The sequence below is a fragment of the Flavobacterium sp. N2038 genome (assembly GCF_025947185.1).
Classification (GTDB): domain Bacteria; phylum Bacteroidota; class Bacteroidia; order Flavobacteriales; family Flavobacteriaceae; genus Flavobacterium.
Map to the genome: position 1 here is coordinate 4,556,036 of NZ_CP110001.1, position 57,671 is coordinate 4,613,706.

Annotated in this window: 53 protein-coding genes, 2 tRNA genes and 1 riboswitch (2 of these 56 running past the window's edge); of the genes, 28 read left to right on the forward strand and 27 right to left on the reverse strand. The window is 33.4% G+C overall.

Going from position 1 to position 57,671, the window contains the following annotated elements:
* Window positions 1–338, reverse strand: the 5' end (the start) of a protein-coding gene (locus tag OLM51_RS19890) for a TAT-variant-translocated molybdopterin oxidoreductase (RefSeq protein ID WP_264552311.1). Its footprint begins 2,716 nt before the window's first position; the window shows 338 of its 3,054 coding nt (coding positions 1–338); it begins with the start codon at window positions 336–338; its stop codon lies beyond the left edge, outside the window.
* Window positions 339–370: 32 nt separating this feature from the next.
* Window positions 371–1,699, reverse strand: a complete 1,329-nt coding sequence (locus OLM51_RS19895; protein ID WP_264552312.1) for a c-type cytochrome — start codon at window positions 1,697–1,699, stop codon at window positions 371–373.
* 219 nt (window positions 1,700–1,918) lie between these two features.
* On the opposite strand from OLM51_RS19895, the gene OLM51_RS19900 reads away from it, so the two are divergent.
* Window positions 1,919–2,308 (forward strand): SPOR domain-containing protein, encoded by a 390-nt coding sequence (locus OLM51_RS19900; RefSeq protein ID WP_264552313.1) that lies wholly within the window; start codon window positions 1,919–1,921, stop codon window positions 2,306–2,308.
* A 133-nt stretch (window positions 2,309–2,441) separates the two neighbouring features.
* Here the strand turns inward: OLM51_RS19900 and OLM51_RS19905 are convergent, their stop codons facing one another.
* The 4 genes from OLM51_RS19905 to rimP form a co-directional block, all read right to left on the reverse strand.
* Window positions 2,442–3,233 carry an acid phosphatase gene (locus OLM51_RS19905; RefSeq protein ID WP_264552314.1) on the reverse strand — a complete coding sequence of 264 codons (792 nt, stop codon included), beginning with the start codon at window positions 3,231–3,233 and terminating at the stop codon, window positions 2,442–2,444.
* 915 nt (window positions 3,234–4,148) lie between these two features.
* The gene (infB, locus tag OLM51_RS19910) at window positions 4,149–7,046 is read right to left on the reverse strand and encodes a translation initiation factor IF-2 (protein WP_264552315.1); all 2,898 of its coding nucleotides are present in this window, start codon (window positions 7,044–7,046) and stop codon (window positions 4,149–4,151) included.
* A 59-nt stretch (window positions 7,047–7,105) separates the two neighbouring features.
* A complete protein-coding gene (gene nusA / locus OLM51_RS19915) occupies window positions 7,106–8,359 on the reverse strand; it encodes a transcription termination factor NusA (RefSeq protein ID WP_264552316.1) in 1,254 nt (417 codons plus the stop codon).
* Between the two features lie 13 nt (window positions 8,360–8,372).
* Window positions 8,373–8,837 (reverse strand): ribosome assembly cofactor RimP, encoded by a 465-nt coding sequence (gene rimP, locus OLM51_RS19920; protein ID WP_264552317.1) that lies wholly within the window; start codon window positions 8,835–8,837, stop codon window positions 8,373–8,375.
* A gap of 175 nt (window positions 8,838–9,012) precedes the next feature.
* Between rimP and OLM51_RS19925 the strand changes: the two genes are divergently transcribed.
* Window positions 9,013–9,837, forward strand: a complete 825-nt coding sequence (locus tag OLM51_RS19925) for a universal stress protein (protein WP_264552318.1) — start codon at window positions 9,013–9,015, stop codon at window positions 9,835–9,837.
* Window positions 9,838–9,912: 75 nt separating this feature from the next.
* Here the strand turns inward: OLM51_RS19925 and OLM51_RS19930 are convergent.
* Window positions 9,913–9,983 (reverse strand) — tRNA-Gln (locus OLM51_RS19930).
* 108 nt (window positions 9,984–10,091) lie between these two features.
* Window positions 10,092–10,162: transfer RNA gene (locus OLM51_RS19935), tRNA-Gln, on the reverse strand.
* 247 nt (window positions 10,163–10,409) lie between these two features.
* Between OLM51_RS19935 and OLM51_RS19940 the strand changes: the two genes are divergently transcribed.
* Entirely contained in the window at window positions 10,410–13,691 is a 3,282-nt protein-coding gene (locus tag OLM51_RS19940) for a DUF2723 domain-containing protein (protein ID WP_264552319.1), read from the forward strand.
* Window positions 13,692–13,783: 92 nt separating this feature from the next.
* Window positions 13,784–14,422: a polysaccharide deacetylase family protein gene (locus OLM51_RS19945; RefSeq protein ID WP_264552320.1), complete on the forward strand. Its 639-nt coding sequence runs from the start codon at window positions 13,784–13,786 to the stop codon at window positions 14,420–14,422.
* Window positions 14,423–14,443: 21 nt separating this feature from the next.
* Here the strand turns inward: OLM51_RS19945 and OLM51_RS19950 are convergent, their stop codons facing one another.
* The 7 genes from OLM51_RS19950 to OLM51_RS19980 form a co-directional block, all read right to left on the reverse strand.
* Window positions 14,444–14,749, reverse strand: coding sequence for a thioredoxin family protein (locus OLM51_RS19950; protein WP_264552321.1), 306 nt, complete (start codon window positions 14,747–14,749; stop codon window positions 14,444–14,446).
* Between the two features lie 74 nt (window positions 14,750–14,823).
* Window positions 14,824–16,059: a metallophosphoesterase gene (locus OLM51_RS19955; RefSeq protein ID WP_264552322.1), complete on the reverse strand. Its 1,236-nt coding sequence runs from the start codon at window positions 16,057–16,059 to the stop codon at window positions 14,824–14,826.
* Between the two features lie 177 nt (window positions 16,060–16,236).
* Window positions 16,237–16,422, reverse strand: a complete 186-nt coding sequence (locus tag OLM51_RS19960) for a hypothetical protein (protein ID WP_264552323.1) — start codon at window positions 16,420–16,422, stop codon at window positions 16,237–16,239.
* Between the two features lie 106 nt (window positions 16,423–16,528).
* The gene (locus tag OLM51_RS19965; RefSeq protein WP_264552324.1) at window positions 16,529–17,866 is read right to left on the reverse strand and encodes a sensor histidine kinase; all 1,338 of its coding nucleotides are present in this window, start codon (window positions 17,864–17,866) and stop codon (window positions 16,529–16,531) included.
* Between the two features lie 10 nt (window positions 17,867–17,876).
* Entirely contained in the window at window positions 17,877–18,551 is a 675-nt protein-coding gene (locus tag OLM51_RS19970) for a response regulator transcription factor (RefSeq protein WP_264552325.1), read from the reverse strand.
* A gap of 186 nt (window positions 18,552–18,737) precedes the next feature.
* On the reverse strand, window positions 18,738–18,971 hold the full coding sequence (locus OLM51_RS19975; RefSeq protein WP_264552326.1) for a hypothetical protein: 234 nt from the start codon (window positions 18,969–18,971) through the stop codon (window positions 18,738–18,740).
* Window positions 18,972–19,012: 41 nt separating this feature from the next.
* Entirely contained in the window at window positions 19,013–19,210 is a 198-nt protein-coding gene (locus OLM51_RS19980) for a hypothetical protein (protein ID WP_213254748.1), read from the reverse strand.
* 334 nt (window positions 19,211–19,544) lie between these two features.
* Here OLM51_RS19980 and polA point away from each other — a divergent pair, with 334 nt between their 5' ends.
* From polA to OLM51_RS19995, 3 genes are read left to right on the forward strand one after another with little or no spacing between them, the layout of a single operon-like run.
* The gene (gene polA / locus OLM51_RS19985; protein ID WP_264552327.1) at window positions 19,545–22,385 is read left to right on the forward strand and encodes a DNA polymerase I; all 2,841 of its coding nucleotides are present in this window, start codon (window positions 19,545–19,547) and stop codon (window positions 22,383–22,385) included.
* Between the two features lie 10 nt (window positions 22,386–22,395).
* Window positions 22,396–23,523 carry a hypothetical protein gene (locus OLM51_RS19990; RefSeq protein ID WP_264552328.1) on the forward strand — a complete coding sequence of 376 codons (1,128 nt, stop codon included), beginning with the start codon at window positions 22,396–22,398 and terminating at the stop codon, window positions 23,521–23,523.
* Window positions 23,524–23,547: 24 nt separating this feature from the next.
* Window positions 23,548–24,666: a hypothetical protein gene (locus OLM51_RS19995; protein WP_264552329.1), complete on the forward strand. Its 1,119-nt coding sequence runs from the start codon at window positions 23,548–23,550 to the stop codon at window positions 24,664–24,666.
* Between the two features lie 40 nt (window positions 24,667–24,706).
* Here the strand turns inward: OLM51_RS19995 and OLM51_RS20000 are convergent, their stop codons facing one another.
* Window positions 24,707–25,735 carry a LacI family DNA-binding transcriptional regulator gene (locus OLM51_RS20000; RefSeq protein WP_264552330.1) on the reverse strand — a complete coding sequence of 343 codons (1,029 nt, stop codon included), beginning with the start codon at window positions 25,733–25,735 and terminating at the stop codon, window positions 24,707–24,709.
* A 193-nt stretch (window positions 25,736–25,928) separates the two neighbouring features.
* Here OLM51_RS20000 and OLM51_RS20005 point away from each other — a divergent pair, with 193 nt between their 5' ends.
* From OLM51_RS20005 to tsf, 6 genes are all read left to right on the forward strand, one after another.
* Window positions 25,929–26,675 carry a ferritin-like domain-containing protein gene (locus OLM51_RS20005; protein ID WP_264552331.1) on the forward strand — a complete coding sequence of 249 codons (747 nt, stop codon included), beginning with the start codon at window positions 25,929–25,931 and terminating at the stop codon, window positions 26,673–26,675.
* Window positions 26,676–26,701: 26 nt separating this feature from the next.
* Entirely contained in the window at window positions 26,702–27,514 is an 813-nt protein-coding gene (locus OLM51_RS20010; protein ID WP_264552332.1) for a ferritin-like domain-containing protein, read from the forward strand.
* A 192-nt stretch (window positions 27,515–27,706) separates the two neighbouring features.
* Window positions 27,707–28,162, forward strand: a complete 456-nt coding sequence (gene rplM / locus OLM51_RS20015; protein WP_213254758.1) for a 50S ribosomal protein L13 — start codon at window positions 27,707–27,709, stop codon at window positions 28,160–28,162.
* Complete coding sequence (gene rpsI, locus OLM51_RS20020; protein ID WP_264552333.1) at window positions 28,162–28,548, forward strand: 30S ribosomal protein S9; 387 nt, start codon at window positions 28,162–28,164, stop codon at window positions 28,546–28,548. The genes rplM and rpsI overlap by 1 nt, the downstream gene beginning before the upstream one ends.
* Before the next feature lie 175 nt (window positions 28,549–28,723).
* Window positions 28,724–29,491, forward strand: coding sequence for a 30S ribosomal protein S2 (rpsB, locus tag OLM51_RS20025; protein WP_017497948.1), 768 nt, complete (start codon window positions 28,724–28,726; stop codon window positions 29,489–29,491).
* Window positions 29,492–29,629: 138 nt separating this feature from the next.
* Window positions 29,630–30,592: a translation elongation factor Ts gene (tsf, locus tag OLM51_RS20030; protein WP_264552334.1), complete on the forward strand. Its 963-nt coding sequence runs from the start codon at window positions 29,630–29,632 to the stop codon at window positions 30,590–30,592.
* A gap of 60 nt (window positions 30,593–30,652) precedes the next feature.
* On the opposite strand, the gene OLM51_RS20035 is transcribed toward tsf, so the two are convergent.
* Complete coding sequence (locus OLM51_RS20035; protein ID WP_264552335.1) at window positions 30,653–32,743, reverse strand: M3 family metallopeptidase; 2,091 nt, start codon at window positions 32,741–32,743, stop codon at window positions 30,653–30,655.
* Window positions 32,744–32,999: 256 nt separating this feature from the next.
* Between OLM51_RS20035 and OLM51_RS20040 the strand changes: the two genes are divergently transcribed.
* From OLM51_RS20040 to OLM51_RS20100, 13 genes are all read left to right on the forward strand, one after another.
* Window positions 33,000–36,680: a TraB/GumN family protein gene (locus OLM51_RS20040; RefSeq protein ID WP_264552336.1), complete on the forward strand. Its 3,681-nt coding sequence runs from the start codon at window positions 33,000–33,002 to the stop codon at window positions 36,678–36,680.
* Between the two features lie 50 nt (window positions 36,681–36,730).
* Entirely contained in the window at window positions 36,731–37,393 is a 663-nt protein-coding gene (locus OLM51_RS20045; protein ID WP_264552337.1) for a queuosine precursor transporter, read from the forward strand.
* Window positions 37,394–37,408: 15 nt separating this feature from the next.
* Window positions 37,409–38,089: a hypothetical protein gene (locus OLM51_RS20050; RefSeq protein ID WP_264552338.1), complete on the forward strand. Its 681-nt coding sequence runs from the start codon at window positions 37,409–37,411 to the stop codon at window positions 38,087–38,089.
* Complete coding sequence (locus tag OLM51_RS20055; RefSeq protein ID WP_264552339.1) at window positions 38,089–38,661, forward strand: DNA-3-methyladenine glycosylase I; 573 nt, start codon at window positions 38,089–38,091, stop codon at window positions 38,659–38,661. Before OLM51_RS20050 ends, OLM51_RS20055 begins: the two co-directional genes overlap by 1 nt.
* Before the next feature lie 86 nt (window positions 38,662–38,747).
* Window positions 38,748–38,844, forward strand: a riboswitch (TPP riboswitch).
* 63 nt (window positions 38,845–38,907) lie between these two features.
* Complete coding sequence (gene thiS / locus OLM51_RS20060) at window positions 38,908–39,114, forward strand: sulfur carrier protein ThiS (protein ID WP_264552340.1); 207 nt, start codon at window positions 38,908–38,910, stop codon at window positions 39,112–39,114.
* Between the two features lie 123 nt (window positions 39,115–39,237).
* Window positions 39,238–41,061, forward strand: a complete 1,824-nt coding sequence (thiC, locus tag OLM51_RS20065; RefSeq protein WP_264552341.1) for a phosphomethylpyrimidine synthase ThiC — start codon at window positions 39,238–39,240, stop codon at window positions 41,059–41,061.
* Between the two features lie 48 nt (window positions 41,062–41,109).
* Window positions 41,110–41,724 carry a thiamine phosphate synthase gene (locus OLM51_RS20070; protein ID WP_264552342.1) on the forward strand — a complete coding sequence of 205 codons (615 nt, stop codon included), beginning with the start codon at window positions 41,110–41,112 and terminating at the stop codon, window positions 41,722–41,724.
* Window positions 41,691–42,446 carry a bifunctional hydroxymethylpyrimidine kinase/phosphomethylpyrimidine kinase gene (locus tag OLM51_RS20075; RefSeq protein WP_264552343.1) on the forward strand — a complete coding sequence of 252 codons (756 nt, stop codon included), beginning with the start codon at window positions 41,691–41,693 and terminating at the stop codon, window positions 42,444–42,446. The genes OLM51_RS20070 and OLM51_RS20075 overlap by 34 nt, the downstream gene beginning before the upstream one ends.
* Complete coding sequence (locus OLM51_RS20080) at window positions 42,436–43,074, forward strand: thiamine phosphate synthase (protein ID WP_264552344.1); 639 nt, start codon at window positions 42,436–42,438, stop codon at window positions 43,072–43,074. The genes OLM51_RS20075 and OLM51_RS20080 overlap by 11 nt, the downstream gene beginning before the upstream one ends.
* A complete protein-coding gene (locus tag OLM51_RS20085; protein WP_319799961.1) occupies window positions 43,055–43,831 on the forward strand; it encodes a thiazole synthase in 777 nt (258 codons plus the stop codon). Before OLM51_RS20080 ends, OLM51_RS20085 begins: the two co-directional genes overlap by 20 nt.
* 141 nt (window positions 43,832–43,972) lie before the next feature.
* Entirely contained in the window at window positions 43,973–44,350 is a 378-nt protein-coding gene (locus tag OLM51_RS20090) for a GxxExxY protein (RefSeq protein WP_264552345.1), read from the forward strand.
* A gap of 47 nt (window positions 44,351–44,397) precedes the next feature.
* Window positions 44,398–45,534 carry a 2-iminoacetate synthase ThiH gene (gene thiH, locus OLM51_RS20095; RefSeq protein ID WP_264552346.1) on the forward strand — a complete coding sequence of 379 codons (1,137 nt, stop codon included), beginning with the start codon at window positions 44,398–44,400 and terminating at the stop codon, window positions 45,532–45,534.
* An 85-nt stretch (window positions 45,535–45,619) separates the two neighbouring features.
* Window positions 45,620–46,330 carry a HesA/MoeB/ThiF family protein gene (locus OLM51_RS20100; protein ID WP_264552347.1) on the forward strand — a complete coding sequence of 237 codons (711 nt, stop codon included), beginning with the start codon at window positions 45,620–45,622 and terminating at the stop codon, window positions 46,328–46,330.
* On the opposite strand, the gene OLM51_RS20105 is transcribed toward OLM51_RS20100, so the two are convergent.
* The 4 genes from OLM51_RS20105 to OLM51_RS20120 form a co-directional block, all read right to left on the reverse strand.
* Window positions 46,327–47,121 (reverse strand): MOSC domain-containing protein, encoded by a 795-nt coding sequence (locus OLM51_RS20105; RefSeq protein WP_264552348.1) that lies wholly within the window; start codon window positions 47,119–47,121, stop codon window positions 46,327–46,329. The genes OLM51_RS20100 and OLM51_RS20105 overlap by 4 nt on opposite strands.
* Window positions 47,122–47,123: 2 nt before the next feature.
* Window positions 47,124–47,762: a leucyl/phenylalanyl-tRNA--protein transferase gene (gene aat / locus OLM51_RS20110; RefSeq protein WP_264552349.1), complete on the reverse strand. Its 639-nt coding sequence runs from the start codon at window positions 47,760–47,762 to the stop codon at window positions 47,124–47,126.
* A gap of 181 nt (window positions 47,763–47,943) precedes the next feature.
* Window positions 47,944–48,315 (reverse strand): DUF3127 domain-containing protein, encoded by a 372-nt coding sequence (locus tag OLM51_RS20115; protein ID WP_213254790.1) that lies wholly within the window; start codon window positions 48,313–48,315, stop codon window positions 47,944–47,946.
* A 31-nt stretch (window positions 48,316–48,346) separates the two neighbouring features.
* Window positions 48,347–49,222 carry a flavin reductase family protein gene (locus OLM51_RS20120; RefSeq protein WP_264552350.1) on the reverse strand — a complete coding sequence of 292 codons (876 nt, stop codon included), beginning with the start codon at window positions 49,220–49,222 and terminating at the stop codon, window positions 48,347–48,349.
* Between the two features lie 159 nt (window positions 49,223–49,381).
* Between OLM51_RS20120 and OLM51_RS20125 the strand changes: the two genes are divergently transcribed.
* Window positions 49,382–50,533 carry a sensor histidine kinase gene (locus OLM51_RS20125; protein ID WP_264552351.1) on the forward strand — a complete coding sequence of 384 codons (1,152 nt, stop codon included), beginning with the start codon at window positions 49,382–49,384 and terminating at the stop codon, window positions 50,531–50,533.
* 53 nt (window positions 50,534–50,586) lie between these two features.
* Here OLM51_RS20125 and OLM51_RS20130 read toward each other — a convergent pair whose 3' ends face one another.
* Both OLM51_RS20130 and greA read right to left on the reverse strand, forming a co-directional pair.
* Window positions 50,587–50,976, reverse strand: a complete 390-nt coding sequence (locus OLM51_RS20130; protein ID WP_264552352.1) for an HIT family protein — start codon at window positions 50,974–50,976, stop codon at window positions 50,587–50,589.
* 67 nt (window positions 50,977–51,043) lie between these two features.
* Window positions 51,044–51,520, reverse strand: coding sequence for a transcription elongation factor GreA (gene greA / locus OLM51_RS20135; RefSeq protein WP_053472608.1), 477 nt, complete (start codon window positions 51,518–51,520; stop codon window positions 51,044–51,046).
* Between the two features lie 156 nt (window positions 51,521–51,676).
* Here greA and OLM51_RS20140 point away from each other — a divergent pair, with 156 nt between their 5' ends.
* Window positions 51,677–52,090, forward strand: coding sequence for a Rieske (2Fe-2S) protein (locus tag OLM51_RS20140; protein WP_264552353.1), 414 nt, complete (start codon window positions 51,677–51,679; stop codon window positions 52,088–52,090).
* Between the two features lie 60 nt (window positions 52,091–52,150).
* On the opposite strand, the gene OLM51_RS20145 is transcribed toward OLM51_RS20140, so the two are convergent.
* The 4 genes from OLM51_RS20145 to pnuC all read right to left on the reverse strand — a co-directional run.
* Window positions 52,151–54,340: a TonB-dependent receptor gene (locus OLM51_RS20145; protein ID WP_264552354.1), complete on the reverse strand. Its 2,190-nt coding sequence runs from the start codon at window positions 54,338–54,340 to the stop codon at window positions 52,151–52,153.
* A 304-nt stretch (window positions 54,341–54,644) separates the two neighbouring features.
* The gene (arfB, locus tag OLM51_RS20150; protein ID WP_264552355.1) at window positions 54,645–55,049 is read right to left on the reverse strand and encodes an alternative ribosome rescue aminoacyl-tRNA hydrolase ArfB; all 405 of its coding nucleotides are present in this window, start codon (window positions 55,047–55,049) and stop codon (window positions 54,645–54,647) included.
* Window positions 55,049–57,163 carry a DUF4301 family protein gene (locus OLM51_RS20155; RefSeq protein ID WP_264552356.1) on the reverse strand — a complete coding sequence of 705 codons (2,115 nt, stop codon included), beginning with the start codon at window positions 57,161–57,163 and terminating at the stop codon, window positions 55,049–55,051. The genes arfB and OLM51_RS20155 overlap by 1 nt, the downstream gene beginning before the upstream one ends.
* Window positions 57,124–57,671, reverse strand: the 3' portion of a protein-coding gene (gene pnuC, locus OLM51_RS20160; protein WP_264552357.1) for a nicotinamide riboside transporter PnuC. 76 nt of this gene lie beyond the right edge of the window; the window shows 548 of its 624 coding nt (coding positions 77–624); its start codon lies beyond the right edge, outside the window; the stop codon is at window positions 57,124–57,126. Before pnuC ends, OLM51_RS20155 begins: the two co-directional genes overlap by 40 nt.

The window sequence follows — 57,671 nt, forward strand, 5'->3', positions numbered from 1 at the left end:
CGAGTTTTTACCAAAAGATTTGCAAAATCAAAACCGTCAAAAACAGTAGTTGCATAATAATCTGCAACACCAGGAATAATTTGCTCTGGTTGTAAAACATAAGGGATAGACTTGTGCACAGGACCTTCACAAGCAGCAAGTGTAACCGCTGCAGTACTAAATCCTACGTACTTTAAAAAGTCACGACGTGAAGTTCCTGATGAAGCCAAAGCCTCAGCATTTCCTAAGAATTCATCAGTAGGAATCTCTTCAACAAATTCGTTATTTCTAAGCGCCTCAACAATAGAACCATTCTCTAGTTCTTCAACACTTTTCCAGTATTTTTTGTTTGATGACATTGTATATAAATATTAAAATCTTAATAATTCGATTAATAGTGGCATTTACCGCATTCTAAACCTCCCATTTGCGCTGCAGTTAATTTCTCTACACCGTATTTTTTAGAAAGTTCAGCATGAATTTTATCATAATATGCATTTCCTTCCATCTTAACATCAGTTTTTCTATGGCAATCAATACACCATCCCATTGTTAATTTAGAATATTGCTTCATGATTTCAAATTCCTGTACCGGTCCATGACAAGTTTGACATTCAATTCCTGCAACAGAAACGTGTTGAGAGTGATTGAAATATACAAAATCAGGAAGATTATGAATACGAACCCATTTTACAGGCTGCGTTTTTCCAGTATAAGCTTGTTTAGTTTTATCCCAACCAACAGCATCATATAATTTTTGAATTTGAGCATCGTAAAATGCTTTGCTGTACTCAGGAGTAGCAGTTGTTTCAGCAACTTCAGAGATGTTTTTATGACAGTTCATACAAACATTCAAAGAAGGAATACCTGCAGTTTTACTTACACGAGCAGCAGAGTGACAATATTTACAATTGATCTCATTATCACCAGCGTGAATTTTGTGAGAATAATGAATTGGCTGAATTGGCTCATAATTCTGATCTACACCAACTTGCATTAAATATCCGTATACAAAATAACCACTAGCCAAAAGTAAAAAGATAGAAGTAACTAATACTAAAAATTGGTTTTTAGCAAAAGCTTTCCAGATTGGAGTTCTTCCTTCTTTAGGAGCAACCTCAATTCCATTATTACTAGCAACTTTAGTCAAAACTTTGTTCACCATGAACAACATTACAACCAAAATAGCCATTACAAGAGCAAGAGCTCCTAAAATAACATTGTTTGAAATTCCACCGCCTTCAACTTTTTGTCCTGGAGGAACAGTTCCAGGAGTCGTAGCAACTTCAACCTTTTTCTCGGAAGTATAAGCTATAATATTATCAATATCACCCTCAGATAATTGAGGAAAAGAAGTCATTACTGCTTTGTTGTTTTCTTCAAAAAGTTTAACAGCAACAGCATCTCCTGACTTAATCATGTCAGAACTGTTATGCACCCACTTGTAAATCCAAGCCATATCATGCTTATCAGCAACTCCTCGAAGAGCCGGACCAGTTGATTTAGCATCTAATTTGTGACATGCAGCGCAATTTGCATTAAAAAGTTCTTTCCCTTTTACTGGATCACCACCAGATGTCGCAGCCGGAGCCGCAGCTTCAGGTGCCGCAGGAGCTGCAGCAGGATCTTGAGCAAATGAAGTTAGGGAGAAAATTAGCGTTAGCGATAAGCTAAGCAGCAATTTTCTGGAGATCGAATTATGGTTACCCACCTTTTTCATATAGTATAATAATTATCTACTAATTTTTGGTATGATTTTTTCTGTAGTAAATCAGACAAAAATTAATACCTTCTTTTAAAACTTGCACAAAAATACGACTTATGAACTATTCTCAAAACCTTAAAATAGTCTTAAATATCAATTTATATCAATTCTAAATAATATTAAAATTTTACACTCAAAGTTTAAATAGTATTTTTGCACAAAAACCATCACATTATGAGAATTTTAACCCCATCGAAAAGATTTTTCTTAACACTAACAATGTTTACATTAGCTTATAACATTCAAGCTCAGGACCAAAATTTAACACTAAATCAAGATCCAAAATTTGAGCAGTTACTGAACGACAAACGCAAAATTAACACGTCAATAAACACAAACGACACTTATAGAATTCAAATTTTTAGCGGTAAAAGCGAGGAAGCTAAAAAAACACTATCCGATTTCAAGAGAGAATATTCAAATATTGACGGAACGATTATTTTTAACACCCCAAACTACAAAGTAATCGTTGGAAATTTTAAAACAAGAATTGAAGCAGAACGAAATTTAGCTGACATCAGAAAAAAGTACAAAAGTGTATTTTTACTTAAGCCGGGAAAGTAAAAATTACAAACACTTAAACAACAAAAAAGGTAACTCTAACCGTGAGTTACCTTTTTTTTATTTTGACATAGCCCATACAAGACAGCCTGTCACATTACCAAATACTTTTTTTTAAACTTAATCTCTCTCAGGTTCAATTACCCTCCTTCTCACCTCTAACTTCGGCCAGTATCTCAACCACCTCCTTTTTCACTTCTTCTAAATCTTTCTGAAAACTCGCGTTCACAAAAAGACATTCAGCAGTGGCTTTCCCCATAATTCTTCCCATCTCTACATCGCTATGCCAATGCGCATTACAAATAATACGGCTTTCTCCAAAATCGCGTCCTCTTTTTAATATCACCTCTCTATTATGCGGAAAAATTTCAATTAAAATCAATGACCACGCACAGCCAACAGCTGCATGACCAGATGGAAAAGAACCAACCTTTTTCAATATTCCTTCCTGATCAGGTGTACAGGTTTTTTCGCTATTAACAACAAATGGACGCACACGATTATAATAATTCTTCGCCGCATATGTTGACAATCCAGCATCTGTCATTACCCTACGCATAAGTGTATAAAGTTTAGGCGTTTTTTGTTCGTCAATCTCAATTTCCAAAACAGCTTCAAAATTTTTAGCAGCAAAAGGAAATGACAAATCTGCATCGCTGGCTGCTTTCAGAAATCGAACCTTATCACTAGATTCAACAGCCCTTTTCGCATATTCCAAATCAATTCCATACGCCCGGGAAGTCATTTCCGGCGGCGGCGATAACAACTCCAAACTATTTGGCATTTCTTCTTCAGACAAATATCCATGCAACAAACCAGGCATAATTGCCCTAAGCTGTTCAACGGTAGTAAATTTAGAAACAACATCATTACGCTTAAAACTTTTACGTACAAACTTATTGACAATATGAATTATTTTTAACCCCATATCCAACTTCCATACAAACCATTAAAACTATTGTTTGATCTTAATTTTAAAACAAAGGAATAAATAATTCAGGAATCAAAACACATCTGTTTTTCGGCATTATGTTTCATATTACAAAATGCAACATGTTTATTTATTAAATCCCAAAATACACCAATGAGTAGTCCTGAAAAAGACCAACTCAATTAACACTATAAAATTAGTTCGATCAGAACAAAATTATTTCCGTTTCGATTTATATTTCCATCTTTTTACCCCTTTTAACTCTGTAAATAATGTTGATTTGGAGTTAGTATACTCTTTACCTCAATACCAAAGACTCCTATCAGAATGATGCACGGGACTCTCATTTTTTCTTCTATTAATAACATCCCTTGTAGAACTAATATGTAGAAGACGCTATTAAATTATCAGAATAAATTACACCCTACAATTTTCTTTGAATAATCATCAGTTAGTAAATCCAGACAATGTATTTATCTATCGTTCTTTAATTAAAACTTCCACTCACACAGCCACCTTATAGTACCTTCTAATCTTTAGAACTAATAAATATTCATCTCTTATAATTCAAATCATTTATCTTTTCCAATTTTCATTTTATATCTCATAAAATAAAAACCATCTTTTAACACAATAAAGATTTCCTCTTCTTGCTTTTAGGATTTTTTTTGACATACAGACATCATTAAAGATCCATCGCCCGCTCTTTCAAAGTTTAATTTCAGTTGAGTTGATTTTCAACAACTACCCTACTGAAAATTTTGCCATAAGTTTATCAAGGAGGTAATATCCCCAATTCTTTTCCTTTTATTGATATAACTTTTCAAATTACAGTCACTCTTTTTTAGGATAAGACATAAACAAAAAAAATCCCGATTGCTCGGGATTTTATATTTGAAAAAGTATTTCAATTTATTTCAATTTTTTCTTAATTGCAACTTCATGGTATGCTTCAATAACATCTCTTTCTTCGATATCGTTAAAACCTTTGATCTGAATACCACAATCGTAACCTTTAGAAACCTCTTTAACATCATCTTTGAAACGTTTCAATGCTACAAGTTCACCTGTATGCACTACAACACCATCTCTGATAACTCTAATTTTAGAAGCTCTCATGATTTTTCCGTCTGTTACCATACAACCTGCAATTGAACCAACTTTAGAAATTTTGAAAATCTCACGGATTTCAGCAGTTCCTAAAATTTCTTCTTTCATCTCCGGTGCCAACATTCCTTCCATTGCATCTTTCAAGTCATCGATAGCTGCGTAGATAATAGAGTAGTAACGGATATCGATTTCTTCTTTATCAGCAAGTTGTCTTGCATTTCCAGCAGGACGAACGTTAAATCCAATAATGATTGCATCTGACGCAGAAGCCAACATTACGTCAGTTTCTGTAATTGCACCAACTCCTTTATGTATGATATTAATTTGAATTTCTTCAGTAGAAAGTTTAGAGAACGAATCTGATAATGCCTCAACAGATCCATCAACGTCTCCTTTAAGGATTACGTTTAATTCTTTAAACTGACCAAGAGCGATACGACGACCAATTTCGTCAAGTGTAATATGACGTTGAGTACGTACAGATTGTTCACGCATTAATTGAGAACGTTTAGATGCAATTTGTTTTGCTTCTTTTTCATCTTCAAACACGTTAAACTTATCACCCGCTGTTGCAGCCCCATCTAAACCTAGAACAGATACAGGAGTCGAAGGACCAGCTTCTAAAACAACATGCCCTCTTTCATCATGCATCGCCTTAACTTTACCATGGTGTTTTCCTGCCAACATGTAATCTCCAACTTTAAGAGTTCCATGTTGAACTAAAATTGTAGACACATATCCTTTTCCTTTATCTAAGAAAGCTTCAACAACAGTTCCCTGAGCCGCTTTATTCGGATTAGATTTTAAATCTAAGATTTCTGCTTCTAATAAAACTTTTTCCAATAATTCTTTTACTCCTGTTCCAACTTTTGCAGAAATATCATGTGACTGAATTTTTCCACCCCAATCTTCAACAAGTAAATTCATACTAGCCAAACGCTCTTTGATTTTCTCAACATTAGCATTTGGTTTATCAATTTTATTGATTGCAAATATAATTGGCACTCCCGCAGCTTGTGCGTGAGAAATTGCTTCTTTTGTTTGTGGCATGATATCATCATCCGCCGCTACTACGATAATAGCAATATCGGTAACCTGAGCTCCACGTGCACGCATCGCTGTAAACGCCTCGTGACCCGGTGTATCTAAGAATGCGATTTTTTGACCACTATCTAAAGTTACTCCATATGCTCCAATGTGCTGTGTAATACCTCCAGACTCACCAGCGATAACATTTTCTTTACGAATATAATCCAGTAAAGATGTTTTACCGTGATCGACGTGACCCATTACAGTAACAATTGGTGCTCTAGTAACTAAATCTTCTTCTCTATCTTCAACCACTTCGATAGCCTCTTCGATATCAACTGTGATGAACTCAACTTCATAACCGAACTCATCAGCTACAATCGTTAATGTTTCAGCATCCAGACGTTGATTCATGGTAACCATGATTCCAAGCGACATACAAGTTCCGATAACTTTAGTAATCGGCACATCCATCATGATTGCAATTTCACCTACAGTAACAAACTCAGTAACCTTAATAGTTTTACTTCCTTCGTCAAGCGCTCTTTGCTCATCATCAGATTTCTGACGGTGTGTTTCTCTTTTATCTCTTCTGTACTTAGCAGCTTTTGATTTACCACCTTTCCCTTGAAGTTTTTCAAGAGTTTCTCTAATTTGATTTTTTACTTCCTCTTCAGTAGGCTCTACTTTTGCAACAATTGCAGGACGGTTTCCTTTTACAAAACCAGGTCTTGAACTTCTGTTAGCATTAAAACCTCCACCTCCGGTATTTGGAGTTATTTTATTAGGATTTGGTGTTCCCGGCGCATTACCTGTTGCAGGTTTTGGCGCACCAGGAGTTCCTGGCTTAGGAGCAATTCTTTTACGCTTATTTTTATTAGCATTATTTCCGGCTCCCGGAGCTCCAGGTTTATTAGGAGTAATCTTTGGATCTTCTTTCTTTTTCTTAGGCTTATTAAATTGAGATAAATCAATTGTTTGACCTGTAAGAGTAGTTCCAGATAATTTTTGATATTGAGTAGTGATAATCTCCTCTGCAGTAGTTGGATCAGTTGAAACAATTGGCTCCTGTGCTACTTTAGAAGTTTCTGCTTTCACTTCTTTCTTCTCTATCTCTTTCTTTTCTGTAATAATAGGTTTTTCAACCTTTTTCTCTTCAGAAACTACAGGAGCAGTTTGCTCAGGCTGTACAATTTCTTTTTGAACAGGTTTTTCTGGCTGAACTGGAGTAGTAATAACTGTTTTAGGTTCTTCAACCTTAACTGGCTCCTCAACAGGAGGAGTAGCAACAACTGCAGGCTTCTTAGGATTTAAATCAATTTTACCAACTTGAACAGGTCCGGTTACAACAGCTCTCGCTTTTATAATCTCCTGCTGTTTTTGGCGCTCCTCATCTTGTCTGCGTTTGTCTTCAATTTCTTTCTCACGTTCAACACGTAATGCTTCTTTCTCTTTTCTTTTCTCTTCTCCTACCTCTTTAGAAGCTTCCTTATTCCCCTTATCGCCCGCAAATTGGCTTTGCAGGATATTAAATTCACTGTCAGAAATTTTAGCATTTGGATTTGCATCAATAGCAATTCCCTTATCTTTTAGATAATCAACAGCTCTTTCTAACGAAATATTTAATTCCCTTAAAACCTTGTTTATTCTTATTACTCTCTCTTCAGACATATAACCTTTTTATTATTACCTTTTTCGTTGTGTTGTTAGAGCAGACGTTCAGCTATTGCCTAGCTATCAAACTCCTCTTTTAGTATCTTCATAACATCCAGAATTGTTTCCTCTTCTAAATCTGTTCTTCTTACTAAATCTTCTACTTCTTGTTTCAAAATACTTTTTGCAGTATCCAAACCTATCTTAGCAAATTCTTCTATAACCCATTCTTCGATTTCATCTGAAAACTCTGTTAATTCAACATCATCTTCATCTGCAACTGTTCCTGCCACATCTCCTTCACGGATAACATCTAATTCATAACCTGTCAACTGACCTGCTAATTTAATATTGTGACCACCTCTACCAATTGCTTTAGAAACTTCTTCTAATTTCAAGAACACTTCGGCTCTTTTAGTTTCTTCATCAATTTTGATAGAAGAAACTTTTGCCGGACTTAAAGCTCTTGTTATAAATAACTGAATGTTATTTGTATAGTTAATTACGTCAATATTTTCGTTTCCTAATTCACGAACAATTCCGTGAATACGAGAACCTTTCATACCAACACAAGCTCCTACAGGGTCAATTCTGTCATCATAAGAATCTACCGCTACTTTTGCTTTTTCACCAGGAATACGTACTACATTTTTTACTGTAATTAATCCGTCGAATACTTCCGGAATTTCCTGCTCAAACAATTTTTCTAAAAACTTCTCAGAAGTTCTAGACATAATAATTTGAGGTTTGTTTCCTTTTAATTCAACGCTTTCAATAATTCCACGAACATTATCTCCTTTACGGAAAAAGTCAGATGGAATTTGTTTTTCTTTCGGAAGTACAATCTCATTCCCTTCATCATCAACTAAGATAACAACTCTAGGACGTACGTGATGTACTTCTGCTGTATAAATATCACCAATAATATCTTTAAATTGCTTGTAAAGATTTGTATTATCGTGTTCGTGAATTTTAGATATTAAGTTTTGACGCAATGCTAAAATAGCTCTTCTTCCTAAATCAATCAATTTAACCTCTTCAGAAACTTCTTCACCAATTTCAAAATCCGCTTCGATCATTCTTGCTTCAGTCAAGGTAATTTCTTCGTTTTCAAAATCCAGATCCTCATCAGCAACGATTACTCTTCTTCTCCAAATTTCCATATCTCCTTTATCAGGATTTATAATAATATCGAAGTTATCATCAGAACCGTATTTTTTCTTTAATGCATTTCTAAAAACGTCTTCTAAAATTGCCATAAGCGTTACACGATCAATAAGTTTATTATCTTTAAACTCTGAGAATGAATCGATTAATGCTAAATTTTCCATGCGAATTCTTTAATTAAAATGTTACTGTAACAATTGCCTCTTTAATTTCTGTATAAGGTATTTGTTGCTCTTTTTGAACTGTTTCTTTTCCTTTTCCTACTTTTTTCGGTTCTCTTGCTTCCCAAGACAAAATTATAAAAACATCGTTAGCTTCAACCAATTCTGCTTCAATTTTTTCAGTATTTGTAGTAACAATCAATGTTCTACCAATATTTTTCTTGTATTGTCTTGTCATTTTCAAAGGTGATCCTACTCCAACCGATGCTACTTCAAGCGAAAAATCCTGCTCTTCACGATCCAGATTATTCTCGATTGCACGACTAATATCAATACAATCCTGCAGCGCCACTCCATTATCACCGTCTAAACCAACACTAATTTTAAAAGAATCTGAAACTGCCAGGTCAATCAAAAAGATCGATGGCTTTTCCAGAAGAGCTTCTGTAATTAATCCGTTTACTTTTTCTTTAAATGTCATAATTTTATAAAAAGAGGGGACACTTAGTCCCCTCATTATTTAGATTTTAATAAATAACGGTGCAAATATAGTGTTTTTTTTATAAATCAAAATAAATTGATTGCTCTAATAATATTTCTTATCTTTATAGAAGCAATAAAACAACAGATTACTCAATAATTTAACCCAAAAAATTATGAAACGAATTTTAGTTCCTACTGACTTCTCAGAACATGCAGAAGACGCCTTGAAAGTTGCTGCGCAAATTGCAAAAAAAAATGATTCAGAGATCATCATTTTGCATATGCTGGAATTGCCGCACCAAATGAATGACGCCATACTTGGCGGCACCAGTATTCCGGAAACAATGCTATTCATGAAAAAGGCCAACGAAATGCTTGATGGAATATCATCAAAACCCTATTTAGATGGAATTTCGGTAACTGAAATCGTAAAAATGGACAAACCAATTCACGGAATCACTCAAGTAAGCAAGGATTACGAAGTTGATTTAATCATAATGGGATCACACGGCTCTTCTGGAGTTGAAGAACTCCTAATTGGCTCCAATACCGAAAAAGTAGTTCGAAATTCGGAAATTCCGGTTTTAGTCATAAAAAAAGAAATTCCAAATTTTAATGCTGCAAATATTGTTTTCGCTTCTGATTTTTCAGAAGAAACCAAAAAACCTTTTGAAAAACTATTAAACTTTACACAATTCTTCAATTCAAAAATACACTTGGTTACCATTTGCACACCCAACAGCTTCAAACCAACTCATGCTCTTGAAAAAGCAATGAACGATTTTATAGATCATTTCAAACTCACCAATTATACTAAACAAATATACAACGATACTAATATTGAAAAAGGAATCCTAAATTTCTCCAATAGCATAAATGCCGACACTATTGGAATGTGCACACACGGAAGAACTGGTTTTGCTCACTTTTTCAACGGAAGCATCAGCGAAGGACTGGTAAACCACTCCATTAAGCCCGTAATTACTTTTAAGATTTAAAGCAAAACACCAATACAAACAACTTAGTTCAGTTTACCCCATAAAAAAAGCCTCTCGATTGAGAGGCTTTTTACGTTGGTCTACTAGGACTCGAACCTAGAAAGACTGCACCAAAAACAGTTGTGTTACCATTACACCATAGACCAGCAATGCTGTTAAGCGGGTGCAAAATTAGAACTTTATTTAGATTATGCAAACTTTTAATATATTTTTTTTTGCATAAAAAAAGCCTCTCATTTCTGAGAGGCTTTATGTTGGTCTACTAGGACTCGAACCTAGAAAGACTGCACCAAAAACAGTTGTGTTACCATTACACCATAGACCAGCAGTGCGGTTAAGCGAGTGCAAATTTAAGGCTTTATTTAGTTTACGCAAACTTTTTGCCAAAAAAAAATCATTTTTTTTGCTTTTTTTAACTTTGAAACACCTTGCAATTTCAGAAACACCTCATAAACAATACATTACTTTTTACTGACTTGTTTTATAGAATTTTTTGTTAATGCTCGTTTCTTTACATAAAAAAACATTTTCTTTGTAGGATTGAAAAACATACAAAATTTTAACACCTAAATATGGCACAATTCAATTTCAATAAATGGAATACTATTATTGGTTGGTTTGCATTTGCAATCGCTTTAATTACTTACACATTAACTGTTGAACCAACAATGAGCTTTTGGGATTGTGGTGAATACATCGCTACAGCCGCTAAACTTGAAGTTGGACACCCTCCCGGAGCACCTTTATTCCAAATGATGGGAGCGTTTTTTGCCATGTTTGCAACAGATGCACAGCATGTGGCACTAATGGTAAATATGATGTCTGTTTTCTCCAGTGCATTTACAATTCTGTTCATGTTTTGGTCTTCGTCAATGATTTTAAAGAAAATCGTTGCTCGTTTTACCGAAATTGATCAAAACAATTCTATCGTAATTTTAGGTAGTTCATTTGTTGGAGCACTTGCCTACACTTTTTCTGATAGTTTTTGGTTTAATGCCGTAGAAGCAGAAGTTTATGCGATGGCTTCTTTATTAATTGCTTTACTTTTCTGGCTTGGTCTTCGTTGGGAACAAGATATGGACAAACCAAAAGGAAACAAATGGCTATTAATCATCTCTCTTGTTGTAGGGCTTTCTTTTGGAGTTCACTTCATGGCTTTATTAACAATTCCATCGATAGGGTTTCTTTACTATTTCAAGCATTACGAAAAAGTAACAATTAAAAACTTTCTTATAGCCAATGTAGTAGTAATTGGAATTCTATTATTTATTTTCAAGTTGCTTTTACCATTAACAATGGCTTTCTTTGGAAAAACAGAAGTATTCATGGTAAACAGCATGGGACTTCCTTTTAACTCAGGAACTATTTTTGTCGCTTTACTTTTGGTTGCTTTTTTCTATTTTGGATTAAAATATACGAAGCAAAAAGGGCTAATTTTTTACAATACTATTCTACTTTGTATTTTATTTATTCTGATTGGTTTCTCAACCTGGATGATGCTACCTGTTCGTGCGAATGCCAATACGGTAATTAACGAAAACAAACCATCTGATGCTACAGAGGTTTTAGCTTATTACAATCGTGAACAATATGGTGTAAACCCATTATTCTATGGCCCTCAATACACGGAGGTTTTTTCAGGTCTTGACGAAAAAAACCCATATTTAGACAAAAAACCTAACTACGAAAGAGACTATAAAACTGGTAAATACGTTATTACCAATAATTATAAAAATGCAGAACAGAACTCAGATGACAATCAAAAAACAATTCTGCCAAGAATGTGGAGCACTGAAACTGGACACATTCAAAACTATATCAGTTTTACTAATCCTCCTAAATTTAAAATAAACCCAAATTATCCATATGAGGAAGATTTAGCAAAATACGGAATTGATGCAAGTCAATTAACCGAAGATGAGTACAATAAAGCAACATCTCAATTGAGAAACGAGGTCGAAAAAACTGTTTCTGAATTCAGAAAAGCATACGCACAAAAGCAAATTGATAACGAAGGTTATGTTAAGTTCTTAAATAGCTATAAAGATTATTTAATTATCGAAAAACCATCAACTATAGATAATTTCAGCTTTATGTTTGAATATCAATTTGGATATATGTACTGGAGATATTTGATGTGGAATTTTGTTGGACGTCAAAGCGATGTCCAGGGGAAATACGATAACTTAGACGGGAACTGGATTAGCGGCATCAAACCTCTTGATTCTGTTCATTTAGGCTCTCAAAACAACTTACCAAGTGATGTTTTAAACAACAAAGGTAGAAATGTTTACTTTTTCCTTCCGTTTATCCTAGGACTTATAGGAATAATGTACCATGCTAATAAAGATCTTAAAAGTTTTTATGTGCTTTTGGCTTTATTCTTATTTACAGGAATCGCTTTAAAAATCTATTTGAATGAAAGGCCATTTGAACCTAGAGAAAGAGATTATGCCCTTGTAGGATCATTTTATGTCTTTGCAATCTGGATAGGCTTTGGAGTTTATTCTCTTTACGAAAGTATTAAAAATTATATTGCTCCAAAAATTGCCGGACCAGTTATCATTGCTGCAAGTTTACTGGCTGCTCCAATTTTGATGGCATCTCAAAACTGGGATGATCACGACAGATCAAACAGATATACTGCCGTTGCAATGGCAAAAGCATATTTAAGCTCTTGTGACAAGAACGCAATCTTATTTACAATTGGTGACAACGACACGTTCCCGCTATGGTATGCGCAGGAAATTGAACATTTTAGAACCGATGTGAAAATCGTTAATACAAGTTTATTTATGACAGATTGGTACATTGATCAAATGAAAGCCAAAGCTTACGAATCTGATCCTTTACCAATATCTTTCAAACACGAAGAATATGTAGGAGATAAACTAGATTATGTTGCCCATATTCCAAAAATAGAAACTCGTTGGAACCTTACCGATTTTATTGATTTTATCAAAAACCCAAAATCAACGGTTGGTTTACAAAACGGCCAAACGATTCATTTTTTTCCAACAAATAAAATCAGAGTACCTATTGATAAAAATGTTATCATCAAAAACAAAGTGGTAAATCCGAAATACAATGATTCTATTGTTCCTTATATAGACATAGACATCAAAGGAAGCGCGATCTACAAAAATCGTTTAATGATGCTTGATATTTTAGCCAATAACAATTGGAAACGTCCAATTTACTTTAGTGGTGGTGCTTTTGACGATGAAGATTATTTATGGCTAAAAAACTATCTTCAGTTAGATGGAATGGTTTACAAATTAGTTCCTGTTAAAAATGTTCCATCGAAAGATGGAGGACCAATGGATATGGGACAAATTGATGCTGATAAATCTTATGACATTGTAATGAAATGGGATTGGGGTAACAGTGAGAGCGACAAGATTTATCACGATCCTGAGACTAGAAGAAACAGCATTACGTACCGTACAAACTTATCGCGTTTAATGAACGAACTTATCGCTGAAGGTAAAATCGACAAAGCCAAAAACGTAATCAATTTAGCTATTACAAAAATGCCTTTGGATAAATTTGGATATTACTCATTAGTAGAACCATTTACCGAAGGGTATTATAAAGTTGGTGAAACTGCAAAAGCACAAGATTTGCTTAATAAATTAGTTAAAAAGTACAACGAAAGCTTAAACTATTATTCAACATTACCGACTAACGACCAGACTGATCTTGCAATGGATATTATTACAGATATTGAGCGATACAGAAGTCTTTTACAGGTTATGGACAGAAATAACGACAAAGCCTTTTATGAAAAACACAAAAAGACATTTAACACTTATGTAAATGTTTTTGAACGTTTTGGACGTGAAAAAGAATAATATACGAAAAATATACTGATTAAAAAAATGCAGCGCTTTTAGATAAATAGCGCTGCATTTTTTAATTTTACATATCTCTAAATCATTTCAAAATGAAACCTTATTGGGTAAAAACGAATTTATTTATAAAAACGGTGTTTTCTAAATATTGTTGGGATATTCCAAACAAAGAAAAGAAAATATACCTGACGTTTGATGATGGACCAACCCCAGAAGTTACTGATTGGGTTTTAACTGAGTTAAAAAAATTTGATGCAAAAGCTACCTTTTTTTGTATCGGTAAAAATATAAACGCAAATTCGTCTTTATTTGAACGCTTAATTGCCGAAGGTCACGCCATTGGAAACCATACCATGAATCATATAAATGGATGGAAAAGTCAAACAAATGACTATATTGAAAATGTAAAAAATTGTGCCTCAATTTTAGCAGAGGAGAAAAAACTGAATGGTTTATTATTTCGTCCGCCTTACGGAAAAATAAAAAAAGCACAATCTAAAATCCTAAGAAGTCTTGGTTATAAAATAGTAATGTGGGATGTTTTAAGCGCAGATTTTGACCAGTCTATAACTCCTGAAAAATGTCTTGAAAATGTTACTAAAAATGTAACATCAGGAAGTGTAATTGTTTTTCATGACAGCATAAAAGCATCGCAAAATCTTAAATTTGCGTTACCTAAAACATTACATTTTTTAAAAGAAAATGGATATGCATTTGATGTTATTCACTAAACAACATCAGCTAAGTAGTTTTTATTGATTATTAAATTGTTCCTGAACAATTCCTATAATAGTATTGGCATCAAGTTCACCAGATTGCCTCCAGATCATTTGACCTTCTTTATAAATCATTAGCGTCGGAAGCCCTTTAATACGAAGCGCCTCAGCCAGTTCCTGATTTTTATCAACATCAATTTTGATTACTTTGGCTTTATCACCAAGTGCAGCCGCAACATCCTTAATTACAGGATGCATAGAAACTGACGATTCATTCCAATCTGTGTAAAAGTCAATTAACACAGGGACTTGAGCATTTATTAGTTCTCCAAATTTTGACATAAAACCAAAAATTTAAAATTTATTAATCTACTTAAAAGAGATAAATATTCTACAAATGTAGCATTTTTAACGAATTAAGCCACATTGTTGCCTTTTTTTAGTTCAATGACTGTGATTTCCGGCATGATTCCAACTCTTCCCGGATAGGCGTGAAAACCAAATCCGCGGTTAACATAAACGTATCTTCCAGCGTTTTCATATAAGCCAGCCCATTGTTTATAAATATATTGTGCAAGACTCCATTTAAAATATCCCGGAATTTCAATTCCAAACTGCATTCCGTGTGTATGGCCTGCCAGCGTTAGATGAAACTTTTTAGGATGGTCTTTGATTTCGGCATCCCAGTGACTTGGATCGTGGCTCATTAGGACTTTAAAATCATTCTGATCTACATTTTGTGAAGCCTTATTTAAATCTCCGGCTTTCTTAAAATTTACACCCCAGTTCTCTACTCCAATCAAAGCAATTTTATCATTCCCTTTCTCAATGTAGGTATGTTCATTCAGCATTAACTTAAAACCGATCTTTCCGTAAAGACTTTTAATTTCCTCAAAATTTTCATCTTTCTGTTTCTCAGATGGCCAGGTAACATATTCACCATAATCATGATTTCCTAAAACAGAAAACTTTCCATACTTATAATCTTTAATTCGACTAAATGTTTCCAGCCAAGGATGCATTTCTTTTGCATGTGTATTTACGATGTCACCGGTAAACAAAATCATATCGGATTCTTGTTGGTTTATTAAGTCAATCGCATAATTTATTTTTTCAGGATTATCAAAACTCCCACTGTGAACATCAGAAATCTGAGTGATTTTAAAACCATCAAAAGCATCCGGAAGATCCGGAAAAAAAACCGTTTGTTTGATGACTTTAAAATTATATTTTCCTTCAAAAATTCCATAAATCAAAGACAAAAAAGGTACGGCAGCCAATCCCAATGCAATCTGACTGACAAATTTTCGTCGATCTGGCATCATTTCTTTTCTTGGAGTATTGTAAATAAAATAATTTAAAATACTTGCACCTATTCTAAAAATATCTTCGCCAAATAAAATCAGTGTCATTACAATCTTTGGAACGTATATAAGCAGCATCAAACCTGTTGTAAACATAAACTGTTTGGTTTGACCAACTGATCGGTCCACCTGAGAAAAAGAGTACAGAATAAATGCTAACAGCAAAAAACTAATAATCTGGTAGCTTATTAAAATCCATCTTAATTTTATAAGGGTACGAACAGCTTGATAGGAATAAAACTCGAGAAGCAGAAAAAGGACACAAAGAATTATAAATTTAAGGATCATTAATTATAGTTTTAAGCAAAGTAACAAAGAATGAAAATTTTATTGCTTTTTATTATCAAAAATTTAACTCAAAAAACAGCAAAAAGCCGATGGATTTCTCCATCAGCTTTTTCTCTACCAAATTTTTAAAACCTTCTATAAACCACAACATAGTTTATTAGGCAAACCTATGTTGTTTTATTTTTGAGCTTTTGCAGCTTCTGGCTTAACAGCCTCTGTTTTTTTAGCTTTTTTATCTGCTTTTTTGTCTTTTTTAGGAGCTTTAGCTTCTTTTACCGGAGTAGTTTGTGCTGGAGTTGTTTGAGCATTTACCATTGCAGTTGTTCCTAGAACCGCCACTGCTAACATTACTAATTTTCTCATGATTGTAGTTTTTATAAATTGTTATTATTTCAATTATTATACATCAAAGATAGAATCAGTAAATGAAGATAAAATGAAGATAAAACCTATCTCAGAAAATTAACTTTTAATTATGTTTTGGCGCCTCAGGAAGCAATAACATAAACACAGTGCCTTCGTTTAAAACGGAAGTGACTTTTATTTCTATATGATGAAAAGAACCAATACTCTCAGCAATCGCAAGTCCCAAGCCCTGACCATCCTGATCTGAACTGATACGGGTAAACCGGTTAAATATTTTTTCAAGTTGAGATTCACTCAATCCAACGCCTGTATCCGAAATAGAAACAAAATACCTTTCATCTGCAAAACCATCCGCAACTGTAATTGTACCATTTGGTTTATTGTATTTTATCGCATTGGTCACCAAATTATAAAACAAAATATGAATCAGCGTTTTATTCCCCGTAAAACTATAATGATGCTGCATATTGTTCAAAAACCGTATTTCCCTATCCTCTATTCTATCCTGTAAATCTTCCTGCAGTTCATTTACTATTTCAGAAAAATCAATAGCTTCGTTTGCTTCATATTGATTGTTTTCAATTCTGGAAATCAGTAACAAATTATTAATTATCTTCTTCAACATATCTAATGTTTTTAACGAACCTGCGATTTTATCAAAAGCATTATCATCTAAAGAATCATTCTGCAGTAAATTCTCGAATTTATTTTTTAGCAAAGCAATTGGCGTCAGCAATTCATGAGAAACATTTGAAATAAATTGCTTTTCTTTTTTGAAAAGCTCAGCAATTCGATCCATCATTTGATTTAAAACCAGATCGAGCTCACGAAAATCTCTCGATTTTGCATTAATCGGCGTATGATCAAAGGCTTCTGGCTCATTGACTCGCCTTATTTTGGTATCAATAATTTTATAAAATGGCTTAAGAAGATATTCAATGTAAACCGTATCGGCCAGAAAAGTAACTAACAGAATAACCACCAAAACTATAATAATAAAAAACCTGATGATAAAGGTAAGATCATTTACTTCACTAAGACTACTGCCTATTTCTAGTTGATAATCTTCTCCTTCATAGGTAAAATGATATTGCAGAATTCTATATTCGTTTTCCTCCCCCTCTATCGTTCGATATTCATTGCTAAAAGTTGTCTTTTTTTGCTTGGGTTTGACAGGCATTCTCGAAAGTACAAGAAATTCGCTGTGCAAGGTAGAAAACTGCGAATATGTTTCGGTCGAATCATCAGAGTTCTCGATAAAATCATTAATTTCATTTTTATCCAGATGATCAATAAATTTTTTCTTTTTTTCAATAAGGCCATTATTAATATGCCTGTAGACTACATTTTCTACCAAAATAGGAAGCATTAACCATAAAATCAAAATCACCAACAATCTTGTCAGTGCATTAAAAATGGCTAATTGATGTTTTATTTTCACAGAAATTTATTTACTCGTTAATACGATATCCCACGTTTCTAACGGTTTCAAACCAATCTATTGAAGTGTGTTTATCTAATTTTTTTCGAAGGTTTCGAACATGCACATCAATAAAGTTTGAATCTGAATTCACCTCCAGGATATCTCCCCAAATATGTTCTGTTAATTGTAATCGGGTAATAACTCTGTTTTTATTTAAAACCAGATATTGAAAAATATCAAATTCTTTTTTAGTCAGATTGATCGGGATTCCATCATAACTCACTTTATAATCCTGAAGCTGCAACAAAAAACCATTAACACTTAAACTATTCACCGTAAAGCCATGAATCCTGCGTATTACAGCAAACAATCTCGCGCTCAGCTCTGTAAGCGCAAAAGGTTTAGTCAAATAATCATCGGCTCCTAAATGCAGGCCATTTATTCTATCGTCTAATTCTCCTCTGGCTGTAAGTACGATTACTGCCATTTTTGACTGCGTTTTTCGAACCGTTTGAAGCACTTCAAATCCATCTCCGTCCGGCAAACCTAAATCCAGCAACATAGCATCATAATCATTGCTTCCAAATTCTTCCAAGGCATCTTCGCAGGTATTAGCAATCTTACAGATATACCCCGCATTACAAAGAAAATCGTAGATTTCTACTGCCAGTTCTTTATTATCCTCTACAATCAAAATATTCATAAGAAATACATTTAAGTACAATTAAAATTAATCAATTATCAAAAGCTTCGATATCTATTATTAAAAAATTAACGAATAAAAAAAGCTGACAAATTACTTCATCAGCTTTATTCAACCGCATTCTCATAATCATTATTCCTGTTTTGTCTCCCTTACAATGCTTTGAAAACAAAACAAAAACAAACACTATTTTTTCACACTTGCTGTTGCCGGAGTTTCAGTTGCAGCCGATTTCGCTTTTTTAGAAGCTTTGTGTTTAGAATGTTTTGCAGTTTTAGATTCTTTTGCCGGAGCAGCTTTGTCATCTTGTACAGGTGTAGATTTAACCTCTTTTGCAGGTGTTTTTTTAATTGGAGCAGGAGCTGCAATCATTACACTTGTACCTAAAACTGCTGCTAATACTAAAAATAAATTTTTCATGATTTCTTAATTTTAAATTACTTTTTCAATAGTTTCTTTGCTTATTTTTTCACTTTTGCTGTTTCAGCTTTTGGAGCTTCACTTTTTTCTGATTTTGTTTTTTTATCAGATTTGTGTTTAGGATGTTTTGTTGCTTTAACTTCTTTTGCAGGAGTTGCTTTTGGATCTTTTGCAGGAAATGCATGAACCATTGCACTTGTACCTAAAACTGCTACTAATAACATCAATAAATTTCTCATGATTTCTAAAATTTTAAATTAATACCTTTTATTTTACAGATCAAAATTACCTCTGTAACATGAAGCCAAAATGAAGAAATCCCTGAACAAAAATTTTTAACTTGATATTAACGCTTTGTGGGTTTTTGAACCATATAAGTAATATAAGTTCATTTTAGCAGAGGCGCACAGCAGTGCGTCTCCACATTTTAATATGTAACGATTAGTTGCGTCCTATATATTAAATGAACTTATATTACTTATATGGTAAAAAAAATTTATGGTGGAAAAAAAATCCTGTTAGTCTAATTTTTGAGAACCCAATTGTTTATTTTTACAGACTAATATTTTTAATATGTCAACTCAAAAACGCCTTTTTCTTCTAGATGCTTATGCATTAATTTTTCGTGGTTATTATGCCTTCATAAAAAACCCGAGAATCAACTCAAAAGGAATGGATACATCTGCAATTATGGGTTTTATGAACTCGCTTTTGGATGTTATTAAAAGAGAAAAACCAGATCATCTTGCTGTTGCTTTTGACAAAGGCGGAAGTCAGCTGCGAAATGAAATATTCCCGGAATACAAAGCAAATCGTGATGTTACGCCAGAAGCGATAAAAATTGCCGTACCTTATATTTGTGAATTATTAAAAGCAATGCATATTCCTATTATTGAAGTAGCCGGTTTTGAAGCCGATGATTTAATTGGAACTATTGCAAAACAAGCTGAAAAACAAAACTATAAAGTTTTTATGGTGACTCCCGATAAGGATTTTGCCCAATTGGTTTCTGAAAATATTTTCATGTACAAACCGGCCCGAATGGGTAATGGAATCGAAATTTGGGGTGTTCCTGAAGTTTTAGAGAAATTTGAAATCGAAAGACCTGAACAAGTAATAGACTTTTTGGGAATGATGGGTGATGCTGCCGATAATATTCCAGGACTTCCGGGAGTTGGTGAAGTGACCGCCAAAAAACTTCTAAAAGAATTTGGTACAATGGAAAATCTTTTGGCAAATACAGATAAGCTAAAAGGGAAGATGAAAGAAAATATCGAAGCCAATAAAGAAAAAGGGTTGCTTTCTAAAACACTGGCCACTATTTTACTAGACTGTCCTGTAACTTTTGACGAGACTGATTATGAATTAACACGTCCGGATATTGAAAAAACGGATGCTATTTTCCAGGAACTGGAATTTAGAAGAATGGCGGAACAGTTTGATAATTTGTTCAAAACAGATGGAACCCAAACTGCCGCACCAGAAGTTTCTGATGCCAAATTATATAAAAAAGCACAACCTAAAAATGACGATCAGTTTGATCTTTTTGGAGGCGCTACTACAGATGAAGGAACAGAAACACAGAGAACTTCTTTCTACAATACATTATCAGACACACCTCACTCCTACCAGACTATTCAGGGAGATTTAGGTATAAAATTGCTTTTACAAAATTTACAGAATCAGCCTTCAGTTTGTTTTGATACTGAAACAACAGGAATTGATGCTTTGCATGCAGAACTTGTTGGAATGTCTTTTGCCTTCGAAAAAGGAAAAGCATTTTACGTTCCGTTTCCTGAAAGCCGAGAAGAAGCACAAGCTTTAGTCGATAAATTTATTCCGTTTTTTGAAAATGAAAACATCGAAAAAATTGGACAGAATTTAAAATACGATTTGAAAATTCTTTCAAATTATGGTGTTACGGTAAAAGGAAAACTTTTTGACACGATGATTGCACATTATCTGATCAATCCGGATATGCGTCATAATATGGATATTTTAGCCGAAACTTATTTAAAATATTCTCCAAAACCAATTGAAGACTTAATTGGTAAAAAAGGAAAAAATCAGCTTTCGATGCGTGATGTTCCTTTAGAAGATATTAAAGAATATGCCGCCGAAGATGCCGATATTACTTTACAATTAAAAGAAATCTTCACAACCGAATTAGACAAAACAGAAACTAAAAAACTTTTTGATGAAATCGAAATTCCGTTAGTAAGTGTTTTGGCTGCAATGGAAACTGAAGGAATTCGTCTGGATGTTGATTTCCTTAGCGCTATGTCTAAAGAAATGGATGTTGAAATCAAATCTTTAGAGCAACAAATTTATGAAACAGCTGGCGAGAAATTTAATCTTGCTTCTCCAAAACAATTAGGGGACATTCTGTTTGATAAAATGAAAATTGGCGGTGCAAAACAAAAGAAAACCAAAACAGGTCAATATGCAACCGGAGAAGAAGTCTTAACTTATTTAGCCAACGATAATCCAATCGTAAAACAAATTCTGGACTGGCGCCAAATGGTAAAATTACAAAGTACTTATATCTTGGCTTTACCAGAACAGGTGGACAAAAAAACATTAAGAGTACATACGGATTACATGCAAACTGTTGCTGCAACAGGGCGTTTAAGTTCCAATAATCCAAACTTGCAAAATATTCCAATTCGTACTGAAAGAGGACGTCAGATTCGTAAAGCTTTTGTGGCTCGCGACGAAAATCACACTTTAATCTCTGCCGATTACTCGCAGATTGAATTAAGAATTATTGCTGCCCTAAGTGGTGAAGAAAACATGATTAAAGCTTTTCAGGACGGAGAAGACATTCACAGGTCTACCGCTGCAAAAGTTTTTGATGTTGCGCTAGAGGATGTAACTCGTGAACAAAGAAGTAATGCTAAAACAGTAAACTTCGGAATTATATATGGTGTTTCTGCTTTTGGACTGAGTAACCAGACTTCATTATCAAGAAGCGAAAGCGCTGCTTTAATTGAAGCCTATTACAAAACATACCCAAGATTAAGATCTTATATCAATGAACAAATTGAATTTGCCCGCGAGAAAGGATATGTACAAACTATTTTAGGCCGTCGTCGTTATCTAAAAGACATTAATTCTGCAAATGCCGTAGTAAGAAGTGCAGCCGAACGAAATGCGGTTAATGCCCCAATTCAGGGAAGTGCTGCCGATGTGATTAAAATCGCAATGATCAACATTCATAAAAAATTACAGGAAGAAAACTGGAAATCTAAAATGCTTCTTCAGGTTCATGATGAGCTTGTGTTCGACGTTCACAATGATGAACTCGAAAAAATTCAGCCAATGATTAAACACGAAATGGAAAATGCTTTCAAAATGGCAGTTCCATTAGAAGTTGAGCTTGGTTTAGGGAAAGACTGGCTGGAAGCGCATTAGAAAAACAGAAATGAAACAAAAAACGATAACGTATTCTCTTGTAACAATAGTTGTCTTATTTATAATCTATCAAATCAATGTTAGCCTGGCTTTAGGTTTGGATACTTTTGTAATAAATCTTTTGCCCCGCAAAAAACTGCCAGGTGAATTTGTGACTTATAAAAATTTATCTGAAGTTAAAAAATTTGGTGATCATGATATATCATTATTTCAGAAAGGGGCTGAGTATTGTTATACTTTTCAGATACTCGAGATTTCAAATGATAAAATCATGGTTAAAGTGATTACCAAATCTGAACCTTATGATCACGGGGGAGGAAATACAGGTGATAATTACAGCAATACATTATTTAAAATGGATTCCTTTGGAAAAGTTTTAGACACAATAAACTTTAAAACTTCCTCGTCTGATCAATCTGAGTTTGGCGATATCGTTTTGCTTAACAAACAAATAGTAAACAAAGGCCTGCTTTATTACCAAACCTGGCCCACAGATGGAAACAAAACAAAAAAAGATTTTATTCCAGTAAACAAAGATTTAACCTGGTCTGTTGAAAAATTACATCAATATTATTACGATACTATTATACCAAATTGCACTTACTTAGAATCTTTTTATAGCTGGAGAAATCACTCCATACCTTCTGAAAAAAGAGAATCTATAATATATTACGCAAATAATCAATGGTATGTAGTTTATGGCGTAGGTGAAGACATATATAGTAATGCCCGGGATCTAAGCTCGAAGCAGCATAAAAATATTATTAATGAAGATGTACGTGATAATATACCAAACGATAAAATAAAGGTTAGATATTATCAAAAATTAGATTATAATTCAATTATGATAGGGCAAACCCAGTCCAACAGCCCTTATACTTCTTATTACTGGGATGGAATTGCTTATGTCGATATACCTTTTGCAGAAGACACACTAAAATTCAAAAAAGAAGATATTTACTTGGATGATTATGATACTGAGGAAAAGACAATACACAGCACCAAAAAAGGCAACCAAATAAAAATGGAAAACTCTTTGAAAAAAAAATACAGTTATTATTCTAATCCAAATTTGAAGTTTACCTTAATTTCTGACGATGAAAGCAAAAACTTGTACATTGTCAAAAACACAAAATAATATTGCATTTTAAAATTGGTTATCATGAAAAAAGTTCTTTTATTTCTATTTATAATGTACTCAGCGATTTCATTTTGTCAGGACAAAATATATTATCTCGAAGGAACTTTGGGCAAAAGCACCATTTTTATGACTCTTCAGGTTTATAAATCAGCTAATGAAACTAATCTGACTGCAGTTTATTTCTATAAGAATTCATTAAAAGATATTAAGCTGGAGGCAAAATTAAAAGACAGCAATAATTATACTTTCTATTTTAAGCCCGGCGATATTATCACTGAAAAATTTTATTTAAAAAAATCAGGCAATAATTTCGATGGTTTTTGGTATGATGCTAAGGATAAACAATTGACTGTTCATCTTGAACCTGTAAATTTTGATCATTACAAATCAAATCTCAAAATTAGATTTGAAGACGAGCGCTTAAATCTGGTGAAATATAAGTTCCTTGAATTTAAAAAACAGAAAACCACACTTTACAATAACAAAGAATTTGTCTGGTATTCTGAAAAACATTGCGATTCTGATTTCTTTAGATTAGGAACTGGTTTTTCTGAAAAAAATAAAGCTGTGATTAATCCAATTTTAGAACAAATACATATCCAAAATACATTAAACCAGCTTAATTGTTCATCTAGTTTTGAATATAGTAATGGACAGGGAATAGAAAGTACAACGACAATAAATTTTCTTAATTCAAACTTATTAGGCTTTCAAACTTTTGATTCTTGGTTTTGTGGAGGTGCTCATCCCGATTTTGGCGGCAGCGGTTATCTGATTGACCTAAATAATGGAAAACAATATGGAATTGACGACATTCTGGCTTTTGACAAAAGTGTGACGGGTGATAGTGAAAATAATTTTGATGCTTTTTCTAAATACCGAAGTGATTACTTTGCTCCAAAACTTCTCGAACTTCTTAAAATCGAACATCATTTTGAAAAACCAAAAAACGACGACGACGATCCTTGTGACTATACAAATGAAGAATATTGGGATTTTCCTTCCTGGAATTATACAGAAAAAGGAATTGAATTTACTCCCAGTTTTTACAGAGCAGCAAGAGCCTGTGAAGAATCTTTCTTAGTTCCTTTTGAAAAATTAAAGAATTACAAAAATCCAAAATTTCCATACGCTTTTTAAACAAAAAACCATCCGCTGCTACGGATGGTTTTTGTTTTATTTATTTAACTTTTCTAGTCGATTCTCTTTCTTTCAAAACCGTCTTAATAACGATTGTTTCGTAATCTGAAGTTTCTTCTTCGTTTTCTTCTAATCTTTTGATTAACCTCTTGGCAGCAACTTCACCAATTTCAATTCCGTGCTGGCTTACTGTTGTTAAACTTGGTGACAAACGTCTAGAAGCTAAAATTCCATCAGCAAAACCAATTATCGAAATATCTTCAGGAACCTTGTATCCTTTTTTCAAACTAACTCTTAACGCTGCAACTGAATCATTTTCGTCTAATGCAAAAATTCCATCGATTTTGCTATCAAAAATTCCATCAATTTTAGCTTTCATATCTTCTTCAGAATCGGTACGAAGGATAATTTTTTCGTTTACCGGAATATTATTGTCTTTTAAAGCTTTCAAATATCCATCAGCTCTTAATTTTCCAACACTTAAATTATCTACAGAAGAAATTAAGGCAATGTTTTTACATCCTAAATTAATTAAATGCTGTGTAGAATTTAAAGCAGAATCAAAATCGTCTACTACTACTTTATCACATTCTACTTCGTCAGCAATACGATCAAACATTACAATTGGAGTTCCGTCATTTATAATGGCAGAAAAATGATTGTAATCCTGAAGTTTTTGAGCTTCTTCTGAAACCGAAAGTATAAAGCCATCAATAGTTCCGTTACTTAACATTTCAAGTGTATGAACTTCTTTTTCTAAAGACTCATTAGAAATACAAGTGATTACATTATATCCTTTTTTATCGGCTACTTTTTCGATACCGCTAAAAACCTTAGCAAAAAAGGAGTTTAATATATTAGGTATAATTACACCAATTGTTTTAGTCTTACGGTTTTTTAAGTTCAGACCAATAACATTGGGTTTATAATTTTTGAGTTTGGCATACTCCTTAATCTTCACCTTCGTTTGCTCACTAATTTCCGGACTGTCATTCAATGCTTTAGACACTGTAGACACAGAAACACCAAGTTCCTTCGCAATTTGTTTTAGAGTTGCTTTAGCTTTCATCTAATAAAATTTTATGTAATTAATACAAATATAGTAGAATTACCTAAAATAAAACAAAAAAGACCTGGTACTATTTAAAAATCACACGGACTTTCAAAATAAAACAAAGAAACATCGATTTTCAAAAACCATTTCTCTTAAAATCTCGTTAATAACTTAATACACGTTATTAACCTAATAAAAGACCTTGATTATGAAAAACGAAGTTAAAATTCATGAAGTTGATCCTTCACTGAATAACAGAAGAAGCTTTCTTAAGCTTAGTGGCTTAACATTAGTTGGTGCAGGTTTGGTTCTGGCTGGTTGCAGCGACAATAATAATGAAGACAATATGCAGGACAATTCCCTGCCCGGAATAAAAAACGGAGTATTTGACTTAGGCTCCGGAGATTTTGGCGTACTTACCTATGCCTATGCTTTAGAACAACTTGAAGCTGATTTTTATACAAAAGTTGTAAATTCTACAAATTTCAATGCTACTTTCAGTGATATTGAACGTCAGGTTTTAACTGACTTATATTATCACGAAGTAATTCATCGTGATTTTTTTAAAGCTGCTTTAACAGGAGCTCTTCCTGACCCAAGTTCACAATTGCTTCCCTCCTTAGCATTCAATTACGGTTCTTTAAACTTTAGCAGCCGCAATGAAGTTCTAGCCACTGCAAAGGCTCTTGAAGACACTGGAGTTGCCGCATACAACGGTGCGGGCAGACTAATTAAAAGTGCTGACTATTTATTATTAGCCGGAAAAATAGTTTCTGTTGAAGCCCGACACGCTTCTGCGATTAGAAGTTTAATTAACCCAAATTCTAAAGATTTTGCTGGTGACGATATTATAAATACATCAACCGGACTAGATGTTGCAAAAGATCCATCTAAAATTCTGCCAATTGCAGGAGGATTTATTACTACAAAATTTACTGCTCAATACCTACCTTAATGTTAACTAGCTAAAACTTAGAAATTATGAATATTTTAAAATTTATAGAAACCTTCACAGATGATAGTTTAATGAGAAGTACCGGTTCCAGAAGAGACAGTTTTAATCAGTTTGGAAATATCGGTAAAAATTTGGCACTGGCATCAATTCCTTTCGGATTATCTGCAATGGCAAATAAAGCACTGGCAAAAGACATCACTCCTACTCCGGCTACTCCAATTGGGGCTTTGCAATTTGCTTTAACATTAGAATACCTTGAAAATGAATTCTATGCCATGGCACTAGATTCAGGAGTAATTCCGGCATTAGAAAATGGCGGACGTGATTTAAAAGTTTTTCAACAAATTGCAGATCATGAAGCAGACCACGTAAAATTTTTAATTGCGGGACTAGGCGGTACAATGAGTGCCAATTTTGTTCCGAAACCAACTTTTGATTTTACTGTAGGAGGAGCATTTGATCCTTTTAATGATTATGCAACCTTTTTAGCATTGGCTCAGGCATTTGAAGATACAGGAGTGAGAGCTTACAAAGGACAGGCTGCCAATTTAATTTCAGCACCCGATTTATTAACGGCTGCCTTGCAAATACATTCTGTTGAAGCACGACACGCATCTGAAGTCAGAAGATTACGCGGCTTAAAGGGATGGATTTCTAATGCCGAGAGAGGAGCCGGAATGCCGGCAGCAACGCAAGCCGTATATGCTGGAGAAGATGTTATTATGCAGGCAGGGTATAATACTGCCGGTTTATTTGGAGCTGCCGCTGGATCAGAAGCTTACGACGAGCCTTTAACAACACAACAAGTTGTAGACATTGCAAATTTGTTTATTGTTTAACAAAAAAACTCAAAATATTGAACCACCTTCGCGTTATTGTGAAGGTGGTTTTTTTTTATTGATTTAAATGCAAAACTGACAGCCTGATTTTCAGCAGATAAAATATTCTTTTCAGGTATTTGGTTTTAAAATAATTAATTGTACTTTTGCATCCCCTTTATTGGGGATGGAATGTTTAATTAAAATAATATTATGGACGCATTAAGCTACAAAACAGTTTCAGCTAGCAAAGCCACTGTAACTAAAGAGTGGATTGTTGTTGACGCTGAAGGTCATAACTTAGGACGTCTTGCTTCAAAGGTTGCAATGATCTTAAGAGGTAAGTACAAACCAAGTTACACACCGCACGTTGACTGTGGAGATAACGTAATTGTTATCAACTCAGAAAAAATTAACCTTACAGGTACAAAAATGAATGACAAAATTTACATGCGTCATACAGGTTACCCAGGAGGACAAAGAACTTTAACTGCTAAAGTATTGCAAGCTAAAAACCCTGCATTATTAGTAGAAAAAGCTGTAAAAGGAATGTTACCTAAAAACAAATTAGGAGCTGAACTTTTTAGAAATCTAAATGTTGTTGTAGGTGCTGAGCATACTCACGGAGCTCAAAAACCTAGAACTGTTAACCTAAACGATCTTAAGTAATGGGAGTTATTCACAAAATCGGTAGAAGAAAAACCGCTGTTGCACGTGTATATGTTTCTGAAGGAACAGGAAAAATCACTGTAAACAAAAAAGAATTCGCAACTTACTTTCCAACTGCAACTTTACAATACAAAGTTTTACAACCAATGTCTATGACAGAAAATGTAAACAACTTTGATGTAAAAGTAAACGTTTACGGAGGTGGTTCAACTGGTCAGGCAGAAGCTGTAAGAATGGCATTAGCTCGTGCAATGTGCGAAGCTAACATCGAAAACAGAGCTATCCTTAAACCAGAAGGTTTATTAACAAGAGACCCAAGAATGGTTGAACGTAAGAAATTCGGTCAGAAGAAAGCTCGTAAGAGATTCCAATTCTCTAAACGTTAATATTACCTGTCTTGTTCAAATGGGACAAGACATTATCAATTATTTATTGAAATTAAAAAACACAGTTATTGTTGCTCTCCTACCGAGGTAGGAAATAGTTTAGCATCTAAATATATAAAGCCAGGGAAACCGCCATTTATATATTGCTAATCAACAGAACGTAAACTAGTACAAAATGGCAAACAAAATAGAAGTAAAAGAATTACTAGAAGCAGGTGTTCACTTCGGACACATGACTAGAAAATGGGATCCTAATATGGCTCCTTACATTTATATGGAGCGTAATGGAATTCACATTATCAATCTATATAAAACTGCAGCTAAAATTGAAGAAGCTAATGAAGCTTTGAAAAAAATCGCTGCATCAGGTAGAAAAATCTTATTCGTAGCTACCAAAAAACAAGCAAAAGACATCGTTGCTGATAAAGCAAAAGCTGCAAACATGCCTTACATCACTGAAAGATGGCCAGGTGGAATGCTAACTAACTTCGTAACTATCAGAAAGGCAGTTAAAAAAATGTCTTCTATTGATAAAATGAAGAAAGATGGTACTTTCATGACGTTATCTAAAAAAGAGCGTTTGCAAGTTGATCGTTTACGTGCTAAATTAGAGAAAAACTTAGGTTCAATTGCTGATATGTCTAGACTACCTGCAGCATTGTTCGTAGTAGATATCAAAGCTGAACACATCGCAATAAAAGAAGCACAAAAATTAAACATTCCAGTTTTCGCAATGGTTGATACTAATTCTGACCCAAGAGAGGTTGATTATGTAATTCCAGCAAATGATGATGCTTCTAAATCAATTGACAAAATTTTATCTTTAGTAACTACTGCAGTAATCGAAGGTCTTTCTGACAGAGGTTCTGAAAAAGAAGTTGAAGTAGCTGAAGAAGCTGCTCCTGCTGCTGAGGCTGAAGCTGCTCCTGCAACTGAAGAATAAATCAAATTTTAAATTCCAAATTTTAAATTCCAAACTCCAAATACAAAATTAAAAACGTTATGTTGATAATTTAATAAAATTGGAGTTTGGGATTTAGAAGATGGAATTTTTACTTTTAACATTAAAATTCAAAATATTATGGCAACAATTACTGCTGCAGACGTAAATAAATTAAGACAATCTACAGGTGCCGGAATGATGGACTGTAAAAAAGCTTTAGTTGAAGCTGAAGGAGATTTCGATAAAGCGATACAAATCCTTAGAGAAAAAGGACAAAAAGTTGCTGCTAATCGTTCTGACCGTGAGTCTTCTGAAGGAGCTGCTGTTTCTTTCATTAATGCTGACAACACTAAAGGAGCTATCATCACTTTAAACTGTGAAACTGACTTCGTAGGTAAAAATGAAGCTTTCGTAACTTTAGCTAAAGATTTAGTAGAAAAAGCTATCAACTTCTCTTCTAAAGAAGAGTTTTTAGCTTCAGATTTCAACGGACTTACTGTTGCTGAAAAATTAATCGAGCAAACTGGAGTTATCGGTGAAAAAATCGAAATCGGTGGTTTTGAAATTTTAGAAGGTGCTTTCGTTGGATCTTATGTTCACGTTAACAAAATTGCTGCATTAACTGCAATTTCTGCTGCAATTCCTAACGCTGACGTTTTAACTAAAGATGTTTCTATGCAAGTTGCTTCTATGGGAGCTGATACATTATCTTACAAAGATTTTGATCCTGCTTTCGTTGAATCTGAACTTGCTGCTCGTATTGCTGTAATCGAAAAAGATAATGAAGAAGCAAAACGTTTAGGAAAAACTTTAAAAAATGTTCCTAAATATATTTCTTACTCTCAATTGACTGAAGAAGTTTTAAAACAAGCTGAAGAAGATGCTAAAGCTGAATTAAAAGCTGAAGGTAAACCAGAACAAATTTGGGACAAAATTATTCCTGGAAAAGTTCAACGTTTTATCTCTGACAATACTACATTAGATCAAGAGAAAGCTTTGTTAGATCAAAACTTTATCAAAGACGATAGTAAAAAAGTTGGTGATTACGTTAAAGGATTCAACGTTGAAATCACTGGTTTCAAAAGAGTTACTTTAGGTTAATATATTATTTCAATATTTAAAAAGCCCGAATATTTATTTATTCGGGCTTTTTTATTTTAGTTAGCTACATTTTACAACAGGAAAATTTCTCGCACGCATTAATGCATCAGATTCGGGAGCATGCCCTCTAAAATTCTCATACATTTTTTCATTGTCAATTTTATTACCAACACTCAAAACAGTATCATAAAGACGTTTTGAAACCTCTTTATCAAAAGTCCCTTTGCCTTCCAGAAAAGCTTCATACGCATCTGCATTTATAACATCTGCCCATAAATAGCTGTAATATCCCGCAGCATAACCATCGCTGGAAAATATATGAGCAAACTGAGGAATTCTGTGACGCATCACAATTTCAGACGGCATATTAATTTCAGCCAAAACACCTTTTTCAAATTGATGTGGATCAACGGTTTCTGTCGTTAAATGCAATTTCATATCAACAAAAGAACTTGAAATAGTTTCTACAGTTGCAAAGCCTTCATTAAAATTTGCCGCTTTTCCAATTCTATCCACCAATGACTGCGACAAAGGTTCATTTGTTTTATAATGAAGAGCAAATCTGTTTAACACTTCCGGAGTCGCAAGCCAATGCTCTAATAATTGTGATGGAAATTCAACATAATCACGAGCAACAGAAGTCCCGGACAAACTTGGGTAAGTAACATTTGAACACAAACCATGAAGTGCATGTCCGAATTCATGAAACAATGTCGTCGCATCATCCCAGGAAATCAAAACTGGTTCTCCAGAGTTTCCTTTTATGAAATTACAGTTATTAGACACAATAGGAAGCACATTTCCGGCTATCTTCTGCTGATCTCTATGCGAGTTCATCCAGGCTCCCGAACGCTTCCCTACACGCGCAAAAGGATCAAAATACCAAAGACCAATTACCTCGCCAGTATTTTTATTATTAACTTCCCAAACACGAACATCTGCATGATAAACCGGGACATCCAATAGTTGTTTAAAACCTAAATCAAACAATTCGCCGGCAGTCCAAAACATTCCCTCACGCAAATTCTCTAATTGTAAATATTGTTTTATTTCGTTTTGATCTAAATCGTATTTTGCTTTTCGAACTTTTTCGGCATAAAAACGATAATCCCAAGGCTCAATTTTAAATCCTCCGTTTTCCTTATCTACTATTTCCTGCATTGCAAAAACGTCGTTTTTTACTTTTTCAATTGCCGGATTCCATACAGACTCCATTAAATCTAAAGTCTTCTGCGGATCTTTTGCCATTTTATTTGACAAGCTCCATTCTGCAAAATTATTAAAACCTAAAATTTTAGCCTTTTGAGCTCTTAATTGTAAGATAGCAACCAGAACCTCATTTGTATTATTTTTATTATCATTATCTCCACGTTTTACAAAAATATCAAACGCCTTTTCTCTTAAACTTCTATTATTAGAAAAAGTTAAAAAAGGTTCGATTGAAGACCTTGTATTCCCGATACAACCTAAAACAGTCAGATTTCTTTCTTTTGCCTCAGCAATTGCAGCATTTTTAAACTCTTCAGGAAGACCACTAAAATCCTCTTCAGACTTTAATTCTAAAAATTGATCGTTCTCTTCTGCCAGCAATTTTTGACTAAATGAAGTAAAAAGACCTGCAAGTTCCTGATTAATCTTAGCTACTTCTTTTTTATCATCTTCATTTAATTCAGCACCTTCACGAACAAAATTTGTATAATAAAGCCAAATTAATCTTTGTTGTTCGCTACTTAGTTCTTTGCTTTCTTCTGATTTGTATATCGTTTCAATTCTTGCAAACAGTTCTTTATTTTGATACATCCTATCCTCTATCTCAGCCAGCTTAGGAGACATTTCTGTATCAACTGCACTAAATTCAGGAGTGCTTAAATTAGATCTGTAAATTCCATAAACAGCCTGAATCCTTTCAATTGTTAATCCTGAGAGCTCAAGAGCCACAATCGTATTGCCGAATGTAGGTTGCTCTGAATTATTTGCAATAGCATTAATTTCATTCCATTTTTCCTGTATGGCAAATTCAATAGCCGGTTTGAAATCAGAAACTTTGTAATCTGCAAAATTCGGAATTCCTCCGTAAGGACCTTTCCACTCTTTAAGCAAAGGATTGTCAGAATTATTATTTATAGTAGGTGTAAAAGAGCTATTATCCATTTCAATCTGTTTTAAATTATTTGGGCTCTTATTTTTTAGAGCTTCCAGTACTTTCAAAATTACCTAAAAAATAGGAATTAAAATTAAATCTGAACATAACAGAAAAGAATAAAAATACCTCAATTAAACATTGCAAAAAACTTCACATTTTTTTTAAGAAAAACCTTTATAATAAAACAAAGAAATCTTAAATTCACGAACAATACCAGAGCAATCCATTTTATATTTGTTTATCAAAACCATTAAATCTTTTCCATTGAAAAAATTACTATACATTTCATTGTTAATAAGTTCAGTTATTCACGCGCAAAACAAAAGTTTATTTTGGGAAATATCAGGCAATGGTTTAACCAAAAACTCCTATTTGTACGGAACGATGCATGTTAATGAAAAAGTTTCTTTTCATTTATCTGATTCTTTCTTTAAGAATCTTCTTGGATCTGATATTGTTGCGAATGAAAGTAATCCTGAAACCTGGGGAGAACTTAATGATCTGATGAAAAACAATGATTATAATCTTTATTCAAAATTCTATACAGCGTTTTATTTATTTCCTGCAAGCAAGGAGACTATCAAAGATATTTTTACCAATGATAATAGTAAATACTTTAAAAATATGTTGTCCGGAGCAGAAGGAGATCAAGCCGATTTTCAGGAGAATACTGTTCTGGATATGTTTATTTTTCAAACCGGAAAAAAATATAAAAAAAGAATTGCAGGACTAGAAAATGCAAAACAATCCATGATTTCCATTCTTGAAGTAATAGATGATGAAGCAAAACCAAAAGATGAGAATAAAATTGCTTTAATGAAGATCCTGAAAAACAGAAATCCAACAGAAGTTCTCAAAGAGTATTACCGAGAAAAAGACATTGTAATGCTGGACTCTATTTATAAATTACTTTTCTCAAAAAAAGCGCACGATGCACTGATTGTAAACCGAAATAAAGTAATGACCAAAAGCATTGATTCTATTGCCAAAACAGGAAGTTTGTTTTCTGCTGTTGGAGCAGCTCATTTGGGCGGAAACGAGGGTATCATCGAGCTTTTAAGACAAAAAGGATACAACGTAAAACCCATAATAGATAACTTTACTGAAACGGGAAAGAACCAGAAAAAAACAATCGAAGCTTATTTTCCAAATCCTAATTTTACTATTACTTCTACAAAAGATAAAATGCTGCAATTGCCGTTGTATAAAACGACAATCGAAGATAATGTAAGCTTAGGATCTCCGGATTTTACAAATGGCGGTGCTATAACAATTAAACGCATTCCTTTAAACTTTTTCCTAAAAAACACTGATAGCCAATATCAGGCAAAATCTTTAGACAGTCTCTTTTTTGAAAAAATTGCGGGAGATATTCTTGAGAAAAGTTACTTCGAACAACCAAACTATTCTGGATATGATATAAAAAATGTGACTAAAACCGGAAATAGTCAGCATTCAAAATTTTTCATCACTCCATTAGAAATCATTTCTGTTTCGATGACCGGGCCTGCAAATTACGTTCGTCAATATGAAAATGAAGTCTTTAACAATATTAAAGTAAAGCCTTTTAAAAATGAATGGGAAAAAGTAAAACCTCTGAAAGGCGGTTTTGAAGTAGAGATTCCGTCTTTTAATTTTGTTTTTGGAAATGGTACCGAAAAAGAAACAGATATCGATATTCAGGCTTATGACAATCAGGAAAAGAGTTATTATTTTTTAAGAGAGAAAACACTAAATGATACCGAAAGCTTAGAGGACTCTGAATACGAACAAAAACAAATCCATTATCAGTTCTACTTACAACAAGATCAGGATTCGACGACAGTAGACTACAATAAAGCTGAAAATTCAGTTGTTTCTTCTTCGAAAATTGGAAATCGCAATATGAAGCTAAAAACAATTATTGCCGGAAATAAATATTACTTATTGGGAACCGTTAATTCTTCTGAAGCAAATACAAATCGATTTTTTAAATCGTTTACCGTTACGCCTTTTAATTACAGATCAAAGACCAAAATATTTAAGGATTCAATAGCAAATTATAAAATCGAAATTCCTGAAAAAGAAAATGAAAATTTATTTTTAAAACTAAAAACAAAGCAATATCAATCTAAAAATATTTTTGGAGCATCTACCAAATTTCAGGTTTTTAATTCTGAAGCTGATCGAAAATTCAATCTGAGATATTACAAATACCCAAAATATCAGGAAAATCAGCCTATCGATACAGTTCAAAAAATGCTTACAAAACAATTTTTAAACCAATACGAAACAGATTCTGAAGAAAACTACTATGAAGATGGAAATGAAAATTATGAAACTTCGACCTCTTTGCTTAATCCTGAATTGTTTGTAAAAAAGGGATTTTCGGGATCTCAATGGAACAAACTTCTTCTGAACAAAAAAGATAATTACGAATTTTTAAATAACAGCACCATATTTAATAAAGAAAACGACAGTTATGTTATTGAAGCATTGGTTTCTAAACCTAATGCAACACAAGCTATTAAATACAAAGCATTGTATAAAAACAACACTTATTATTTACTAAACACTTTGGTTGACAGGAATTACAAAAATGATGATCCTGCAATCGAAAAAACTTTTGGTTCATTGGATTTTATTGAAAATATTAAAAGTAAAACCAATGAAAATAAAATCAGTCTTTTTATAGAAGATGCTAAAAGCACGAAAGACACTATTCGTTACTCAGCCTTGAACTCTATAAAAAATCTTGACATTTCAAAAAGTGATTTCGAAGTTGTGACAAACTTTATCAATACTTTCAATTTTAAAGAAAGCGAAACTGATGCTATAACGTCACTTTTAGAAAAAATAGGAAAAACAGATGACGAAAGAGTTATTCCGTTTCTTGAAAATTACTACAAAAAGGAATCAATAAAAACAGATGTACAGATTAGTATTTTAAAAAGTATTTCATATCAAAAAACAAAAGCTGCATATAAAAAAATTAAGGAATTACTGGAATTCGACCTTCCTATTCCGGATAATCAATACGAAATTGGCAGTCTTTTTTATACATTTATAAACGATGCAGAAAACAGTAAGGAATTATTTCCTGAAATTTTTCAGTATTACAGCATAAAAGAATATCATAATCCGATTATTAATTTTTGCAATACTCTTTTTGAGAAAAAATTAATTTCAGTAAACAAACTAAAAGCATTCAAAAAAATAATTCTTACCAACACAAAGTTAGAATACAAAAGAGTAGCAAGCTGGAATCAAAAAAACAAAATTAATGACAAGACCGAAGAAAATGAAAACGAAATAATTGCTTTTACAGACACTACAGCATCATTAGACGATTTAATCAATTATACCACTTTAGTATATAATTACATTGATGACAGTGCTGTAAAAGAGATTCTGAAAAAAATAAAAAATCTTGACATCCCTGAATTAAATATAGAACTGGCCAGATTAGGCATTACTCATAATGACTTATCATCCTCTGAAATTACTGGATTTTTAAATGATCCCAAAACACAATTTGCTGCTATAAATTTACTTTCAAATCAAAACAGAAAAGATTTAATACATTTTACAGATGACGAGATTTCAAAAGCTGCCGTAATCAATTTTCAAGATCTTTCAAAAAAAGACTCGATTTCTTTACTGGAAAAGAAAATTGTTGAGAAAAACGGAAAAGAAATCTCACTCTATTTCTATAAAATAAAACGAAAAAATAAAGAAATTGACGTGGCCAAAAGCCAATTATATACCATTGGTTTTATCAATGAAAATGGAAAGATAAATCCGCTTGCATACAAGGCAATTAATCTGAAGCAAATTAATGATGGTGATGAAGATTTAGACAAAAAATACAAGCTTGTTATTGCTGAGTTTTTAAATTCAGAGCATTTGAGAGCTAGTTTTGAAAAAGAAAAAGAGAATAATGATACAATTCTAGATGAATATTAAATTCATATTTACGTTAAAATAATTAACTTTGAATACACAGATTTTGTAATATGTTTAAAACCAGAAAAGAAATTGTCTTTGTAATTCTTGCAGGAATTTTTATAACTAATGCCGTTGTCGCCGAATTAATTGGTGGAAAACTTATTCAGATTGGACCATTTGTAATGAGTATCGGAATTTTGCCCTGGCCTGTAGTTTTCTTAACGACAGATTTAATTAATGAGTATTTTGGCGAAAAAGGAGTAAAAAAACTCTCTTTTATCACAGCATGTTTGATTGCTTATGCTTTTTTAATACTCTTTATGGCCATTATAATTCCGGCCGCAAAAGGAATAAGTCCTGTAAATGACGACCAATTTAAAGCGGTTTTCGGTCAAAGTATGTGGATTATCGTAGGTAGTTTAATTGCTTTCATGATTTCGCAATTAATAGATGTTAGCGTATTCTGGTTTTTTAAAAACCGGACTGGTGATAAAAAAATATGGCTCAGAACTACGGGATCAACAGTTATCTCGCAGTTGTTTGATTCTTTTATTGTTCTCGGAATTGCCTTTTGGCTGCCGGGAAAAATTGATTTTGAAACTTTTCTTTCATCTGCTATAGTTGGTTATACTTTTAAATTATCAATAGCTATTTTATTGACCCCTTTAATTTATGCTGGCCATCATTTGATAAAAAAGTATTTAGACGAGGGTTCTCCAAACAAAGAGTAAAAAAACATTTGGATCATGAAAAAATTTAATACGATTATTTTATTCTCCATAACCTGTTTCTTATTTAGCTGTGGTAATGAAGAAAAAAAGCAGCCTAAAAAAATCATTACACCTGTTAGTGTTTTAACACCGGCCCCGACAAAAGTCAATCGATCAGTTTCGGCAAAAAGTATCACTGTGCCAAAAGAAATTGAATCACAAAAAGTAGTAAATAAAGAAACTGCTTTTGCCGTAAAAAACAGTATCAATATTACAACACATCTTCCTAATAAAACACCCCAAAAAGAGCCTGAAACAATAGATATAAAAAAGAAAGCAAACGAAGAGTTGTTGAATTTTGTCAATGTTCGTAAAATATTAGACAAGTGTAAAATGGGGCAAACCTTAACCCAAAAAGAATTAACTCAAAGCTTTGAAATTCCTGAAGAAGCTGTTAAACTTGTTAAAAGTGTCACTAAAACAGCAGAAAATGAATTAGCTGTAAAATGGCAATCGACCTGGCTGGTTGAAAAAGTTTCTGATGCCGAACTGGAAGACGGTAAAATGAAAGTAGTTTTCAGAGCCAACAAAATGTATACATCAGGAAAAGCTATTGGCATTAAATATAACAGAAAAATCTACAACAATCTAGTGATCGTTGGGCGTTCAGCCTATATTCCCAGTGTAAAAGGATATAGCTGGCAAATTGGAAAATAATGGAAAACACAAATACTATTCGATGTGGCTGGTGCAACGCCAGTGATTTATATAAAAGATATCATGACGAAGAATGGGGTATTCCTGTTTACGATGATCCAACTATTTTTGAATTTCTAATTTTAGAAACTTTTCAGGCTGGCTTAAGCTGGATTACAATTTTAAATAAAAGAGAAAACTTCAAGGTCGCTTTTGATAATTTTGATTATAAAAAAATTGCCAATTATTCTGAAGATAAAATTGAAGAATTACTTCAGGACACTGGTATTATTCGAAACAAACTTAAAGTGAAATCTGCCGTTTCAAACGCTCAGGCTTTTATAAAAATCCAGAAAGAATTCGGTACTTTCTCAGAATATATATGGAAATTCGTAGACGGAAAACCTATTGATAACACCCCCAAAACATTAAGAGATGTTCCAGCAACCACTCCAATTTCTGACGCAATCAGCAAAGATTTAAAGAAAAGAGGTTTTAAATTTGTCGGCTCAACTGTTATTTATGCACATATGCAGGCAACGGGAATGGTCAATGATCATATTCAAGACTGCTTTACCCGAAACAACAAATAATTACCGTTTTGGAGCAACGTTTAAAGCTTTCAGAACCTCAAACCTGAAACTTTTTTAAACTTTAAACAAAATTTTATTACATTTGCTTCACACTTTAGGGGTGTCTACAACTTGTAGGCTGAGATTTTACCCTCTGAACCTGATCTAGTTCATACTAGCGTAGGGAAAAGTAAGATGACTTCTGCGCGCATTTTTATGCGTTCTTGTAGCCATTCCTAAAGTATAACTCTATACTAATAAGAAGGAATGGAACTAAAAATCAATCAACAAACCAAACATTTCAATGTTGAATCGCTAAGCGTTCAATCATTGCTCGATCTCGAAATTCCGCACAAACAAAACGGAATCGCCGTTGCTATTAACAACACCGTTGTTCCAAAAACCAAATGGAACGAATTCCTCGTACACGAAACTGACGAAATTTTGATTATTTCTGCTACGCAAGGCGGATAGAATTTAAATTCCAAAAAATATCCCGAGGTTTCGGGAACAAATTCCAATTATATACTGGACGTAGACGCACTGCTGTGCGCCTCTACAATAACTCATAACTTATAACTCATAACTTCTTTTCCTATGACTACAGAAGAACAAATATCCAGAACCCCATTTCCGAATTCTAAAAAAATATATATAGATGGCGAAATTCATCCTATAAAAGTGGCGATGCGTGAGATTCATCTTAGCGATACGAAACTTTCAAACGGTAAAATCGAAAAAAATCCTCCCGTAACTGTTTATGATACTTCTGGTCCGTACACAGATCCAAATATTGAAATTGATATTCGAAAAGGATTGCCACGCTTACGCGAAAGTTGGATTCTGAATCGAAAAGATGTTGAAATTTTAAGCGAAATCACTTCAGATTACGGTCAAAGCCGATTACGTGATGAAAGTCTGAATCATCTTCGTTTTGAATATTTACATCAGCCAAAAAGAGCTAAAAAAGGCGCTAACGTAACGCAATTGTATTACGCTAAACAAGGAATTATTACGCCTGAAATGGAATATATTGCGATTCGTGAAAATCAACGTATTGAACTTTTAAACGAACAAACCAAAGCCATGCAATGCCAACACAGCGGTCACAGTTTTGGAGCCAATACACCTAAAAGTAAAATCACTCCGGAATTTGTACGTTCTGAAGTTGCATGCGGAAGAGCCATAATTCCAAACAATATTAACCATCCTGAAAGCGAGCCCATGATTGTTGGACGTAATTTCCTGGTAAAAATTAATGCTAACATTGGGAACAGTGCTGTAACTTCAACTATTGAAGAAGAAGTTGAAAAAGCAGTTTGGGCTTGTCGCTGGGGAGCTGACACTATTATGGACTTATCAACTGGAAAAAACATTCATGAAACCAGAGAATGGATTATTAGAAATTCTCCCGTTCCAATTGGTACTGTTCCTATTTATCAGGCATTAGAAAAAGTAAAGGGTGTCGCCGAAGATTTAACCTGGGAAGTTTTCCGGGATACCTTAATTGAACAGGCAGAACAAGGCGTTTCTTATTTTACCATTCATGCCGGAGTTTTGCTTCGCTACATACATTTAACTGCAAATCGTGTTACCGGAATTGTTTCCCGAGGCGGATCAATTATGGCAAAATGGTGTTTATTTCATCATAAAGAAAACTTTTTATATACTCATTTTGAAGAGATCTGCGAAATTATGAAGCAATATGACGTTGCTTTTTCTTTAGGAGATGGCTTACGCCCGGGTTCAATTGCCGATGCGAATGATGCTGCTCAGTTTGCCGAATTGGAAACTTTGGGAGAATTGACAAAAATTGCATGGAAACATGATGTTCAGGTTTTTATTGAAGGTCCTGGTCACGTCCCAATGCATATGATTAAAGAAAATATGGACAAGCAATTAGAGCATTGTCATGAAGCTCCGTTTTATACTTTAGGACCATTAACAACAGATATTGCGCCAGGTTATGATCATATTACCTCTGCAATTGGAGCTGCAATGATTGGTTGGTATGGCTGTGCCATGTTGTGTTATGTAACCCCAAAAGAACATCTTGGCCTGCCAAATAAAAAAGATGTAAAAGACGGCGTTATAACTTATAAAATTTCAGCTCACGCTGCAGACTTGGCCAAAGGTCATCCTGGAGCACAATATCGCGATAATGCTTTGAGTAAAGCCCGTTTTGAATTCCGTTGGGAAGACCAGTTTAATTTGGCTTTAGATCCTGATACAGCAAGAGAATTTCACGATGAAACACTTCCTGCAGATGGTGCAAAAGTGGCGCATTTCTGTTCAATGTGCGGTCCAAAATTCTGCTCTATGAAAATATCACAAGAAATTAGAGATGTCGCCGCAGCAGAAAAAGGAATGCAGGAGAAATCAGAAGAATTTATCGAGCAAGGAAAAGAGATTTATATTTAAGAACATAGAGTAAAGAGAATAGAGTATAGAGAATAGACATAAAGACAAATGATTGTAATTACAAATCCTTCTGCAATTGCCAACGAAATTAGCATTATTGATTCTTTGTTTGAAGAAGGATTGTCTTTACTTCATATTCGGAAACCAGATTTTTCAGAATTAGAAATGGCACAGTTTATTCATCAGATAAAATTAGAATATAGGGCTAATTTGGTTTTGCATCATCATCACGATTTAGCAGAAGATTTTGGTATTGAACGTTTTCATTTTTCCGAAAAAGAAAGAAAACGCATCTATGATTCTCCTGCAAGGTTTTTAAAACCTTGTAGGTATAAAAACAAATCTAAATCAACATCAACTCATTCCGTCGAAGATTTTAATTCTCTCAGAGATGGTTTTGATTACGCCTTTCTAAGTCCAGTTTTTAAAAGTATTTCAAAGGAAAATTATGAGCCAAAAGCAGATCTTTTTGAAACATTAAAATCCAGAACAAATTATAAAACAAAAGTTGTTGCTCTTGGTGGAATTGATACTCAAAACATTCAGGAAATCTTTGAAAAAGGTTTTGATGAAGTCGCACTTTTAGGAAGCATATGGAATAGTAAAACCCCTTTAAAACAATTTAAAATATGTCAGCAGATCGTCCTTTCGTACTTACAATAGCCGGTTTAGATCCTTCCGGAGGCGCAGGTATTCTGGCTGATGTTAAATCATTTGAGCAGCATCAGGTGTATGGTTTTGCCATTACAACTGCAAATACCATCCAGACCGAGAATAAATTTTATGAAATTCAGTGGACGAATTTAAGTTTTGTAATTCGATCCATTGAAACGTTGTTTTTGAGTTACAAAATAGATGTGGTTAAAATTGGAATAGTTCCCACTATACACTATTTAAACCGAATTCTTTCAACCATAAAATTACTCTCACCATTAACACAAATTGTCTGGGATCCGGTCTTAAAATCTACTACCGAATTTAATTTTATGAACCTTGAAGACCTTTCAGATTTAAATAAAGTTTTATCTAAAGTCGACTTGCTCACTCCTAATTATAAAGAAATTGAGGTTTTGTTTCCTGATTTCTTTTCGAAAAAATCATGGTTTGAAAATGAAATCCCCACTAATATTTTATTAAAAGGCGGACATAATCAAACCGCAACCGGAACTGATCGTTTATTTCTAAAAAATGAAGTTTACGATCTTTTACCAACAAACAAAGAATGCTCAGAAAAACACGGCTCCGGTTGTGTACTTTCTGCCGCAATTGCCGCAAATCTTGCATTAAATCAAACTTTACCCGAAGCTTGTAAAAATGCCAAAACCTACATAGAAAAATATCTAAGTTCAACTTCAACACTCATAGGATATCATTATGTACAATAAACTGCAATATATTTCACAAGGAAATACAATCGAAGAGCAATTATACAACATTCAACAGGCACTTGATGCCGGATGTGATTGGGTGCAGATGCGGTTTAAAGATCAGTCAGCTAAAAGTACTTTCGCCTTAGCAGAAGCGGTAAAATTTTTATGCGAAGAATACTTGGCCAATTTTATTGTAAACGACGATTTGTATCTCGCTCAGCAAATTGCTGCAGACGGGGTTCATCTAGGACTTTCGGATATGAAAATCGATGAAGCCCGCGCCATTTTAGGCAATACCAAAATAATTGGAGGAACAGCCAACACCTTTGAAGACATTGAAAATCACGTAAAAAATGGATGTGATTACATTGGTCTGGGGCCATTTCGGTTTACCAGTACAAAAGAAAAGTTAAGTCCAATTTTAGGCTTATCAGGATATTTTGAGATTCTTCAAAAACTAAAAAAGAATAAAATCAAGGTTCCGGTTTTTGCCATTGGAGGCATCACATTAAAAGATATAAATCCGTTAATGGAGACTGGAATCTACGGAATTGCAGTTTCCGGGATCATTACGGAAAGTGATGAAAAAGAAAAATTAATTCAACAACTCAACGAAAAACTATATGCAAACGTCATTGTTTAATATTGGAGATAAAACTTTAACCTCCCGTTTGTTTTTAGGAACAGGGAAATTTGGCTCAAATGAAGAAATGGAACAAGCCATTTTAGCTTCAGAAAGCGAGTTGGTAACGGTCGCCCTAAAACGCATAGATCTCGAAACGGATACTGATGCTATTCTTTCTCATTTAAAACATCCAAAAATCAATTTACTACCCAACACATCGGGAGCACGAAATGCAAAAGAAGCTGTTTTTGCAGCACAATTAGCACGTGAAGCACTTGAAACCAATTGGGTAAAATTAGAAATTCATCCAGATCCAAAATACTTAATGCCGGATCCACTTGAAACTTTAAAGGCTACGGAAGAACTAGCTAAGCTGGGATTTTTTGTTCTGCCTTACATTCATGCTGATCCTGTTTTGTGTAAACATTTAGAAAATGCAGGAACTACTGCTGTAATGCCTTTAGGTTCACCCATTGGGAGCAATAAAGGCTTAAAAACGATAGATTTTCTAGAGATTATAATTGAACAAAGTAATGTTCCGGTTATTATCGATGCTGGAATTGGCGCTCCTTCGGATGCTGCAAAAGCTATGGAAATTGGTGCTGATGCTGTTTTGGTTAATACTGCAATCGCTGTTGCAGGAAATCCAAAGTTAATGGCCGAAGCATTTAAGGAAGCCGTTATTGCAGGAAGAAAAGCTTTTGAAGCCAAAATAGCCAATCAACAAAATTATGCTGTTGCCTCTAGCCCTTTGACTTCATTTTTATATGATTAATTTTAATTTTCTCGCAGATTTGGCAGATTGAGCTGATTTATTTGAATTAAATCGTATAAAAAATAATCTGCACGATCTATGAAATATTTAAAAAAGTAAGAAATTTCATTAATTTTGATTTAGAAAATTTAAATCAAAATTATGTCAGAAAATGAAATTTCATATAAAGTTAGAGGTGCAATTTTTAAAGTTTATAACACTCTCGGTCCTGGATTATTAGAGTCCGTGTATGAAAGTGCCCTTCATTATCAATTAAAAAAAGATGGATTAACAGTAATTAAACAAATTGATTTACCTGTGAGATATGATGATATTTATTTAGATATAACTTTCAGACTAGATCTTTTGGTGGAAGACAAAGTAATCTTAGAATTAAAATCAGTAGAAGAGATAAAACCTATTCACTTTAAACAATTAAATACATATTTAAAACTGACTAACAAAAAACTTGGATTATTAGTCAATTTCAACTGCTCTAATATTCTTGAAAATATCCATCGTGTAGTTAATAAAATTTAATCTGTATAATCTGCAAAATCTGCGGGAAACAAAATAAAAACAATCCAATGAGCACATTCAAATCTATTTTTGAACAATATAATTGGGATAAAATTCAAACCAAAATATACAAGACCACATCAAAAGATGTCGAACGAACTTTGGTAAAAACCAAATACAATCTTGATGATTTTTTGGTATTAATCTCCCCTATTGCCCAAAATTATTTAGAAGAAATGGCGCAAAAATGCCATGAAATCACTAAAAAACGTTTCGGAAAAACGATTCAGATGTATGCACCGCTTTATTTAAGCAACGAATGTCAAAATATTTGCACTTATTGTGGTTTTAGCTTAGACAATAAAATCAAAAGAAAAACACTTTCTGACACAGAAATAAAACTCGAGGTCGAAGCTTTGAAAGTTGCAGGCTTTGATCACGTTTTATTGGTTACCGGTGAAGCAAATTACACTGTCAATATCAATTATTTCCTGAATGCAATTGCTTTAATAAAAGATAATTTTTCGATTATTTCTGTTGAAATACAACCACTGTCTACAGAAGAATATGAATGTTTACATGAAGCTGGAGTTTACTCCGTTTTAGTTTATCAGGAAACCTATCATCAGGAAGTTTACAAAAAATACCACACTAAAGGCAAAAAATCAAATTTTGATTTTAGACTGGAAACCCCGGACCGAATTGGAACCGCAGGAATTCATAAAATTGGTTTAGGCGTTTTATTAGGTCTGGAAGACTGGAGGACAGATAGTTTTTTTAATGCTTTGCATCTTGATTATCTTCAGAAAAAATACTGGCAGACCAAATATTCTGTTTCTTTCCCTCGCCTGCGTCCCGCTGAAGGAATTATCGAACCTAATTTTATTATGGATGACAAAGATTTGACGCAGCTTATTTGTGCGTATCGCTTATGGAATGAAGATCTCGAAATTTCAATCTCGACCCGTGAAAATGAAAAATTTAGAAATAATATCATTCCAATTGGTGTTACAAGTATGAGTGCTGGTTCTAAAACAAATCCGGGTGGTTATGTCGTGGATCCCCAATCTTTAGAACAATTTGAAATCAGCGATGAACGCTCTGTAGAAGAAATTGCCAAAATCATCAAAAATGCTGGTTATGAACCGATCTGGAAAGATTGGGACAAAGCGTATAGTCTAAAGTTTGAAAGCCTAAAGTCATAAAGCCTAAAACTTCCTCATATAATTAATTTCAACCCTATTCAAAGACTTTCGACCTTCGACTTTTCAACTTTAAGACTAAAATTAAATGAGTATTATACAAGAATTCCTTCGATACAACAGACAAACTATTCTTCCTGAAATTGGAGATGAAGGTCAGGAAAAATTAAAAAAAGCACGAGTTTTAGTAATTGGTGCAGGCGGTTTAGGCTGTCCTATTTTACAATACATTGCAACTGCTGGAGTTGGTTTTATCGGTATTATGGATTTTGATACAATTGAAATTCACAACCTACACAGACAAATTTTATACACCGAAAATGAAATTGGACAACAGAAATCCATTGTCGCACAAAAAGTAGTTTCAAAATTGAATCCGTTGATTGAATCCGTTGCAATTAATGAAAAATTAACTTCAGAAAATGCAGCGCAAATTATAGAACAGTTTGATATCATCGTCGATGGTTCTGATAATTTTTCTACTCGTTATTTGGTTAACGATACTTGTGTTACACTAAAAAAGACTTTAGTTTATGGCAGTATTTTACGATTTGAAGGACAAATTGCCGTTTTTAATCATAAGGGAAGTAAAAACCTACGCGATTTATTTCCGGAAATGCCAGATCCAAAAGAGGTTCCCAATTGTAATTTAAATGGCGTATTAGGAACTCTTCCGGGAATTATTGGAAATATGATGGCACATGAAACGCTAAAATTAATTCTCGAACTGCCTTCTTTAAAAAACGAATTAGTAATTTTTAATACACTAAACTGGAGCTTTACAAAGCTAAATTTCTAAAAAACAACCTCATCACCAACGCTAATAAATCCACTATTTAAGCTCACAATATTAGTTCCAAATAATACAGAATTATTAACATTTCGGTATTTACTTAATGTTTTTAAAGGTTCCTTCTTAATAACCCCTCTCTCAGGATCATTATTAACCATAATGCATCTTCCACAGGGTTTTATGTTTTTAAACTGAACTTCTCCAATTTTAAAGGTAGTAAAATCATCTTCCTCATGAGCATTTTGACTACTTAAGACTATATTAGGGCGGAATCTTTTTATTGTAATTTTCTCGTCTAATTTCTCATTCAAAAAATCAAGGCTTTTGCTTCCAATCAACAAATAAGGATAACCATCGGCTAAACTTACATTGAATGTTTCTTTTAATCTTGAACTTTCATGTTTACGACCACCTGCTTTTACTATTTTTACCAGTTTACAATCAATTCCTAAACGTTCGCTAAACCATTTAGAAGTTTGTGCGTTTACCTCAAAAACCTCGCTTTTATCCTCCCAAACATTTGAATCTATAGCTTTTTCCAGATATTCATTAATTAAAAATTCATGGGTTTGACCTTCAAAAGTAATTTTGATTTTGTCTTCTGAAATCTCAGGATAAAACTGACTCATCAGCGGATATTCACGTTGTGTAACATGAACATTGTCATTACCAATCAACATCCATCTTCGATCATTTTCAAAACCCATTTCTTCAGCAAGAGCAGAATTTAAGCTAATACCAGCTAAACTTTTTATGGGATAAATATAAATTTCTTTTACGCTATAAACTGCACTCATTTTTATTTACTGTTTAAAATGGACATAAACTCCTCGCGATCAATTTCGCGGCAACCTAAACTCTCTAAATGTGGATTGTAAACCTGACAATCCAGTACTTTATAATTTTCTTTTTGCAAATATAACGCTAAAGCAATGAAAGCTGTTTTGGATGCATTCGAAACCTTAGAAAACATACTCTCACCACAAAAAACATTTCCTAAATCAATTCCGTACAAGCCGCCTACTAAGTTTTCATCCAGCCAAACCTCAACAGATTTAGCTATTCCTTCCTCATTTAACTTACAATAAGCATTAATCATTTCGTCTGAAATCCAGGTACCTTCTTGTCCTTCACGCTTTATTTGCTGACAATTTGAAATTACTTCTTTGAAGTTTTTATTAAAAGTAATTTTAAACATTTTTCGATTTAGAATGTTACGCATACTTTTAGAAATTATCAACTCGTCCATAAACAAAACCATTCGGGGATCCGGAGCCCACCAAAGAATGGGTTCACCTTCATTAAACCATGGAAAAATTCCGCTTTTATATGCCAGTTTTAATCTATCTGGATTTAAGTCACCACCAATCGCCAAAATTCCCTCTTCATCAGCCTCAGAAACTGGAGGAAAAAATAAATTTTCTTTTAAATAATACATACTTTAAAATAATCAAATTTTAAATTGCTTCGTCAATTCGCTAGCGCTCGGGTCCAAATTCCAATTTTCAGAAGCTTGCCATTTATACAAATTACAGAACAAACTCTAAAATAAAATTCCAAATCCCAAAACATAGTAATGAATTGGAATTTGGAATTTAATAAATTGAAAATCTAACTTCTTAGAAAGGTAAATCGTCTGGTTCGTCGTCGTTTACGTTTGTAGCCGGAGCAAACGCTTCTGCTGCTGGCATTGCAGGTCCTTGCGCAGGAGCTTCACTTGCCAATCTTTCGATTCTCCAACCTTGAATACTATTAAAATATCTGGTTTCTCCTTGTGGATTAACCCATTCTCTTCCTCTTAAATTGATAGAAACTTTTACTGCCTCTCCTTGTTTATAGCTGCTTAATAAATCGCATTTATCTTGTGTAAATTCGATTAAAATATGCTGTGGATACTGCTCATCTGTAGTAACTACTAATTCTCTTTTTTTGAATGCAGCACTTACTTGTTGCTCAGGATTTACCACTTTTACTTTTCCTATAACTTCCATCTTCGTCTATAATTAATTATTGTTTCTTTTCTTATTTTTTAGCTAAAAGCACTTTCCAGGCCGATGCAATATCGTCATTATTCAGATATTTTTTGGCCTCTAAATGAATTTTTTCCTGATCGTCTGAGCTTAAAACTCCTTTCACTGAAAAATTTTCCTTCACAAATATACTAACTTCTTCCTTTGTAGGCAAGGCTTCTATATTTCCTAATTTTCCGAGGTCATTCCCATTAAACACAGGGCTTTCCTTGATAAAATTTGGAATTACATCTACTCCAACGCCCAAAGTTGTAAGTGGTTTTGGCACCTCAAAAAGTCCCTGATTAGATCTTGAATACCAATTTGCACCAAGTCTTGAAACCAAATCAATTTTATGCTGATCTATCCCTCCGTTTTCGTCCAGAATAGCTTCGTGAATATGAATTTTTACTACTTCACACAAAACCAAATTTCCCGCACCTCCTTCTGTTCCTAACGGAATAATCTGTGTAACCTTGCATTCAAACTGAACCGGAGATTCTTTAACACGATAAGGTTTTACCAAATCTGAAGGAATTTGTGTTAAACCCGCTTTTAAAAATTCGTTTACCCCCTCTGCATATTCCGTACTTGCCAGAGAAGTTTGTTGCACCAAATCATAATTCACTACATTAATCACTACCTCTTTTGTTGCTTCAACATTGATTAAAGTATGTTTCACCGTATTATCTCGAACGCGTCTTGCAGGCGAAAAAACCAAAATTGGCGGATTTGCACTAAATACATTAAAGAAACTAAAAGGAGATAAATTCGGAATTCCTTTTGCACTGATTGTACTGGCGAAAGCAATTGGCCTTGGCCCTATAGCACTTTGCAAATAGCCGTGTAATTTTGCCGTTGATATCTCTTTTGGATCGATACTAATCATAATTTTTCTTTTTAACCAAACCTCATTTTGGTAAATGCAAAAGTATAGAAATGGTTTAATTCGAAGAAATAGTTTAGGATATAAAAACAAAAATCTTTCAAGAACTGCAAAATATAAAATGCGTATATTTCGTTATATTTATACTTCAAAAATTAGTTTATGCACTTTTCTGAACGCAGAAATACAACTCGCTGGGTTATAATTCTTATTTCCTTTTTAATCATTACTTTGATTCTTTGGAACACCTATACTTTTTTCCAAATTTTCAAGAATGAAGAGCGTCTGAAAATGAAACTTTTTGCAAATGCACAAATTACAATCGTTAATGCTGATGAAAATACCGATGTAGAGCTGCCGCTTCAGATTTTTAGCAATAACACTTCGATTCCTGTTGTACTAATGCTTTATGACAATGTGGTAAGTTCTAAGAATGTTCCTGATGAAATTTTGAATGACAGAAAAAAACTAAAAACTTTTTTAAAGAATTTAAGAAATGAAAATGAACCCATAACTTTTGAGTATGCCCCAGGAAAATACCAAAAACTGTATTATGGTAACTCGGCATTACTCAATAAGCTAAAATATTACCCCATTGCCTTACTGCTAATTGTATTTCTTTGTGTTGCTTTAATTTATAATTTTTACAAAAGCACTAAGATGGCCACGCAAAATAAACTGTGGGCTGGTATGGCAAAAGAAACAGCACATCAAATAGGTACACCCTTATCTTCACTAATTGGCTGGATTGAAATTTTAAAAACAGAGAATATTGATTCATCTATTACCTCAGAAATTGAAAAAGATATTGATCGCTTACAGACCATTACGGATCGTTTCTCAAAAATTGGTTCTGTGCCTGTATTAGAAACTCACGATATTGTTTCGGAAACTTTACATGCATTTAAATATTTGCAGTCCCGTTTTTCAAAACAAGTTGCTTTTTCTTATCACATACCTCAAGATCCAATTCTGGTGCAAATCAACCCGATTCTTTACAGCTGGACAATTGAAAATCTGGTAAAGAATGCGATCGATGCAATGAAAGGAAAAGGATCTCTTGAACTGCAAATTGAACAAGATTCTAATCACGTAAAAATAAATGTAAAAGATTCCGGATCGGGAATTCCAAAAAAACAATTCAAAACTATTTTTGAAACAGGTTTTACCACTAAGAAAAGAGGCTGGGGATTAGGACTTTCTTTAACAAAGAGAATTGTGGAAGAATATCATAAAGGAAACATTAAAGTTTTGCATTCTGAAATAGGAAAAGGAACTACATTTCAGATTACTTTAAATAAAAAAATGCAGTAAAATTAATTACTGCATTTTTTATTCTTTTATCAGGTTGAGCGAAGTCAAAACCTCTACAAATTTGCCTGAATACTTTTGGCCAGATCTTCAAACTCTTCTTTAGAAAGAGACACTTTATTATGAAAACGCATTTCATCCATATGATTTAAAGGTATCAAATGCACATGTGCATGAGGAACCTCTAATCCTACGACAGCTATTCCAACTCTTTTGCATGGAACTGTTTTTTCCAGAGCTATTGCAATTTTCTTAGAAAACTTCATTAAACCTAAATACAGTTCGTCATCCATATCAAAAATCTTATCGATTTCTTTTTTTGGAATACATAGTGTGTGTCCTTTTGCATTTGGATTTACATCTAAAAAAGCCAAAAAGTTTTCATCTTCAGCGATTTTATATGCAGGAATTTCTCCGTTTACTATTTTAGTGAATATACTGCTCATTGTTTATTGTTTAATCGTTCATCCGTTTAACCGATTAAACAAATAAACGGTTAAACAAGAAAAAAATTTAGTCTCTTGAGATTTCAAGAATTTCAAATTTCAAAACACCATTTGGAACTGTAATTTCGGCTACTTCTCCAACAGATTTTCCTAGTAAACCTTTTCCAATAGGAGAAGTTACAGAGATTTTTCCGGTTTTCAAATCAGCTTCACTTTCAGCAACAAGGGTGTACTTCATTTCCATTCCGTTGCTTTGGTTTTTGATTTTCACATTAGATAAAACCAAAACTTTCGAAACATCTAATTGTGATTCGTCTATTAATCTGGCATTAGAATACACTTCTTCCAGTTTAGCAATTCTCATTTCTAATAAACCTTGCGCTTCTTTTGCTGCATCATATTCTGCGTTCTCAGACAAATCACCTTTATCTCTTGCCTCTGCTATATCTTGAGATGCCTTTGGACGCATTACACTTTTTAAATGCTCCAACTCATCCTTTAATTTTTTTAATCCTTCTGCGGTATAATAAGATACTTTACTCATAACTTCATCGTTTACATAAATAGAAAAAATCCCATCGGGACGGGATTTTGTAATACAAATATACTATTATTTTTAATAGTACATAATTATATGTTAATCATATAAAAATCAAATCTAAATAATTTATTTTTGTTTCACTAATTCGTATTTAAATAAATGAAAAAAATCTGGCTCTTAATCGTCTTTGTTTGTGTACTTTCTGCTTGCAGTGACAACGAACGCAGTAACAAAAATCCTTACATTCCAAACTATCCTGTAAATCTGTCTGTAGATATGAATCTACCGGCTTATTCTAACCTGAAATTTGTAAGTAATGGCGTTATTGTTCCAAATTTTGGCGCAAAGGGAATTATTATTTTTAATGCAGGGAGCAATTACACCGCTTTTGATGCTGCATGCCCCAATCAGGAAATCAATTCTTGCGTTGCGATGACCATTGATGGTATAAATGCAGTGTGTTCTTGTGATAAAGAACAGTATAGCTTGTTTACCGGACTAGGAAAAAAAGAATATCCTTTAAAACAATATAAGGTTGAAGTTATTGGATCTGTGATTCATGTCTATAATTAAGAAACTAAAATAGCCTGAAAGTATTAAACTTTCAGGCTATTTTTAGCTTTTTTGAATTCTCTAAAACTTCAACGTCAGACCGGCCAGAAAGTTAATTCCTGCCTGAGGGTAATAGTACGGATAAACATCCCACATATATCCGTTTGAAACATACTTTTTATCCAAAATATTATTTACCATACCTGTAATCATAATTGATTTGAAAACAGATTTTGGTTTTATTTCATAAGATACATTCAAATCGTTTACAAAATAATCAGCCAATTTTGCCGATGGCAATTCAATATTATTCATGTATTGCTCGCCAACATACTTTTGCAATAACGAAATATGCAAACTCTCAAGTGGGCTGTACACTATTATATTTCCTGCAATGACTTCTGGAGAATAGGCAATTTTTGTAGTTCCGTAATATTCTCCTTCTACAGCTAAATCAACATTTTTGTTACTGCTTAACGTAAAATTAGGTCGAACAATAAATTGTTCCGAAAGCTTCATTGTGGCATCAAATTCAAAACCTAAACGATAACTTTTATCAGTATTTGCACGAATTGGTGAACCAACATCGTCTAATCTTCCAGTTAAGATCAACTGATCTTTGTATGCCATATAATAGATATTAGAATTTAACTGGAATTTTTCTGAGTTAAATCTCCAGCCTAATTCAAAATCATTCAATTTTTCCGGCTTTACATTTCCACCTTCATAATCTGTTCTGTTTGGCTCACGGTTAGCGCGCGCATAAGAAAAATACAACGTATTTTTTTGATTGATCTCGTAATTTAAACCTGCCTTTGGGTTAAAGAAATTAAAGTTGTCATCTACCAAACCTGTTTCTGCACTGTTAGCTTTATACTTAACATTTCTATATTGCAAATCGCCATAAAAACTCAGTTTTTCTGTAAACTGATAATTGGCTTTTGCAAAAATATTTCCATCTGTTTTTGTCGAGAAATCATCATAGTAATGATCTCCCAACTCTGATGCTGCAGAAAATCTTGCCCAAATTACTTTTCCAAAATGATCTCCTTCATATTTATTCCAGCCTCCGCCAAAAATAACATCCAGTTTTTCATCTTTATATTTTACCGAAAAAGTTGTTCCGTAAAAATCATTATCCAGCCATTTTTGACGAATTAAATCGGTTCCCGGAACTAAGTCTCCATTGCTGTCTTCGACCATTTTTGTTGGCTCAATTGGTCCGTATCCAGCGACAGGTTCATCGTATTTATAGTTCTCATAATATCCTTTTCCTTTTATGTAATGAAAAGCCAGATTACTGCTCCATTTATCAGAAAAAGATTCACTCCAATGCAACTGATAATGATCTTGCTGGTAATTATCCGTTTCATTGTTATAAAACTGAACATTTCCAGCCTCATCTATATATTTTCCTGCTGAATTGTAAGTACGATTTGTATTTAACGTTTCGGCATCAATTCCGTTCCAGGACTGGTACGTTTTTTCGGTTCCGCCAAAAACCAATGCTTTAATTAATGTTGTTTTGCCCACATAAGTTCCCTGAAGAAAATACGATTTTAAGTTAGAACTCGCTCTGTCTACATAACCATCAGATTTGATTCTTGACAAACGTCCTGCAAGTTCAAAATGATCATTTAATAAACCTGTACTGAATTTTACAGTATTTTTATTTGAGTTGAAACTTCCGTAAGAACTTGAAATTTCTCCTGTTGCTTTAGATGCATAACTATCTGTCAGCATATTCAAACTTGCTCCAAAAGCCCCTGAACCATTGGTAGAAGTTCCTACTCCGCGCTGTAATTGCAAGCTTTCTACAGAAGAAGCAAAATCGGGCATGTTTACCCAGAAAGTTCCCTGACTTTCAGCATCATTATATGGAATACCGTTTATAGTCACGTTTACTCTTGTAGCATCACTTCCACGAACACGGATTCCGCTATAACCAATTCCGGTTCCGGCATCAGATGTTGTAACTACAGAAGGAAGATAATTCATTAAAGTTGGAATATCTTGTCCTAAATTTCTATATTTAATTTCTTTTTTATCCATATTACTAAAAGTAACAGGCGTTTTTGTAGTCACACGAACTGCAGAAACCAATACATCATCAAGTTTATTGACTTTGGTTGAATCCTGTTCTTGTGCATTAGAGGAAATAGAATAGGAGAAAGAAAATAGGAGAAAGAAAATAAATTTAGTTCCGGCTGCATTTTGAACCTTAGAACCTTTGTACCTCTGTGCCTTAGCACCTAAAAAAAAAGTTTTCATTCGTAAAGAATTACGAATAAAAGGGGGAATTATTCTTTTGTTAAATTAATAAAATGTTTCACGACAAAATAAAGTGTGCACGCTCGATAGTATCGTTTTTTCCCTTAGCAACATTACTCGCTCAGGTTCTTTGGGTATGATCTCAGCTCGTTATTTGGAGCACCCCTTTGAGACAGTGCAAATGTAATGTTAAAAATTACAAAAATCAATGGCAATTGCAAAAATCAAATTTGAAATTCCAAATTCAAAATTCCAAAAACTCACTTTTTAAATTAGTCTTCTTGGAATTTACAAAATTGGTCTTTTATTCCAAGTTAGGTTTTCTTCTGGATTGTTTTAGATCCGAAACATTCTTTTTATCCTTGATACGCTTTTTAATTACCGATTTTGGAATCTTTGTCGCTTTTCTAACTTTAGGCACAAACAATCCTTTCTTTATAATTTCTAAAAAACGTTTTACAACAATCTCTTTGTTTTTAAGCTGACTACGATCTTCGTCACAATTTAAGATTAAAACATTTTCAGAAGTTAAACGAGCTGCAATATTAGTTTGCAAAAGTAGTTTTTCCTCAGCAGATAAAGCTTCCGAAGCATTTAAATCAAAAGACAAAACGACTTTTGAGGAAACTTTATTCACATTTTGTCCGCCAGCACCACTACTGCGAACGGCTTTAAAAGCTAATTCTGATATGATTTTATCGCTATCCATTATTGTGGCTGATGTGCCGCTTTTAGTAAATCATTTACTGTTTTTACAGGATTAAAAGTAATCAAAGGCACGGCAACAAAAACAGTTAACCAGTTTGCCATAGAACCATTCCACAACCCCGGCAATTCATAATTTTTTACCGATTTTCCATCAATACTTTTCTCAACAATAAATCCCGCTTTCTGATCAACATACTGAAGTAAATTGAACTTTTCGTTTTTATAATTTTTAATTCCGCAAACCAAATCTACGGGATTAAAATGCGTTGCTTCTGCTAAAATTTTACGTTGCTTTTTGTCGGTCAAATCAACTTGTGAAGTTTCTACAATTTGTAATGATTTTACTCCTTCATCATTCAAAACCCAAAACGGTCCACCGCCAGGTTCTCCTTCATTTTTAACCATTCCGCAAACACGAATCGGTCTATCCAGAAGTTCTTTAATCTTGCTTATTTTATTTTCAAAAGTAAACTTATCAAAATCACCACTTACCTCAACATTTATCTGCTCATGTAAAAAAACAACAATTTCTTCTAAGATAGCTTCATTGACCTCATTTTTGTCAATCGCTATCAAATATGAAAAAACTTTTTGCTGTACTTCTATCAAAACACCCGCTAAAGCCTTTTTATACAATGTGATTTGATCAATATGATTTTGAATTACATTATCTATGTTTTTAATAAAAATCACATCTGCATCAAGATTATTCAGGTTTTCTATAAGAGCACCATGTCCTCCTGGTCTGAAAATCAAATTGTCATTTTTGTCTTTTACTAATTTATCTTTTGAATCTATAGTAATAGAATCAGTAGTTTTACTTTGATAAGAATAACCAATGTTGATTTTTATATCTGATGGCCCTTCAATTTTTTCCCTTACCTCATCAACACTATGATAAAACAAATCCTGATGGTTTTCTGAAACTGTAAAATGCAAATTAGAAACTTTTTTTGAAGTGGCATAATGTACACATTCATTCAGATGTTCTTCGATTGGATTTGCAATATGGGCTTCATAAAAATGAAATGGCAAAACGGCCTTAGGTTTGTTTGCAAAGTCAAAATAATCAGGAGACAATAGTAATTTTATAAAATAATAATTTTTATAGTCTCTTTCTAAGGTTTCAAAATCAGGATAAACTTCTCTTAATTTCTCGTCAATTGTTTTAAAAAATGGAAATTTCTCCATTCCAACAATAAAAATGGCTAGCTCTTTATCTTTTTTCCGATTGATGTAAGCATTAATCGTCTCTTTTTGAATATCAAAATCGTTCAGAAATGCAATTAAAAATTTAAACATTCTGGTTGCAGCACCAGAAGCCGGAACAAATTTCTTAATTTTTAATTTTTCTTTCTGACGATCAAAAAAAACTGCTTTTTCTTCAAAATCAATTTCAGATAAACTTAAAATTCCATTACCAATTGTCGCAGGATTTATTAAATTACTCTTTGTAATTCCATTTTTAAAAGCTTCAAGTTGTTTTAAAATACTTTCAAAAGGAATTTCCCGCTCATATATCTGAATAAAATCTGCAGACGAAAAACCATGCTGTTTAGCAATTGCCAAATTATTTATAATAGCAGTTGCTTTTGCCAAACGACTTTCTTTATTACCTGACAAGGTTATAAAAGGTTTGTTAGTATCTATCAAAGTTTGTTTAAAAACAGAAAACACTGTCTCTCTTCCTTCGGGAGTATCTCTAAGATCATCTTTTTCCCAGGGAACATCAATATCAGTAAGAAAAAACAAATCGTATTCATGTTTCAATGCAGCCTCATTTAAATGTGGATCACAAAAACCATAATACATTTCAGAAAAAACTTTAGTTACCATTAAATTGGTATCACAAAACAAGTATTTTTTTGCTGCAGCAAGCTTTTTATTTTCTAAAGCAACTTGTCCGTATGCAATAGGCATCATATCATCAGCTACACAAATATGCTGGTTCTCCTCCCATTTTTCTTGCAAATAATCGCGTGCAAACTCAGGAACCCACTCGGTTTCGTAGTAATCTGCAAGTTGTGTTGCCAAAGTTGTTTTACCTGTACTTTCAGGTCCAAACAAAGCAATTTTTATGATTGTTGTGTTTTGCTGTTTAAGATTTTTCTCCATTCTAAATAAGCTGAAATAGCTAAAATTGTAAAAATTAAATATTGAAGTGACAGCATCCCTAAGCCACGATAAGCGTAAAGAGGTACAACAATAATGTCGCCAATAATCCAAAGTGTCCAGTTTTCGATTTTTTTCCTGGCCATATACCACATTCCCGCAAAAAATATTCCAGACGAAATCATATCGACATAATTGTCTTTTTTGATTTCGTAGTCAAAATATTTATAAATCCCGAAAACTACAAAAACAGTTACAAAAAACAGTACGATTCCAATTAATTTTTCATTAAAACTTGTACGAGTAATTGGCAAATTATCTTCTACAGTTCCTCCTTTTGCCCAAACATACCAACCGTAAATACTCATAATCGAGAAATATCCATTTATAATCATATCACCAATGTAACCGGCAACATATAATAGATAAACAGAAATTACAGTTGCAATTAATCCCGTCGGATAAACCCAAATGTTTTCTTTTTTGGCAAACCAAACACTTAAAATTCCGC

Coding starts and splice junctions, on each gene's coding strand:
- OLM51_RS19895 (WP_264552312.1), bottom strand. CDS start 1,699: ATGAAAAAGGTGGGTAACCATAATTCGATCTCCAGAAAATTGCTGCTT.
- OLM51_RS19900 (WP_264552313.1), top strand. CDS start 1,919: ATGAGAATTTTAACCCCATCGAAAAGATTTTTCTTAACACTAACAATG.
- OLM51_RS19905 (WP_264552314.1), bottom strand. CDS start 3,233: ATGGGGTTAAAAATAATTCATATTGTCAATAAGTTTGTACGTAAAAGT.
- infB (WP_264552315.1), bottom strand. CDS start 7,046: ATGTCTGAAGAGAGAGTAATAAGAATAAACAAGGTTTTAAGGGAATTA.
- nusA (WP_264552316.1), bottom strand. CDS start 8,359: ATGGAAAATTTAGCATTAATCGATTCATTCTCAGAGTTTAAAGATAAT.
- rimP (WP_264552317.1), bottom strand. CDS start 8,837: ATGACATTTAAAGAAAAAGTAAACGGATTAATTACAGAAGCTCTTCTG.
- OLM51_RS19925 (WP_264552318.1), top strand. CDS start 9,013: ATGAAACGAATTTTAGTTCCTACTGACTTCTCAGAACATGCAGAAGAC.
- OLM51_RS19940 (WP_264552319.1), top strand. CDS start 10,410: ATGGCACAATTCAATTTCAATAAATGGAATACTATTATTGGTTGGTTT.
- OLM51_RS19945 (WP_264552320.1), top strand. CDS start 13,784: ATGAAACCTTATTGGGTAAAAACGAATTTATTTATAAAAACGGTGTTT.
- OLM51_RS19950 (WP_264552321.1), bottom strand. CDS start 14,749: ATGTCAAAATTTGGAGAACTAATAAATGCTCAAGTCCCTGTGTTAATT.
- OLM51_RS19955 (WP_264552322.1), bottom strand. CDS start 16,059: ATGATCCTTAAATTTATAATTCTTTGTGTCCTTTTTCTGCTTCTCGAG.
- OLM51_RS19960 (WP_264552323.1), bottom strand. CDS start 16,422: ATGAGAAAATTAGTAATGTTAGCAGTGGCGGTTCTAGGAACAACTGCA.
- OLM51_RS19970 (WP_264552325.1), bottom strand. CDS start 18,551: ATGAATATTTTGATTGTAGAGGATAATAAAGAACTGGCAGTAGAAATC.
- OLM51_RS19975 (WP_264552326.1), bottom strand. CDS start 18,971: ATGAAAAATTTATTTTTAGTATTAGCAGCAGTTTTAGGTACAAGTGTA.
- OLM51_RS19980 (WP_213254748.1), bottom strand. CDS start 19,210: ATGAGAAATTTATTGATGTTATTAGTAGCAGTTTTAGGTACAAGTGCA.
- polA (WP_264552327.1), top strand. CDS start 19,545: ATGTCAACTCAAAAACGCCTTTTTCTTCTAGATGCTTATGCATTAATT.
- OLM51_RS19990 (WP_264552328.1), top strand. CDS start 22,396: ATGAAACAAAAAACGATAACGTATTCTCTTGTAACAATAGTTGTCTTA.
- OLM51_RS19995 (WP_264552329.1), top strand. CDS start 23,548: ATGAAAAAAGTTCTTTTATTTCTATTTATAATGTACTCAGCGATTTCA.
- OLM51_RS20000 (WP_264552330.1), bottom strand. CDS start 25,735: ATGAAAGCTAAAGCAACTCTAAAACAAATTGCGAAGGAACTTGGTGTT.
- OLM51_RS20005 (WP_264552331.1), top strand. CDS start 25,929: ATGAAAAACGAAGTTAAAATTCATGAAGTTGATCCTTCACTGAATAAC.
- OLM51_RS20010 (WP_264552332.1), top strand. CDS start 26,702: ATGAATATTTTAAAATTTATAGAAACCTTCACAGATGATAGTTTAATG.
- rplM (WP_213254758.1), top strand. CDS start 27,707: ATGGACGCATTAAGCTACAAAACAGTTTCAGCTAGCAAAGCCACTGTA.
- rpsI (WP_264552333.1), top strand. CDS start 28,162: ATGGGAGTTATTCACAAAATCGGTAGAAGAAAAACCGCTGTTGCACGT.
- rpsB (WP_017497948.1), top strand. CDS start 28,724: ATGGCAAACAAAATAGAAGTAAAAGAATTACTAGAAGCAGGTGTTCAC.
- tsf (WP_264552334.1), top strand. CDS start 29,630: ATGGCAACAATTACTGCTGCAGACGTAAATAAATTAAGACAATCTACA.
- OLM51_RS20035 (WP_264552335.1), bottom strand. CDS start 32,743: ATGGATAATAGCTCTTTTACACCTACTATAAATAATAATTCTGACAAT.
- OLM51_RS20045 (WP_264552337.1), top strand. CDS start 36,731: ATGTTTAAAACCAGAAAAGAAATTGTCTTTGTAATTCTTGCAGGAATT.
- OLM51_RS20050 (WP_264552338.1), top strand. CDS start 37,409: ATGAAAAAATTTAATACGATTATTTTATTCTCCATAACCTGTTTCTTA.
- OLM51_RS20055 (WP_264552339.1), top strand. CDS start 38,089: ATGGAAAACACAAATACTATTCGATGTGGCTGGTGCAACGCCAGTGAT.
- thiS (WP_264552340.1), top strand. CDS start 38,908: ATGGAACTAAAAATCAATCAACAAACCAAACATTTCAATGTTGAATCG.
- thiC (WP_264552341.1), top strand. CDS start 39,238: ATGACTACAGAAGAACAAATATCCAGAACCCCATTTCCGAATTCTAAA.
- OLM51_RS20070 (WP_264552342.1), top strand. CDS start 41,110: ATGATTGTAATTACAAATCCTTCTGCAATTGCCAACGAAATTAGCATT.
- OLM51_RS20075 (WP_264552343.1), top strand. CDS start 41,691: ATGTCAGCAGATCGTCCTTTCGTACTTACAATAGCCGGTTTAGATCCT.
- OLM51_RS20080 (WP_264552344.1), top strand. CDS start 42,436: ATGTACAATAAACTGCAATATATTTCACAAGGAAATACAATCGAAGAG.
- OLM51_RS20085 (WP_319799961.1), top strand. CDS start 43,055: ATGCAAACGTCATTGTTTAATATTGGAGATAAAACTTTAACCTCCCGT.
- OLM51_RS20090 (WP_264552345.1), top strand. CDS start 43,973: ATGTCAGAAAATGAAATTTCATATAAAGTTAGAGGTGCAATTTTTAAA.
- thiH (WP_264552346.1), top strand. CDS start 44,398: ATGAGCACATTCAAATCTATTTTTGAACAATATAATTGGGATAAAATT.
- OLM51_RS20100 (WP_264552347.1), top strand. CDS start 45,620: ATGAGTATTATACAAGAATTCCTTCGATACAACAGACAAACTATTCTT.
- OLM51_RS20105 (WP_264552348.1), bottom strand. CDS start 47,121: ATGAGTGCAGTTTATAGCGTAAAAGAAATTTATATTTATCCCATAAAA.
- aat (WP_264552349.1), bottom strand. CDS start 47,762: ATGTATTATTTAAAAGAAAATTTATTTTTTCCTCCAGTTTCTGAGGCT.
- OLM51_RS20115 (WP_213254790.1), bottom strand. CDS start 48,315: ATGGAAGTTATAGGAAAAGTAAAAGTGGTAAATCCTGAGCAACAAGTA.
- OLM51_RS20120 (WP_264552350.1), bottom strand. CDS start 49,222: ATGATTAGTATCGATCCAAAAGAGATATCAACGGCAAAATTACACGGC.
- OLM51_RS20125 (WP_264552351.1), top strand. CDS start 49,382: ATGCACTTTTCTGAACGCAGAAATACAACTCGCTGGGTTATAATTCTT.
- OLM51_RS20130 (WP_264552352.1), bottom strand. CDS start 50,976: ATGAGCAGTATATTCACTAAAATAGTAAACGGAGAAATTCCTGCATAT.
- greA (WP_053472608.1), bottom strand. CDS start 51,520: ATGAGTAAAGTATCTTATTATACCGCAGAAGGATTAAAAAAATTAAAG.
- OLM51_RS20140 (WP_264552353.1), top strand. CDS start 51,677: ATGAAAAAAATCTGGCTCTTAATCGTCTTTGTTTGTGTACTTTCTGCT.
- OLM51_RS20145 (WP_264552354.1), bottom strand. CDS start 54,340: ATGAAAACTTTTTTTTTAGGTGCTAAGGCACAGAGGTACAAAGGTTCT.
- arfB (WP_264552355.1), bottom strand. CDS start 55,049: ATGGATAGCGATAAAATCATATCAGAATTAGCTTTTAAAGCCGTTCGC.
- OLM51_RS20155 (WP_264552356.1), bottom strand. CDS start 57,163: ATGGAGAAAAATCTTAAACAGCAAAACACAACAATCATAAAAATTGCT.